Origin of the sequence: uncultured Fibrobacter sp. (genome assembly GCF_947166265.1) — a bacterium.
Classification (GTDB): domain Bacteria; phylum Fibrobacterota; class Fibrobacteria; order Fibrobacterales; family Fibrobacteraceae; genus Fibrobacter.
The window spans coordinates 1-42,590 of the sequence record NZ_CAMVDO010000026.1; the positions used below are offsets into that span (position 1 = coordinate 1).

Annotated in this window: 37 protein-coding genes and 1 tRNA gene; 28 read left to right on the forward strand and 10 right to left on the reverse strand. The window is 50.1% G+C overall.

What is annotated here, in order from left to right:
- The 5 genes from mnmG to Q0W37_RS11665 all read left to right on the forward strand — a co-directional run.
- Window positions 1-1,884, forward strand: a 1,884-nt coding sequence (gene mnmG, locus Q0W37_RS11645; protein WP_297701733.1) for a tRNA uridine-5-carboxymethylaminomethyl(34) synthesis enzyme MnmG, incomplete at its 5' end; no start/stop codon positions are given.
- 97 nt (window positions 1,885-1,981) lie between these two features.
- Window positions 1,982-2,269: a hypothetical protein gene (locus Q0W37_RS11650; RefSeq protein WP_297701734.1), complete on the forward strand. Its 288-nt coding sequence runs from the start codon at window positions 1,982-1,984 to the stop codon at window positions 2,267-2,269.
- Window positions 2,270-2,433: 164 nt separating this feature from the next.
- Entirely contained in the window at window positions 2,434-3,039 is a 606-nt protein-coding gene (locus Q0W37_RS11655; protein ID WP_297701735.1) for a penicillin-binding protein activator LpoB, read from the forward strand.
- Window positions 3,040-3,132: 93 nt separating this feature from the next.
- Entirely contained in the window at window positions 3,133-4,305 is a 1,173-nt protein-coding gene (nirJ1, locus tag Q0W37_RS11660) for a putative heme d1 biosynthesis radical SAM protein NirJ1 (protein ID WP_297701736.1), read from the forward strand.
- A 27-nt stretch (window positions 4,306-4,332) separates the two neighbouring features.
- Window positions 4,333-5,535, forward strand: a complete 1,203-nt coding sequence (locus tag Q0W37_RS11665; protein ID WP_297701737.1) for an Lrp/AsnC family transcriptional regulator — start codon at window positions 4,333-4,335, stop codon at window positions 5,533-5,535.
- Window positions 5,536-5,542: 7 nt separating this feature from the next.
- On the opposite strand, the gene Q0W37_RS11670 is transcribed toward Q0W37_RS11665, so the two are convergent.
- Entirely contained in the window at window positions 5,543-6,328 is a 786-nt protein-coding gene (locus tag Q0W37_RS11670) for a hypothetical protein (protein WP_297701738.1), read from the reverse strand.
- Window positions 6,329-6,503: 175 nt separating this feature from the next.
- Here Q0W37_RS11670 and Q0W37_RS11675 point away from each other — a divergent pair, with 175 nt between their 5' ends.
- The 3 genes from Q0W37_RS11675 to hemC are packed head-to-tail and all read left to right on the forward strand — an operon-like array spanning window position 6,504 to window position 10,058.
- Entirely contained in the window at window positions 6,504-7,748 is a 1,245-nt protein-coding gene (locus tag Q0W37_RS11675; protein WP_297701739.1) for a CotH kinase family protein, read from the forward strand.
- 23 nt (window positions 7,749-7,771) lie between these two features.
- Window positions 7,772-9,028 carry a glutamyl-tRNA reductase gene (gene hemA / locus Q0W37_RS11680; RefSeq protein WP_297701740.1) on the forward strand — a complete coding sequence of 419 codons (1,257 nt, stop codon included), beginning with the start codon at window positions 7,772-7,774 and terminating at the stop codon, window positions 9,026-9,028.
- Complete coding sequence (hemC, locus tag Q0W37_RS11685; protein WP_297701741.1) at window positions 9,021-10,058, forward strand: hydroxymethylbilane synthase; 1,038 nt, start codon at window positions 9,021-9,023, stop codon at window positions 10,056-10,058. Before hemA ends, hemC begins: the two co-directional genes overlap by 8 nt.
- A gap of 165 nt (window positions 10,059-10,223) precedes the next feature.
- On the opposite strand, the gene Q0W37_RS11690 is transcribed toward hemC, so the two are convergent.
- Window positions 10,224-14,261: a hypothetical protein gene (locus Q0W37_RS11690; protein WP_297701742.1), complete on the reverse strand. Its 4,038-nt coding sequence runs from the start codon at window positions 14,259-14,261 to the stop codon at window positions 10,224-10,226.
- Between the two features lie 149 nt (window positions 14,262-14,410).
- Here Q0W37_RS11690 and cobA point away from each other — a divergent pair, with 149 nt between their 5' ends.
- The 7 genes from cobA to Q0W37_RS11725 all read left to right on the forward strand — a co-directional run bounded on the left by cobA (window position 14,411) and on the right by Q0W37_RS11725 (window position 21,524).
- Window positions 14,411-16,042 carry a uroporphyrinogen-III C-methyltransferase gene (gene cobA / locus Q0W37_RS11695; RefSeq protein ID WP_297701743.1) on the forward strand — a complete coding sequence of 544 codons (1,632 nt, stop codon included), beginning with the start codon at window positions 14,411-14,413 and terminating at the stop codon, window positions 16,040-16,042.
- 222 nt (window positions 16,043-16,264) lie between these two features.
- Complete coding sequence (locus tag Q0W37_RS11700) at window positions 16,265-17,203, forward strand: NAD(P)-dependent oxidoreductase (RefSeq protein ID WP_297701744.1); 939 nt, start codon at window positions 16,265-16,267, stop codon at window positions 17,201-17,203.
- Between the two features lie 122 nt (window positions 17,204-17,325).
- Window positions 17,326-18,414, forward strand: coding sequence for a hypothetical protein (locus tag Q0W37_RS11705; protein ID WP_297701745.1), 1,089 nt, complete (start codon window positions 17,326-17,328; stop codon window positions 18,412-18,414).
- Window positions 18,415-18,485: 71 nt separating this feature from the next.
- A complete protein-coding gene (hemB, locus tag Q0W37_RS11710) occupies window positions 18,486-19,454 on the forward strand; it encodes a porphobilinogen synthase (protein ID WP_297701746.1) in 969 nt (322 codons plus the stop codon).
- Between the two features lie 116 nt (window positions 19,455-19,570).
- Entirely contained in the window at window positions 19,571-19,891 is a 321-nt protein-coding gene (locus Q0W37_RS11715) for a hypothetical protein (protein WP_297701747.1), read from the forward strand.
- A gap of 194 nt (window positions 19,892-20,085) precedes the next feature.
- Entirely contained in the window at window positions 20,086-21,372 is a 1,287-nt protein-coding gene (hemL, locus tag Q0W37_RS11720; protein ID WP_297701748.1) for a glutamate-1-semialdehyde 2,1-aminomutase, read from the forward strand.
- A gap of 79 nt (window positions 21,373-21,451) precedes the next feature.
- A tRNA-Lys gene (locus Q0W37_RS11725) sits at window positions 21,452-21,524 on the forward strand.
- Window positions 21,525-21,577: 53 nt separating this feature from the next.
- On the opposite strand, the gene Q0W37_RS11730 is transcribed toward Q0W37_RS11725, so the two are convergent.
- Window positions 21,578-22,096, reverse strand: coding sequence for a redoxin family protein (locus tag Q0W37_RS11730; RefSeq protein WP_297701749.1), 519 nt, complete (start codon window positions 22,094-22,096; stop codon window positions 21,578-21,580).
- 139 nt (window positions 22,097-22,235) lie between these two features.
- Between Q0W37_RS11730 and nirJ2 the strand changes: the two genes are divergently transcribed.
- The 8 genes from nirJ2 to Q0W37_RS11770 all read left to right on the forward strand — a co-directional run bounded on the left by nirJ2 (window position 22,236) and on the right by Q0W37_RS11770 (window position 29,602).
- Window positions 22,236-23,225: a putative heme d1 biosynthesis radical SAM protein NirJ2 gene (nirJ2, locus tag Q0W37_RS11735; protein ID WP_297701750.1), complete on the forward strand. Its 990-nt coding sequence runs from the start codon at window positions 22,236-22,238 to the stop codon at window positions 23,223-23,225.
- 114 nt (window positions 23,226-23,339) lie between these two features.
- A complete protein-coding gene (gene tadA, locus Q0W37_RS11740) occupies window positions 23,340-23,909 on the forward strand; it encodes a tRNA adenosine(34) deaminase TadA (protein ID WP_297701751.1) in 570 nt (189 codons plus the stop codon).
- A 71-nt stretch (window positions 23,910-23,980) separates the two neighbouring features.
- Complete coding sequence (locus Q0W37_RS11745) at window positions 23,981-24,811, forward strand: hypothetical protein (protein WP_297701752.1); 831 nt, start codon at window positions 23,981-23,983, stop codon at window positions 24,809-24,811.
- Window positions 24,808-25,527: a hypothetical protein gene (locus Q0W37_RS11750; RefSeq protein WP_297701753.1), complete on the forward strand. Its 720-nt coding sequence runs from the start codon at window positions 24,808-24,810 to the stop codon at window positions 25,525-25,527. The genes Q0W37_RS11745 and Q0W37_RS11750 overlap by 4 nt, the downstream gene beginning before the upstream one ends.
- Before the next feature lie 9 nt (window positions 25,528-25,536).
- A complete protein-coding gene (locus Q0W37_RS11755) occupies window positions 25,537-26,445 on the forward strand; it encodes a hypothetical protein (protein ID WP_297701754.1) in 909 nt (302 codons plus the stop codon).
- 13 nt (window positions 26,446-26,458) lie between these two features.
- Window positions 26,459-28,252 (forward strand): fimbrial protein, encoded by a 1,794-nt coding sequence (locus Q0W37_RS11760; RefSeq protein ID WP_297701755.1) that lies wholly within the window; start codon window positions 26,459-26,461, stop codon window positions 28,250-28,252.
- Window positions 28,253-28,255: 3 nt separating this feature from the next.
- The gene (locus tag Q0W37_RS11765) at window positions 28,256-28,891 is read left to right on the forward strand and encodes an OmpA family protein (RefSeq protein ID WP_297701756.1); all 636 of its coding nucleotides are present in this window, start codon (window positions 28,256-28,258) and stop codon (window positions 28,889-28,891) included.
- 54 nt (window positions 28,892-28,945) lie between these two features.
- Window positions 28,946-29,602 (forward strand): hypothetical protein, encoded by a 657-nt coding sequence (locus tag Q0W37_RS11770; RefSeq protein ID WP_297701757.1) that lies wholly within the window; start codon window positions 28,946-28,948, stop codon window positions 29,600-29,602.
- A gap of 114 nt (window positions 29,603-29,716) precedes the next feature.
- On the opposite strand, the gene Q0W37_RS11775 is transcribed toward Q0W37_RS11770, so the two are convergent.
- Both Q0W37_RS11775 and Q0W37_RS11780 read right to left on the reverse strand, forming a co-directional pair.
- Window positions 29,717-30,964 carry a hypothetical protein gene (locus Q0W37_RS11775; protein WP_297701758.1) on the reverse strand — a complete coding sequence of 416 codons (1,248 nt, stop codon included), beginning with the start codon at window positions 30,962-30,964 and terminating at the stop codon, window positions 29,717-29,719.
- A complete protein-coding gene (locus Q0W37_RS11780; RefSeq protein ID WP_297701759.1) occupies window positions 30,964-32,352 on the reverse strand; it encodes a tetratricopeptide repeat protein in 1,389 nt (462 codons plus the stop codon). Before Q0W37_RS11780 ends, Q0W37_RS11775 begins: the two co-directional genes overlap by 1 nt.
- A gap of 153 nt (window positions 32,353-32,505) precedes the next feature.
- Between Q0W37_RS11780 and Q0W37_RS11785 the strand changes: the two genes are divergently transcribed.
- The gene (locus tag Q0W37_RS11785) at window positions 32,506-33,288 is read left to right on the forward strand and encodes a YkgJ family cysteine cluster protein (RefSeq protein WP_297701760.1); all 783 of its coding nucleotides are present in this window, start codon (window positions 32,506-32,508) and stop codon (window positions 33,286-33,288) included.
- Between the two features lie 8 nt (window positions 33,289-33,296).
- The gene (locus Q0W37_RS11790; protein ID WP_297701761.1) at window positions 33,297-34,085 is read left to right on the forward strand and encodes a hypothetical protein; all 789 of its coding nucleotides are present in this window, start codon (window positions 33,297-33,299) and stop codon (window positions 34,083-34,085) included.
- A 391-nt stretch (window positions 34,086-34,476) separates the two neighbouring features.
- Here Q0W37_RS11790 and Q0W37_RS11795 read toward each other — a convergent pair whose 3' ends face one another.
- The 3 genes from Q0W37_RS11795 to Q0W37_RS11805 are packed head-to-tail and all read right to left on the reverse strand — an operon-like array spanning window position 34,477 to window position 36,915.
- Entirely contained in the window at window positions 34,477-35,496 is a 1,020-nt protein-coding gene (locus Q0W37_RS11795) for an aspartate-semialdehyde dehydrogenase (protein ID WP_297701762.1), read from the reverse strand.
- Window positions 35,497-35,505: 9 nt separating this feature from the next.
- On the reverse strand, window positions 35,506-36,450 hold the full coding sequence (locus tag Q0W37_RS11800; protein WP_297701763.1) for a hypothetical protein: 945 nt from the start codon (window positions 36,448-36,450) through the stop codon (window positions 35,506-35,508).
- Between the two features lie 3 nt (window positions 36,451-36,453).
- Window positions 36,454-36,915, reverse strand: a complete 462-nt coding sequence (locus Q0W37_RS11805) for a single-stranded DNA-binding protein (protein ID WP_088628943.1) — start codon at window positions 36,913-36,915, stop codon at window positions 36,454-36,456.
- A 347-nt stretch (window positions 36,916-37,262) separates the two neighbouring features.
- On the opposite strand from Q0W37_RS11805, the gene Q0W37_RS11810 reads away from it, so the two are divergent.
- Window positions 37,263-38,360 carry a DUF1343 domain-containing protein gene (locus Q0W37_RS11810; protein WP_297701764.1) on the forward strand — a complete coding sequence of 366 codons (1,098 nt, stop codon included), beginning with the start codon at window positions 37,263-37,265 and terminating at the stop codon, window positions 38,358-38,360.
- Between the two features lie 30 nt (window positions 38,361-38,390).
- The gene (locus tag Q0W37_RS11815) at window positions 38,391-38,990 is read left to right on the forward strand and encodes a superoxide dismutase (RefSeq protein ID WP_297701765.1); all 600 of its coding nucleotides are present in this window, start codon (window positions 38,391-38,393) and stop codon (window positions 38,988-38,990) included.
- A gap of 100 nt (window positions 38,991-39,090) precedes the next feature.
- On the opposite strand, the gene Q0W37_RS11820 is transcribed toward Q0W37_RS11815, so the two are convergent.
- Both Q0W37_RS11820 and Q0W37_RS11825 read right to left on the reverse strand, forming a co-directional pair.
- Window positions 39,091-39,636, reverse strand: a complete 546-nt coding sequence (locus Q0W37_RS11820; protein WP_297701766.1) for a hypothetical protein — start codon at window positions 39,634-39,636, stop codon at window positions 39,091-39,093.
- Window positions 39,637-39,639: 3 nt separating this feature from the next.
- Window positions 39,640-41,919 (reverse strand): EAL domain-containing protein, encoded by a 2,280-nt coding sequence (locus Q0W37_RS11825; protein WP_297701767.1) that lies wholly within the window; start codon window positions 41,917-41,919, stop codon window positions 39,640-39,642.
- Window positions 41,920-42,060: 141 nt separating this feature from the next.
- Between Q0W37_RS11825 and Q0W37_RS11830 the strand changes: the two genes are divergently transcribed.
- Window positions 42,061-42,590: PH domain-containing protein (locus Q0W37_RS11830; RefSeq protein ID WP_297701768.1), on the forward strand; the 530-nt coding region annotated here is incomplete at its 3' end.

Here is a 42,590-nt window from a genome sequence, read left to right on the forward strand (position 1 = left end):
GGGGGCGGTCATGCGGGTATTGAAGCCACGCATGCGGCCTGGAAACTCGGTGTAAAAACGGCCATGCTCACGATGGATATCAATGCCATCGGTCGTATGAGCTGTAACCCGGCCGTAGGCGGGGTGGCCAAAGGTCAGATTGTCCGCGATATTGATGCGCTCGGTGGCCTGATGGGGCTACTCACCGACAAGGCGGGCATCCAGTTCCGCATGCTCAATATGAGCAAGGGGCCGGCCGTGTGGGGCCCGCGTGCCCAGTGCGACATGAAATACTACAGCGAAGTGGCTCGCGAAGTCATTACGAACTTGCCTGGGCTTACGGTTATTCAGGGCGAACTGGCCTCGTTTGAACGTATGGTGGACGGCCGTCTGGAACTGTCGCTCCTGAATGGAGAACGCTACGTGACGCGCTCGCTGGTGATTACCAGTGGAACTTTCCTTGCCTCCAAGATGTTTACCGGGCTTGAAACGAGCATCGGTGGGCGAGTGGGCGAACCTAGTGCGGATAAACTCTCGGAATGCCTTGCCCGTGAAGGTATTGCGCTTCGTCGCCTGAAAACAGGAACACCGAGTCGCCTGGATCCGGATTCCATTGATTTTGATGAATGCGATGTGCAACGCGGTGACGATGCTCCGTGGCCTATGAGCGACCGCCATTTGGCGGAAACCGTTCCTGGTCGCGATGCGAATTATTTCTGGGGAGACCCGGCAAATAAGTTTATCCGTAATGACTGTGTCTGTTGGATCACACGCACGAATCTGAAAACGCACGACATTCTGCGTAGTGGCTTTAAGGATAGCCCGATGTTTAGCGGACGCATTCATGGCAAGGGACCGCGCTACTGCCCGAGTATCGAAGATAAGATTAACCGCTTTGGCGACCGCGACGGCCACCAGTTGTTCCTTGAACCGGAACAGGCGGATATCGGTCGCGTGTACATTAACGGCTTTAGTTCGAGCTTGCCGGCTGACATTCAGCTTGCGGCCATTCACACGATTCCGGGGCTTACCCGTGCCCGCGTTTTGCAGATTGGCTATGCGGTGGAGTACGATTCTGTCGACGCCACGCAGTTGTTTCCGACTTTTGAATGCAAGAAGGTTCCTGGACTCTATTTTGCAGGCCAGGTCTGCGGTACGAGCGGTTACGAAGAAGCCGCCGGTCAGGGCCTTTTGGCAGGAATCAACGCGGCCCTCAAGGTCAAGGGCGAAGAACCTTTGATTCTTGGACGTTCGGATAGCTATCTGGGCGTGATGGCCGATGACTTGGTGAATATTCTGCTCGACGAACCTTACCGCATGTTCACGAGCCGCGCCGAGTATAGGCTGTTCCTCCGTAGCGACAACGCAGAGACTCGCCTCAAGGATCGCGCCCATAAGATTGGTATGATTTCGGACAGCGACTACTCCGATTGGATGCGCCGTCAGGAATTGATGGCGACTGCCCGCACCCGCATGACCGAAGAATCGGCAACGCCCGACCAGGCTAACCCGATTCTCGAAGCCGGTGGCCAGGCTCTTTCGACTGAGCGTACCCGCTGGATCAATGTGCTGCGCCGTCCGGGAATCGACCCTGAGCAATTGTTCCGGACCGCGCTGCCCGACTTGAATCTGACTCGCCGCGACCAGTGGTTCATGTATGCCGAAGAAATCTATGCAGGATTCTTCGACCGTCAGGCCCGCGAAATCGACGACCAGAAGAAGATGGAATCCGTGCGCCTGCCGGAAAACTTCGACTACATGCAGGTGACTGCCGTGAGTATCGAAAGCCGCCAACGTCTAAATGCCCACAAACCGCTGACGCTCGGTCAGGCGAGCCGTATTCCCGGCGTACGCCCCGCCGACATTACCGTGCTTGCTCATTGGCTTGAAAATAGGCGTTTTTAGCTTAAAAAACATAATTTTTAATTGCAAAACCTAGGAATGGCCAGAAATTTTACTATTTTTGCGCCGTCAAATTAACAATATTTCCAAGAGGTCTATTATGTCAGAAGAAACTGAAGTCAAATCCACAGAAGAAGTTAAGCCTCAGGAAACAAAATCCCAAGAAAAGAAGGCCCCGGCCAAGAAGAAGCGCCCCCTGAACGCCAAGCGTAAGGGTCCTGCCGCTCCCAAGAAACCGGCTGTCTTTAGCGATTCCCTGGAAGAACGTTTCCCTGCCCTCGCCGCCAAGCTCAAGAAGAAAATTGAAGACGACATTAAGCAGAAAATCAAGGATGCCCAGAACGACCCCAAGGTCAAGAAGGCCTCTGAAAAGTTCGCTGGCAAGTAATCGCGGATTTCTTCGACAGATTATGGTACCGCAGGTCTCTGAACCCGCGGTATTTTTTTATCCTGTCATGACGGCATTACTTTTTTATTGAAATAAAATACCTTTTATAGACAGATTTGTATTTTGTATTTACATTTGTTAAAAATTTTACAAGGAGAAATCTAATGCGTAAATTGCTCACTATCCTCGCTCTCGGTTGCTCGCTCTGCATGGTTGCTTGCAGTAGCGGTGGTAAGTCTGTAACCCGTATCGACGAAAAGTCTACGACGGACCTTTCGGGTAAGTGGAACGACACGGACTCTCGTCTGGTGGCCGATGAAATGATCACGAGCTGCTTGTCTAGCGCCCGTATCGAAAAGATGATTGGCGAAATGGGCAAGACTCCGACAGTCGTGATCGGCAAGGTGCGCAATAAGAGCCACGAACATATTAGCGTTGAAACCTTTGTCAAGGATATGGAACGCGCCCTGTTGAATTCGGGGGCTGTAGACTTTGTTGCTAACTCTTCTGAACGCGCCGAACTGCGCGAAGAAGTGATGGATCAGCGTGGCAATGCTACCGAAGAAACTGCCAAGGCCCTGGGTATGGAATCGGGCGCCGACTGGATGCTGACCGGTACCATCAACACCATCGTGGACCAGGAAGGCGGCCAGTCCGTTATCTTCTATCAGGTGGACCTCGAACTCACCGACCTGCAGAGCCACAAGAAGCTCTGGATGGGCGACAAGAAGATCAAGAAGTTCATCTCTAAGGATTCCGTGAAGCTCTAATCTTTTCTGTCTTCACGCGTAACCATTAAATAACCTCGGGCAACCGGGGTTATTTTTCTATCTTTGGGATATTCCCACGAAACGATTTAGACTATGATCAGTATTACCAAGCTTTTGATGGACACGCCGAATTACGGCGATCAGCTGCGTTACGAACCTAAGGCCCATGAATGCAAGAACGGTGTTGCGCCGGGTCGTGGCCCTGTGGTGGTGTGGAACTGCACCAAGACTTGTAATCTTAGCTGTGTGCACTGCTACGCCCGTTCCGAGGCAATCAAGTACCAAAACGAACTGACGCATGAAGAAGGTATTGCGCTGATCGACCAGCTTGCCGATTTCAAGGTTCCGGTGATTCTGTTCAGCGGTGGAGAACCGTTGCTTCGTCCGGATTTCTTTGAACTCGCAAACTATGCCGCAAGCAAGGGCATTCGTCCGACCATCAGTACGAACGGAACCTGCATAACGCTCGATGTCGCCCAGAAACTCAAGGACATGGGGGTGGGTTACGTGGGCATTAGCCTGGACGGCTGCGAGGCGACACATGACAAGTTCCGCGGCAAGGAAGGCGCCTATAGGCTTGCACTTCGTGGTATCCGCAATTGTGTGGCTACAGGCCAGAAGGTGGGGCTCCGCTTTACAATTACGCGCTACAACGTGCAGGACCTGAATGCGATATTTGACTTGCTTGAAGCCGAAAACATCGACCGCGTGTGCTTCTACCACCTGGTTTACAGTGGCCGTGGCTCGGCCATGGTTGCAAACGACCTGAATCATGAAGAAAGTCGCAAGGCAATGGACTTGATTATCGACCGTACGCTCGATTTTAAGAAGCGCGGAATCGACAAGGAAATTTTGACGGTGGATAACCACGCCGATGCCGTCTATCTGTACCGCCGTATGCAACGTGAAGACCCGGCCCGTGCGGAAAAGGTGCTGGAACTTATCCAGCGTAATGGCGGTAACCGCAGCGGTATGGCCTTTGGCAACATCGACAGCATCGGTAACGTTCACCCTGACCAGTTCACGCAGTACATTACGCTCGGGAATGTTCGCGAACGTAGCTTCGGTGAAATCTGGAGCGACGAAAGCAATCCGATTATGGCGGGCCTCAAGAATAGGAAACCCATCCTGAAGGGGCGTTGTCCCAAGTGCGCCTACCTGAACCTGTGCAACGGCAATTTCCGTACTCGCGCCGAAGCGGTGACCGGAGATTTCTGGGAACAGGATCCGGCCTGCTACCTGACCGACGAAGAAGTCGGCTTGTAGCACGTCATTGCGCAGAGCGTGGCGAGCTTGCCGATTTTATTAAGGTCCCTGAGCCTGCCCGAAGGGCCGCAAGGTTCGTTGTCGAAGGATTTAAAGAAGAACATGACAGAACTTGAATATCATCTTCTCGCCATTATCCAAGACGCCTTCCCATTAGAAGAACGTCCGTATCAGGTGTTGGCCGAGCAGCTTGGCTCCGACGAACAGATTGTTTTTGCCGCTGTCGAAAATTTGCGGCAGTCTGGCGTTATCCGTCGCATTGGGGGAGTGTACGATTCCAAGGCGCTAGGCTTTATTTCTCGCCTTTGTGCGGGCAAGGTGCCGACGGTTCTGACCGGTGCTGCCGACGATTCTGCCTTAGAGGTGTTCGCTGCCACCGTTAATGAGATTCCTGCGATTACGCACAATTATGTGCGCAGTCATGAGTACAACGTTTGGTTCACGGTTATTGCCCAATCCGAAGATGAAATTCAGAAGCTTGTCGAAGACGTTTGCTCTAAAACGAAATTGAACGACGTTCATATACTCTCTGCAACCAAGAAGTTCAAGATCAACACGGTGATGGGTGCTGGTTTAGGCGAGAGACGTGGTTTGGCTTGCTCACCAACCAAGACTGAAGACGAAAAAGGTGTCATCCTGAGTGGAGCGCAAAGCGCGAAATCGAAGGATCTCGAGAAGAAGTCATTAACTGACTGCGACCGCATCCGGATCCACATTGCCTGCGCCGACATTCCGCATACTTTAACTCCGTTCAAGGATTGGGGCGTCTCGTGTGATGAACTCCGTGAGGACTTATCTCTGAAACGTATGCGCCGCTTCGGAGCGATTCTTCGCCATCAAGAAGCGGGCTTCGCCTACAACGCTATGGTTTGTTTTAAACTAGACGGGATGGATCATCAACCATGTAAGGTCCCTGCCTGCACTGTGGTTCGACAAGCTCACCAACCGTGTAAGGTCCCTGCCTGCACTGAGCCTGGTCGAAGTGATCCTGCCGAAGGGCCACAACAAGGCGGAGCAATTTTGGCGCAAAAGCCCTATATTTCGCATAGCTACAATCGCCCTGCGTTTGAAGGTTTCCCGTACACGCTTTATGCCATGATGCATGCCCAGTCTGCCGAAGAACTGGACCGCAATATTAAAGAGGCCGCCGAATCGATCGGCAACCCTGATTACGTTGTTTTGCATTCGGTGCGTGAACTCAAGAAAACGAGTTTTCGCTTTTTCGCTTAGAAGGCTGTTATTTTACCCGCATTTCGATTCCTACGCGGTGTCCGGTTTCAAAGCCGAATAGCGTACCTTCGTGCATTTCGTAATTCAGTCCGAACCCGATGGGTAGACTAAAAATGTTGAAGTAGCGCATGGCGTCGAATCTGATTTTCATTCCGCGGTACTTGTCCTTCATTCCGCGATAAGGCTTGTCCAGGTTCCTGTTTTCGGACTCTTCGATTCGTGCCTGGTACAGAAACGTTTCGCTCAGCATCCAGCCTGTGTTAAGCGAGTTGTTCCAGCCTGGTTTCCATACAAGCGATGCCTTGAATCCAAACTCATCACCGGGCTTGTAGTTCTTGTTTTCGAGGAATGTGTTGTAGCGAATCGCTGTGCCGACTGTTAAATTCTTAGAAACTCGTAGCAGCGTGAACGGTTCCACATTCAGACGGTGGAAACGGTTCTTTTGCGAACCTTCGCCGGGCGGAAATCTCCAGCCGATATTCAACCCCAGGTAGGGGAGTATCAGGCCTTTGGCGCCAAAATAAGTTTCGTTGAATCCGTTTACGTGCAAATTGCAGTAATTGTGAAGGTACCCCTCGGTCGAATATTCGTAGCTGTAGCTCAAGAAACGGAATGCTCCGTCTAAGTAAAGGCTTAGGCGCGGGTGTACCGCATACTCCGCCGAAAGCTCCAGGTCGCCGCTGTAAACGTCTTCGTCTAATTCGACGGTCCCCTGAATGCCTAATGAGGTTGCCGGAGCTGCAATCGGGTGCAGACGCTCCGTAGCAAGGCATGCCACGCAGACAAGAAGCAAAATACATCCGATTCTATTCACCATATAGATAAATATATGAAATGTACTTTGCTTTTTCGAATTGCTTTTTCTAAAAAATACAGGCTAATTTGAATAAAAACATTCGTTGACCTGTACAAATGAATTTTTGGGTCTTGTTTTGTCAAGAAAACACCTATATTTTATACAGATGAACGTGTCCTGTCGATATCCGTGGCTTGTGCTTGTGGCGGCTTTGCTTTGTTGCCTGTCTGCGTGTTATTGGGCCGAGACCGAAGAAAATCCCGAATATCTGCCTATGGACGATTCCTTGTACCCGTATGCAGGTGTTCCGCGTCTTGTCATTGAAACCGAAAATTTTGCGGGTATCCGTGACCGCGAAACAGAAATCCCGTCGCGAATGCAGATTTACGGTGAAAATTCACCTGAAAGCGAAGTCTTTACACTGACGGTGCGCGGACGTGGTAATTCCAGCTTCATGATGCCTAAATACGGCATGAAACTGGAACTTGAAGATAAAGTAAACTTGCTGGGAATGCCCAAGAGCCGCGATTGGGCTCTCATTGCGAATTTTGGTGATAAGACCCATTTGCGCAACTACATGATGACTCGCCTTTCGGAATGGCTGGGGGCTCGTTGGACTCCCAGGATGCGTTTTGTCGAAGTCTATCTGAACCGAAACTACATGGGACTTTATCTGCTATCGGAATCGGTCAAGGTAGCAAAGGAACGTGTGAATATTGATAAAAACGACACGACATTTCTTGTTGAAAAGGAAGATTCGAAAAAATTCGATCCGCCGTATGTGCTCACGGATAATGACTATTACTATCACATAAAGTCGCCGAAGGATCCTTCGCCGGAAACGGAAAAATTGCTTCTGGATTTCTTGAATGATTTTGAACATTTTATAATGCACCAGTATTTCCGTAATCGCGAAGAAATCCTGAAATGGATTGACTTGAAGGACTACCTGCTTTTTTATTGGGTTCAGGAATATTCTAAAAATGAAGATGGTAACTATGCCCGCAGCGTTTTCTTTACGTGGAAAAAAGGGGAGCCTGTTCATTTTGGGCCTCTCTGGGATTTTGACTTGGCTTTTGGAAATGCATCACGTGAGCAAAATCAGAATCCCGAAGACTGGTTTATTCGTCGGTATCGCCTGAACTACTATATCATGGAAAATTCGCTGGTCGATAGTGCAGCTACTGTTTACTGGAATGAACATCGCGAGGTATTCAAGTCCTTGATCGATAGCATTCCTGTTTATCGCGCGATGATTGAGGATGCCGTTAAAAATGAATATCGCCGCTGGCCCGTTCTGAACAATACCGAGAACTGGGCGCTCAAGGACCCCTACGACAGTTACGACGAAGCAATTGAAGCGATGACGACTTGGATGAAAAAACGCTTTGAATGGATCGACAAAAAGTTGAAGTAAGAAGTTTTTTCTACTTTTGAGCCATGCGCAAAATTTATATGGCCGGCATGAGCCACAAGGTGGCAGAAATTGCAATTCGCGAAAAGTTCTACATTCCGATGGATGTGAAAACGGAAGCTTTGTCGCATTCCCCTTTTGATGAACTTCTCATTTTGGCGACTTGTAACCGCACCGAAGTCTACGTGGCGTCTGACCGCGAAATTTCCGAGGAGGATTTGGTTCGCTACGTTTGCGGACTTGCTCGGCAAAGCTACGACGATTTTGCCAGTTTCTTTTACTTCAAGTCGCACGATGACGTGGCGCATCATGTCATGAATGTTTGTGCGGGGCTTGATTCCGTGGCGATGGGTGAAGATCAAATTTTGCACCAGATTGGCCGCGCCTATGAAACTGCCCACCAGTTGCATGCGACAGGGAATACCCTGAACAAGCTTTTCCAGAGTGCAATTCATACGACCAAACGTATCAAGACAGAAACGAATCTGAGTAAGCTCAGCTGTAATATTCCATTTTTGGCGATGAAACAGGTGCAGCGGACTTTTGATGATCTCGAAAATCGAACGGTCTACATTGTGGGACTCGGAGAAATGGGTTCTCTGATGCTCAAGTACGTGCAAGAAAATACGACAAGGATTTTTGCGAGCAGCAGAACTTTTTCTAACGCCGAAAAGTATGCAGATGTGTTGACTCCGGTTCGCTTTGAAGACCGCTATAGCGTCATTGGAAAATGTGACGTGGTCATTCTTTGCAGCGCCTGTTCAGACCCGATTATCACCAAGGAAGAATTTGCAAACGCAACGCAAACTCTCGCTGCAAATTCGCCAACATTATTAAGGTCTCCGCGTTTGGTGATCGATCTCGGCAGTCCTCGCAACGCCGAAGCGAGCATCGGCGAAATTCCCGGTGTCGAGTATGTTTGTGTCGATGACCTCGAAAAAATCGTATCGGAAAATCGTCGCTTGCGTATGATAGAACTTGAGGCCGCCCAGAAGATTTTGAAGGAGGGCCTTGACGAATTTTTGCAATGGTCGCGCATGGACGAGGTCTCGAAGCAGATCAGTGTGCATGCCGAAAGAATGTTGAAGTCCGCAAATGAAGAATCCGAAAAGCTGTTGCGTTCGATGCCGGAACTTTCGGATGAGGACCGTCACCGTGTGCAGATGATGTATGAACGTTTTGCCAAGAAAATGGCGAACGATTTCTTGTATAAGGTAAAGGCGACTAATAGTTCCGAAGATGTGCAGGTGTTTTTAAAGTGCTTGGGGGCGTGCAATGAGTAACGCTGTGCTTAAGATTGCGACTCGTAAAAGTGCGCTTGCCATTGCGCAGACAACGCTGGTGGCCGACACGATTGTGTCTGCGAATCCGGACCTCGCCTATGAACTGGTTTCGATGACAACCGAGGGCGACCGAAGACTCGACAAGTCCTTGGCGAGCTTCGGTGGCAAGGGCGTTTTCATCAAGGAACTCGAAGTTGCTCTTTTAGAAGGTCGCGCAGATATTGCGGTGCATAGCCTTAAGGATATGCCGGCGGAGGTGCTGCCAGAATTCAAGCTTGCCGCTGTGTTGCGTCGCGAAGATCCCAGAGATGCCTTTATCGCTCGTGGGGGAGTCAACGGAGTCAAATTCATGGATTTGCCCGCGGGAGCCCGCATTGGCACCGGGAGCATTCGTCGGGTGGTGCAACTCAAGGCCCTTCGCCCGGATTTGGAATATGTACCTATCCGAGGCAACATCCAGACGCGCCTTTCAAAGCTTGCGGAGCTTGACGGAGTGGTTCTTGCCGCCGCAGGACTCAAGCGTATGGGCCTTGCCGACCAGGTGACGGAATATTTCAGTACCGATCAGGTTCTCCCCGCTTCGGGTCAGGGCATCCTCGCAATAGAGACCTTGTCGGCGAGTCATCCTGAGCATGGTTCGACAAGCTTATGCTTTGCAAACTCGCAAACCATATTAAGGTCCCTGAGCTTGCCGAAGGGAACGAAGTGCGAAGTCGAAGGATCTAGTCCGAAACAATCTCTAGAAGCTCTCCTAGCCCGTGTGAACGATGCCGAAACTTATTGCATTGCCGTCGCCGAAATGGCTTACCTTAAGGCATTAAACGCTGGTTGCCAATTCCCGGTTGCAAGTTTCGCCGAATTTAGCGATGTAGGCATCCTCGCGCTCCGAGGCATTTATTGGGATGAATCGAGCAAACGCCTGCTCCGTGCCCAAGTTTTTCTGCCCCTAGATACCAACGCCTCCGATGCTGTTTCGCTGGCCCGTGCCGCAGGCTTTGCCCTTGCGGAAAAAATAAAAGAACAACTGTAAAACATTCAGGAAAACGGCCTTTCTGGACCCTATCGGTCATCCTACGGATTCCCTCCAGGGTGACTGTAAATGATAGAATAAGGCGAGCTTCGCGATAGACCGCTTGCGTCTATAAAAAAAGAACCCGGTTTAAAAACCGGGTTCTTTGGTTAACGAGTTTTTATTTTACTTGGTCTTGCAAGGCGTGTAGTCAATGGGCTTTGGCTTGGCCTTACATTTCTTATATGCCGCCACTTCTTCAGGATCTTCGCTTTCCTTATTATAAAGCTCATCACAATCTTCTTCTTCAGAATCTCCAATGTATAGGTATTCGAAGGAGTTGTAGAGCGGACCAACCGGTTTAGACCATTCAGTGGTATCGATTGCTTCGGCATCTTCCCAAATGATTCTTACCTGAGCATAGGATTTACAAAGATCATATGGAATGATGATTTCTGTGGTGGAGTAACCTTGCGATATTCCGCTTACGTCCTTGTCTGTGACTGTTACATTGTGCCACATGTCATCTGTTTCGCCATCCCAGCGGAACTGGTATTCGAGTCGTACGGTGTTCTTATAGACAATGGCGTGGTTGGGGAAGCTGTCATTGACGACTGCCTGGAATTCGAAAATATCTTTTTCTTTGCAATTTTCCGGCTCCGCTTCAATTTCTTCGGCTGAGCACTCTTTAGGCCACTTTGTGAATTGGTTCGCAACTACCTTGTTGTTTGCGTAGTCGTAGTAGTTGAATGCGTAGAAGTTCTGATATATTCTTGCCTTGGCTTCAGGAGCCTTGAACGGAACATCGGCGCTGTATGCTATCAAACGGGTGATTTGTACATCGCTGCTGAATTCTGTACGATGGTCGCCACGCTTTGCGGCAACACGGTAGTACTGGTTCAGGTTCTTGATACCTTCAAGGTTGTAGTATCGGACGTTAACGTCTGTGGAGTCTAAATCAATCCATTCTCTCTTAGAGCCAGTGACATCGAGTTGCTGGATGACGAAGCCTTCCTCAACGCATTTGGTATTTCTGGTGTAATTCCAGATGAGTCTCCATGCACTCGGAGCGACGCGTTCTGCCTTGAAGCCGGTGGGCGTTGCAAATTCACCGACGCATCCCTTCTTCGGCGGATTATCCCATGCTGCAGGAACCTGAATGCTTGCGCTAAATCCAGATTCGCCCTTTTCATCCTTAGCGGCAACGCGGTAAGAAATTGCTTTTTCTCCGGCTTTGACAACAATGAACTGGACACTCTTGCTTGTCGTTAAGTTATGTGTGCGAGTCCATTCAGGAGTAGAGGCGCTTTCGTCCAATTCTTCGAGGATGAATCCGTCTTCCGGACGATCTGTCACTTCGTTGTAATTCCAGGAGATCTTGTAGTTGTTCATGCCCAAATCTTCGATAGCGAGGTTACTCGGAACGTTCAGGTCTGTCTTTACGGCTTCGGCAACGCTCGGGATGGACATTGCGGAAGAATACTTAGACTTCGTTCCATTTGCATCTTTAGCTACCACGCGGACAAGCATTCCGCCTAGTTCGTTTTCGTGACCGTCAATGATTACAAGATGGACGCCCTTCTGAATTTCGTATCTCGATTCGGTACGGTCTTTCCAAATGGGACTCGTGGCGAGCGGATCGAGGGTCTGCAGGATGAATCCGTCTTCGGGATGAGCAGCGATGTCGTCGTAGCTCCAGGAGAGCTGGTACATATCGTCACCGAGTGTGTCGAGCTGGAGGCCGTAGGGAACGGGGAGTTCCGGCAGTGTGTACGTGACATATTTCGGAATCTGAATTTCGGTGGAGTAATCAGAATAGTCTTCGCCGTCAGTTGCTGCAACGCGGACAAACTGTCCGCCGTATGTTTTAACATCGGTCGCGGAGATTTCAAAGAAGTGTACCCCTGCATTAATGGGCTTGGCGTTGGGGAAGGAATCCCACTGTTTAGTGCCTTTGAGATTGAGCAGCTCGATTACGAATCCATCTTCGGGTCTAGTGGTTCTTGTGTAGCTCCAGGAGAGTCTGTACTCATTTTCCCCGATGGAATCGAGCTTGAGGCTGGTCGGCACGGCGAGCGTTCCGCTAGGCTTGGTGTAGTCGATAGCCTTCGGAATCTGAACATCGTTACTGAATTCAGAAGTGTCCGTACCGTCGATGGCTGCAACGCGGAAGAACTTTGTTCCATCATCTTCAGCATTGATGGGGTAAACGTGAACTCCTGTTGCCAGTTTCTTGTAGTATTTCCAATCGGGGCTTGCGGCGTTAATGTCCAGAACCTGGAGTACGAAACCCTTTTCTGCGTGATCCTTATTGTTGGTGTAGTTCCAAGAAAGCGTATACTTATTGCTGTCGAGGGAGTTCAGTGTCAAGTTGGTCGGTGCGGCGAGTGCGGGCTTGGATGCCGGAGCGTCATAATCGATATATTCCGGAACGTAGACTTCGCTAGAGTATTCGGAAGTATCCTTTGAATCCTTTGCCGCTACACGGAGGTATTGGTCGCTGAATTTTTTTGTGGTGTTGTCGATGTCGATGTACTTGACGCCCTTGGCGGTGCTGAGGGTATCTGCCCACTTGGGGCTAGATTTAGAAACGTTGAGTTTCTGGATAACGAAGCCGTTTGCCGGACGATCACTGTTGTTGGTGTATTTCCAGGACAGGCGCCACTTGTTCTTGCCAATGGAATCGAGCTTGAGGTCCGTGGGAACGGCCAGGATGTTACCGTCCTTGTCCGTACCTTCGGTAATCTTGGTGTAAGTGGGGAGGCGGAGTCCGTCGGAGTAGTCCGAGAGAGAGTCGTCGGCATCTATTGCGGCGACGCGAATCATTCTTGTGGTGGAATCTTTTTCGGTGTTTGTCATCACAAAGGAATGAACGCCTGTTTTGAGAGACTTGAATTTTGTCCATTCCAAAGTTTCTGTTTCGGGATAGAGAACTTCTACCTTGAAGCCCTTCTTTTCGGGACGGGCATCGTTATTGGTGTAGCTCCAGGAAACCAGCCACTTGTTGTCGCCAAGAGAATCCACCTTGAGGTCGGTGGGAACGGCCATCTTGGCTACGGCTGCAGCACCCGAGGCGCCTCCGCCGACGTTCGGAATCATGATTTCTTCGGAGTACAGGGAACGCTGTTCTTTCTTGTTTACGGTGTCGATTGCCGCAACACGGATGTACTGGCCTCCGAGATTGTTCTTGCTTGCGTCATAAATAATGTAGCGGACGCCTTCTCCGGTCTTGGACGTGTCTGTCCATGCAGGAGTCTTGGCAGTGAGGTCCAGCCTCTGGATGCGGAATCCCTTAGCGGGGCGCGCCGTGTTGTCGGTGTAGCTCCAGGAGAGTTTCCACTTATTGTTTCCCATGGAATCGAGCTTCAGTTCCGTGGGTACGGCGAGTGCAAGCTTGGAATCCGGGTTGGTTTCGGTGCCGTCCGAAACCCTAGGAATGCTAATCTGTTCGGAATAATCCGAGATTCCGTTGGTGTCCTTGGCGGCGACATGGTACAGAAGTCCGCCCTTCTTGTTGCCGTCGATTACGATGACATGGACGCCCTTGTTTGTTTTGCCGTCGTCTTTCCAGACGGGGCTATCCTTGCTGAGGTCCAGGCTCTGGAGCACAAAGCCGTTTTCGGGGCGTTCCTTGTTATTGGTGTAGCTCCAGGAAAGTTGCCACTTGTTGTCGTCCAGGGTGTCAAGCTTGAGTTCTGTCGGAATGGCGAGCTCGGTATTGGCGTTCGTGGAGCCGGAACCCGAGATTTCGACCAGGGCGGTCGGTTTGGATTCATCGCAGGCGTCCTTGGCGACAACGCGGTAGTGCTTACCGGCCTTGTCGGCTCCGACAAGGTTATACATGGTAACGGAGGTGGTGGTGGAGTCGAGAATATCCCAGCTCGGGACCTCGTCGGACATATTGAGAACCTGGATGATAAATCCGTCTTCGGTTCGTCCGCTGTTTTCTTCGTATTCCCACATCAAAACCCACTTGGCTTCGTCGCCGGACTTGACGACGTTCAGGTCGGTCGGGGCGGCAAGGGTGGTCGAAAGGGTATCGCAGTACTTGCCCGATCCGCGACGGGAAGAAGAGGATATATCCCATGTGGCAGAAGATGAAAGCACCGAGTTGCTGCTTTCGAAAATTTCGTTATCGTCGTCAGACGAGGTGCTGGAACATGCGCTCAGTCCGAATAACAGTGCGCAGGATGTACCCAGTTTCCAAAATGTGGATTTTTTCATAGGAACTCCATTGGAAAATTTATCTTTACGATAAATATAACACTTTGATTTCAAAAAGGTTAAGAAAATATTTTTTTTAGCCGGAAATGCGAAAAAACTCACAAAAAAGGGCGAAAAAAGGTGTTTCTGGTGCTACATGGGGGGCTTTTTTGACTGGAAAACTCATTCTTTCTATTTTTGAGGCGATGTCTGGAAAGGTTTATTTAATAGGTGCGGGTCCCGGAGACCCGGGGCTCTTGACACTTCGCGGCAAGGAAATTCTGGAATGTGCCGCAGTGGTGGTCTACGACCGCCTTGTTTCGCCTGCAATTCTTGGAATGTGTAATCCCCGTGCGAAAATGGTCGATGTGGGCAAGATGCCGACGCACCACAAGGTAAAACAGTCCGAAATCAATAAGCTCTTGGTTCAGTTTGCTATTGAAAATCCGTCGGGAATTGTGGCGCGCCTTAAGGGTGGCGACCCGTTTGTTTTTGGTCGCGGCGGCGAAGAGGCCTTGGAACTCGTTTCAGCTGGAGTGGAATTTGAAGTGGTTCCTGGTATTACCTCTGCGATTTCGGTGCCCGCATACGCAGGAATCCCCGTAAGCCATCGTGGAATTGCCACGAGTTTCCACATCATCACCGGACATGAAAAAGATAATGCGGAAATCTCCCTTGACTTCGAAAATCTTGCAAAGTGCCAAGGGACGCTCATCTTTTTGATGGGTATCGCGAACATGGACTTTATCGCCAAGCGCCTTATAGAGTGCGGAAAAGATCCGAAAACGCCGCTTGCCTTTATCGAAAAGGGGACTACCCCGTACCAGCGGACGGTGATGGCGACGCTAGAAACGGCGGGGGAGACCATTGCCCGTGAAAACGTGACGGCTCCTGCCATTACGATTATGGGTGGCGTGGTTGAACTCGGCAAGACGCTTGCCTGGAAAAAGAATTTGCCCTTGTCGGGAAAGCGACTGGTGGTGACTCGTGCCGCAAAGCAGGCGAGCGGAATTTCGGCGCGCCTTGGTGCCTTGGGTGCCGAAGTCATCGAAACTCCGATGATCGAAACTCATACGCTCGATTGTCCGTATGTCATCCCCGCGAAGGCGGGAATCTCCTTTGAGTCCCTTGCGAATTTTGACATCCTCGCTTTCACGAGTACGAACGGCGTGGAAAGTTTCTTTAAGCAATTGTTCGCCGCAGGTTACGATGTGCGAGTGCTTGCAGGAAAGAAGATTGCAAGTGTTGGGCGTATTACCGAAAAGAAGCTGCTCGAATATGGCATTCGTTGCGATTACGTCCCCGAAGACCACACCGGCGAAGGATTGGGAAAACTTCTTCGCTGCATTTTAGACGAGAGCGACTTAACAAGTTCCCTGAGCTTGCCGAAGGGAACTGCGTCCACGAGTTTAGATGAATCCCGCATTTTGTTGTTGCAAGGCAATCTCGCAGACGATACTTTGCTTAAAATTTTGCCGAAGGCGACTCGCTGGATTGTTTATGAAACGCTTCCTGTTACAGAACTCCCCGAATGGAAACGCGAATCGGTCGCTTCTGCTGACGCCGTCGTATTTGCTAGCACCAGCGCTGTGGAAAATTTCGTACAGGCGGTCAGGTCTCAGGAGACTGGTGTCGGGAGCGTTTCTGGAGCCTGTAACCTGAAACCTGAAACCTCTTTCTGCATAGGCCGTATGACGGAAGCTTCTGCGAAAAAATATGGATTTGAAACGGTGACATCGGATGAAACCACGATGGATTCTCTCGTGAAAAAAATTGTAGAATATTATACAAAGGAACCTTAAACCCTTCAACTAGAGATCCTTCGACTCTGTCATTCTCGACCGAAGGGAGGCCGGACAGCACTTGGTTACTTGTAACCTTAGTGCGCATGGTCTCCAGACGGGGAAAATCCAGTGCTGGATCCCGTCGCTGCGCTCCAGGATGACACTGCTGCCATCGAGTGTCTAATCACCAACCACTGTCTACTTTCTACCGTCTACTTCCTATTTCTAACTTCTACTCCTATGAAAGCCATTTTGATTATTGCGCATCATTGCATTTTGCCGGGAGCCTATAAGGGCTTCGAAGAAATTCTAGACAAATTGCATCACGATTTGCCGGGAACGCGTGTGGCGAGTACGAGTCTTCTGGATTTAGAAAACGACTTGCGTACGCTTTTGCGCGAAGATGTGGAATCGGTAACGCTTCTGCCGTATCTGCTATTGAATGGGCAGCATACAAAGAATGATGTTCCCAAGGTGGTGGCGCATTTACAGGCGGAATTCCCGCAAATTCCGATCACTCTGTTGCCCTGTCTTGGCGACTGGAAAGAATTTGCCGACATGGTGGTTGCCGGGGTACGCGCCGCGCAGATAGACGAGAGAACGCCCGCTGAAGCGGGCTACAGACGAAAGACGAAAGAAAATAAGTCTTGTCAAAATAATCTCTCGTCTCTCGCCTCTCGTCTCTCGTCTAAACCGAACCTCTTTTCCATCGAATTGAATCTTGAAGGCAAGAATGTTCTTGTTGTGGGTGGTGGTCGCATAGCGCTTCGCAAGGTGAAAACGCTTTTGCCCACGGGAGCCCGCATCACCGTAGTTGCTCCGCAATTTGATCCAGATTTTTCTCTCGTCTCTAATCTCTCGTCTCTCGTCTTAATAAATCGCCCCTACGAACCGCTTGACCTTCGTGGAATTTTTATGGTGTTCATCTGCACCGACCAGCCTGCCGTCAATGCGCAAGTATCTAACGATGCCCGCGCCCGCCGCATTCTGGTGAACAATGCCTGTGACTACCTAGACGGCGACTTTATTGTGCCCGCCCGCATGGACTTTGGTGAAAACATCGCCGTGACGGTTTCTACCCAGGGACGTGCCCCTTCGCTTGCCAAAAAACTGAAACAGAAAATCCAGAGCGAATGGGCCGAAGGGCTTGAAGAAATCGAAAGAAATTTCAATAAATAACGCAATTTCCTGTTACGGTTTGTGATAAAAGTCACGTATTCCAAATTGGAATATCGGCTCGTGTGTTTTTTTCTTTTGAAAAGTATAGATTTCGAAAGAATAACGTAACAAAGGAGCATCCTATGCAGAAATCATTCGTTTTCGGTTTTGCCCTGGCTATGGGAATGTTGATTGGTTGTGGCGATAGTTCTTCGAGCTCCTCGCCAGAAACGACAGATGGTGATGATTCTCAAATCGAAAGTAGTAGCACGGACAGCAGTGACAGCTCCGATAAGAGTAGTGCCTCGACTAAAAAGAGTAGCTCGAGTGAAGCGGATAATCCCACTTCGGTTTCCGCGTTTTTCCCGGAGGGTTACGATGCGGACAAGGTAGTGGCCTGGTATGCTTCGGATATGGTCACTACGGAAGAAAAGGGCCAAACGATGTCATTTGTCGAAGCGGTTTATCTTTTTGAAGATGGAACTTTGCTTGCTGCCGATCAAGAAATCATAACAAAGAATAATGTCTCTACATACAAAAATTCGATTGCTGGCGAAGGAACTTGGGACGGTAATGTCAAGGACTTTGCGAACGCTACAGTGAATATTCATGCGCAGGAATGGGACATGCCGATTGAAGTGAAAAAAGGCAAGTTCACAATTACCCTATACGAAGGTGTTTCGTTGACTTTTACCTTGGCCAAAACGGATGTGCCCGAGGCGGATGTTGTCACTGAGGAAGACGACAAGGTGGTCATCGATAATCCTGATGGTACAGCGGAGCAGCTGAAATGGGCCAAATCGATTATAAAGCGTTCAAAGGAGGAGGTTTCGTCCATCGCTACATTTGAAATCTCGGAACCCACCTGGGAAAAGAATAAGGTCAATGACCGTCAGTATTTGGCGACTTTTAAGGTCAAGGTGACCTTGAGCGAAGGTGAATTCTATACCGAAGATTCGGATTACCCGACCCTTGCGATAGGGCAGTATCCGGTGCATGCGCTTGATTCGGAAAAGGACCATCTTCCGGAGCTATGGAATAATAATGACTGGGAAATTACAAATGCCAAGGTGGTTGGAAATACCATGACGGCAACGATGACCGAAAAAATTGATAATTTGAAGGTGGGCCGTGCTTACGTCATTGTTTCAAAAAATAATGGTATGGACGTGTCGGTACAATATAGCGAGGCGTTCTTTATCGTGCCACCTAGCTACCAAGGTGATTTGTAAGTGAAAGGGGACCCGGCAGAGTCCTTTTTTGTTATATTGTGAAAAAAATCTAACCCTAATCACTTCCTACTATGATTATCCGTCCTCGTCGTTTACGCAAGAATGAAACCATCCGTAACATGGTGGCTGAAACAGCCGTGAATCCTAATGCCCTCGTTTACCCGATGTTCGTGGTAGAAGGGGAGAATGTCAAAGAAGAAATTCCTTCGATGCCGAATCAATTCCGCTTTAGCATCGATGAAATTCTGAAAGAACTCGAAGGTTGTGTCGCTCTTGGACTCAAGTCGATTCTGCTTTTCGGCATCCCGAGCTACAAAGACGAAATTGCGTCTTCTGCTTACGATGACGACGGAATTGTGCAGCGCGCGGTGCGTTCTATCAAGGCGAAGTATCCGGATCTCTATGTGATTACCGACGTATGCCTTTGCGAGTACATGAGCCACGGTCATTGCGGCATTGTCAAGGAAGACGGTGATGTGGATAACGACCCGACGCTGGAACTGTTGGCAAAGACCGCTCTGTCCCATGCGGAAGCCGGTGCCGATATGGTGGCTCCTTCCGATATGATGGATGGACGTGTGTCTGCCATTCGCGCAAAGTTGGATGAAAACGGTTATACGAATGTACCTATCATGGCGTACAGTGCAAAATTTGCAAGCGCCTATTACGGCCCGTTCCGCGATGCGGCTGATTCGGCGCCTCATTTTGGAAACCGCAAAAGCTACCAGATGGATGTCCGCAACGGTCGCGAAGCTTTGCATGAGGTCGAACTTGATTTGGAAGAAGGTGCCGATATCGTGATGGTGAAGCCTGGACTTGCGTTCTTGGATGTGCTGCGTGGAGCGGCGGAAATGAGCAATGTTCCCGTGGCCGTGTATAATGTAAGTGGCGAGTATTCGATGGTGAAGGCTGCCGCTAAAATGGGTTGGATTGACGAAAATGCGATAATTCGCGAAAATTTGCTTGCCATGAAGCGTGCCGGGGCCGATATCATTATAACGTATCATGCAAAGGAAGCCTTGGAAAAGAATTTATTGTAAAAATAAATTTTCGTGAATTTGTTGCAATAAATTGAATTTTTTGTGCTTTTTGAAAAAAAAAGAATTATATTTCGGTGTGTCTTAAGAGACACTAACCAATTTATGGAGAATAAAAAATGAAAAAGCTTATGCTTCTCGCCGCTCTTGGCGCTGCTGCTATCCTCACTGCTTGCGGTGATGACTCTTCTTCTGGCGCTGCTGCTGACGGCTGCTCTGTTACCAGCGACGATACTTCTGTGACCATGACTACTAGCGCTCTTGGCTACACCTCCAAGACGATTTGGAAGATTGATGGTGACAATGTTGTTACCACCTATGATCCGGCTCCGGAAGGCACTGAACCGATTACTGTTCCGAAGGGTGATCAGACCATTGAAACCCTGAAGGCTTCTGCTGAAGAATCCTGCAAGGCATGGGAAGCTGCCGAAGTCAAGTAATCGTTTCTAGCGAATTGATTTTTAGAAAATCCAGCTTTCGGGCTGGATTTTCTATTTTTATGTAAAAGCAATTAATTCCTATGCAAGCTCTGCGGCAAAATGAAGTTCATTGAGCTTGCCGAAATGAACATTTGGGTCGATATGCAACACTCGATTAGCGTGGTTCGACAGGCTCACCAACCGGAGTAAGAAAAATGAAACATCTTGTAAGTGAAAGAATGTTTGTTGAGGCTAAAACCTTAATGCCGGGTGGCGTGAACAGCCCGGTGCGTGCGTACGGTAATGTGGGGGCGACGCCTCCGTTTATAGCGCGTGCGAAGGGTAGCCACATTTACGATGTCGACGGTAACGATTACATTGATTACGTGGGCAGCTGGGGCCCGATGCTTTTGGGCCACGCGCATGATTCTGTAATCAAGGCAGTCTCCGAGACGGCGCAGAACGGGCTCAGCTTTGGCGCTCCGTGCGGCTTGGAATCGGAACTTGCGAAGCTTGTTATGAGCCTTGTTCCGAGTGTCGAGATGATTCGCATGGTGAACAGCGGCACCGAGGCGACGATGAGCGCTATCCGTGCGGCCCGCGGCTTTACCGGCCGAGACAAAATTGTGAAGTTTGAAGGTTGCTACCACGGCCATAGCGACAGCCTGCTCATCAAGGCGGGTTCGGGCATGCTTACGACGGGTAAGCCGAGCAGCAAGGGGGTTCCGGCCGACCTCGCCAAGTACACGCTTACGCTGCAGTATAACGATGTGACGGGCGTACGGGAATTGTTTGATAAGATCGGTGATGAAATCGCTGGCGTTATTGTGGAGCCTGTGGCGGGCAATATGGGCGTGGTGCCGGCGAAGCCGGAATTCTTGCAGGCGCTCTCCGAAGAAACCAAAAAGCATGGCGCACTCTTGATTGTAGACGAAGTCATGACCGGTTTCCGCGTAGACATTCACTGCGCACAGAGCTTGTACGGCATCAAGCCTGACCTGACGACCTTCGGAAAGATTATCGGCGGGGGTATGCCTGTGGGAGCATACGGTGGTCGCCTTGATGTGATGCAGCAGATTGCGCCTCTCGGAGGAATCTATCAGGCGGGGACGCTTTCGGGCAATCCCGTTGCGATGGCGGCGGGGTTTGCCACGATGCGCGAACTTTCGACGCACCCGGAACTGTACGTGCATGCTGAAGCCATGACGAAACGCTTGATTGCTGGCCTCCAGGATGCGGCGAAGTCCGCGGGGATTCCGCTTGCGGCAAATCAGGTGGGGTCTATGGGCTGCATCTTCTTTACCGAAGGACCCGTGGAATGTTTTGCCGACGTGCAAAAGTCGGACTTGGAACTGTTCCGCCGTTATTTTCTCGGAATGCTCGACGAAGGTATCTACCTCGCGCCGAGTCAGTTTGAGGCAATTTTCGTGAGCGCCGCCCACACGGAAAGCGACATTGACCGTACAATCGAAGCTGCCCGCAAGGTGTTTAAGGGACTTTAAAAAAATCTCAAATTTTTTATTAAAATCCCTTGACAACAGTTGCAGATAATTCTATAATTGTGCGCGTCCAAGCGACAATGGATGATTAGCTCAGTTGGTAGAGCAGCTGACTCTTAATCAGCGGGTCGCAGGTTCGACCCCTGCATCATCCACTAAAAGCCGTCTCCACCCCGAGGCGGTTTTTTGTTTAAAGAGATAATTCGAGTTACTTTCCGTTGTCGAGCATTTTGAGGGCGATATCCGCTAATTGGTCGGAGTAGAATCCGCCTGCGTTACTGAACACCAAAACACCTTTCTTATCCCTAACGGTCAAATGCGGAACGGCGTTCTTCTTGATTTTAAATTGGGTTCGTAGTTCCTCTTGCCAATAGACGGTTTTCCAGTCCCAGGGAACGTCTCGCTTGTATTTCCAATTGTGAATCTCGTCTCTGTCGCCACCACCGATGCATAGGACGACATTGATGTCCTTCTTTCGAAAAAATTCGGATAGCGTTTTGGCTTGCTTGAGTTCTTCAACGCAGACGGAACACCAGGTGGTCATGTAGAAAATAAAGGTACCGTTTTTCCCGGCGAGATCGTTGAGGGTGGTTGTCTTGCCATCGAGGCTGTAAAGCGTGATGTTCCCGTCAATCTTTGTGGCGAAGGGGTTCAGGCCTTTTACGTAAAAGGCGTAATAGGCGGCGACACCGAGAATGGCTAGAATGAGGAGTGTTTTTAGGTTCATAAGGATAATATACCCTTTTTTTAGAAGAAAAGGGCGATTTAGGATCTCTTTTTGGGGGCTAACTCCGCTAGATTTCTATCTTTGGGCTACGTCATTGCGAAAAACCGAAGGTGACGTGGCTCTCTAAACGAGGTTTTGAATGATTGTATCTTGGATGACCACCAACAAGTGTAACCTGACCTGCAAGCACTGCTACCAGGACGCGGGCGAAAACAAGGCTGCCGAACTCACTACGTCAGAGGCCATGAAGCTGATTGACGAAATCGCGAAGGCGGGGTTCAAGATCATGATTTTCAGCGGTGGCGAGCCGATGACGCGCCCCGACATTGTAGACCTTGTGGCCCATGCTTCGAGCAAGGGGCTTCGCCCGGTATTTGGCACCAACGGTACGCTCATTACGCACGATTTGGCTTTTGAACTCAAGAAGGCCGGTGCAATGGCCATGGGCATCAGCATCGACAGTATCGACCATGACCGCCACAATGATTTCCGCGGTCTCCCGAATGCCTTTGAACTCACGATGATGGGCATCGAGAACTGCAAGGCGGCAGGTCTCCCGTTCCAGATCCACACGACGATTATGGACTGGAACCAGAACGAAATTTTTGACATTATGGACTGGGTCAAGGAAATCGGTGCGGTGAATCACCAGATATTCTTCCTGATTCCGGTGGGTCGCGGCAAGGAAATCGAAGGTCATGCGCTTCGTGTTGCCGAATACGAAGGACTCCTCCGCAAGATTATGGAAAAGAGCCGCACGCTCGGCATACCCGTGAAGCCCACCTGCGCTCCGCAGTTCCTGCGCATCGCCGACCAGCTCGATATCAAGACTCGTTACAGTCGCGGATGCCTCGCCGGCCTCAGCTACTGCATCGTAAGCCCCATCGGTAAGGTGCGCCCCTGCGCCTACATGATGGAAGAGGCGGGCGATGTTCACGACACTCCGTTCGACGAAATTTGGGCGAATGCCGAAGTGTTCAAGAAACTCCGCACCAAGGCCTACGCCGGTGCCTGCGGCAAGTGCAAGTTTAACGACCGCTGCGGCGGTTGTCGTGCCCGTGCCGCTTACTACCACGACGGCGACTACATGCAAGAAGATTCCTACTGCGCCTATGGGAGAGGCCTGTAGTAGACGCTAGGAAGTTAGAAATAGACGAGAGAACGGCCCTACGGGCCTACAGACGAGAGAAAAAAGGGGATTATTTTAACAAAATGACGATGGTGGAAATAAGTAGGTTTTAGCATGAATAACAATACTAATGGTGAAAATCTCTCGTCTCTCGTCTCTCGTCTCTCGTCTAATCCTGATGACGAACGCTACATGCGCATGGCGCTCCGCGAGGCCGAAAAAGCCTTTGACGAGGGGGAAATCCCTATCGGCTGCGTTATCGTAAAAGATGGCGTTGTTATCGGTAAAGGTCATAATCAGATCGAAATGCTCAAGGATGCGACGGCTCATGCCGAAATCTTGTCGATTGGTACGGCGGCGAGCACCCTCGATAACTGGCGTCTAGAAGGCTGTACTTTGTATGTAACTCTCGAACCCTGTCCGATGTGTGCAGGGGCCATTCTCAACAGCCGCGTGTCTCGTGTGGTCTACGGTTCCCCGGATACACGCTTTGGCGGCTGCGGTACGACCATCGACGTGATTACGAACAATGCGCTCAAGCGCGAAGTCGAAGTGGTGGGCGGGCTCCTTGCTGATGAATGCCTTGGAATTCTGAAGGCTTTTTTTCAGAAAATGCGCCTGCAAAAAGGCGACAGCGGCAATAAGGGGAGTGCCGTCGGCACAGTTAATAGTTCCGAGTTCTAAGTTACTAGAAAAATCAACTAAAAAAACTAGTAGCTAGTAACTAGTAACTAGTAACTTACTATATTAAAATCATGAATTTCTTTAAATCTTTATTGAGCTCCGCAGCTCTATTTGCTCTTTGTGCCTGTGACGGGAATGAATTCGTTCTTGCTTTCAATACCCAGAACGTTCAGCCTCAAACCTATTATCTTGAAGCGTCCTTGAATGCGGTTCTTCCGACGCACGATTCCATTACTGGAACGCCTGAATCGATGAATACGCACCTAAATGTACGTGCCACGAATTCGCTCTTGACTGCATACGATGACGGTTCGGCGAAATTCCAGTTGAAAATCGATTCTGTCGACTACAAGTCCGACAAACGTTCTGTCGAGGAATTCCGCAGCATGGAACGTTACATGGCTACGGAACATTTCCAGTTTAAGATGGGGACGGATGGTGCAATCCGCGATCCGTTTATTCAGGATTCTGTGATGCTTGGAACCGAAGCACTTGACCTGATCCGCATATTCCTTAAGGTTCAGCCGCTTCTGCCGGGCAAGGCGGTTCGACTGGGTGAAACTTGGGAACGTCCTGTTGAAATTCCGGGGGCATCCGGAAAGACGGTCGTCTACAAGTCATTCACTCTCGAAGACCAGTATGTGCATGACGGAATCCAGATGGCAAAGATCGGCATGAACCTCAAGTATAAAGAAATTGCCGATACGACCTCTGATCTCCGTATGGAAAGCAAGGGCTTTATTGTGGGAACGGGAACGATTCTTTTCGATATGACTCACGGCATTATCTCCAACGTCAAGATGGAATTGACCGGAGACCTGAGTGTGAACGATATTGTTGCGAATAGTGTCATTCCGGATATGCACGTCATCCAGAAGATCAAGTTGAGGAGTGAAATTTGATTTTGAAGATTAAAAAAGTGGTGGGGGTGTTGGTTGCCTGTGCTTGTGCCTGGGCTATTGCAGGGGAAATGCCTTTTCCGCAAATCGAAAACGGCAAGGTGAAACTGGTGCTGGCGGATAGCCCTTACCTGTTGGAACAGGGTGCTGTTTTTTCGGCGAACGATACTTTGGAAATTGAACCGGGCGTTACGGTTTTGATGGGCGAGTATGCGAAACTGATGTTCCGTGGTGCGGTCAAAATCATTGGCTCCGATTCGGCTCCGATCGTTTTCCGTAGTGCCGATTCGACCAAGAGCTGGAATGGCCTCCATTTTGTTTCGGCGAACCGTCCGTTTGAAATAAAGAATCTCGTTATCGAGAATGCTTTCCGTAATACGGTGTTCCGTTCCAAGGGCATCCTTGAAAACGTGAAACTCGTGAACAACTACTACGGCCTTTGGATAGACGAAGCTCCTGAAGTTTATTTGGCCCGGTGCGAATTCGTGCGCAACCGTTTTGCTCTTTCCATTCGTGCAGGGCAGGTTGTTTCGGCGGATACGAAAATTTCGAACAATGTTTACGGACTCTATCTTGAACCGGGTGGAAAGTTCGAAGGCGACAGAAGCTTGATCAAGAACAACCTTGAAGCGGATGTCAGGAACGAATCCGAAGAACTCGCCGCAAAGGGAAAGCGCGTAAACCGCAATATTTGGCACCGTATCGAAACGGCTTTCTAAGGGGTTTTTGTGCAAGAGTCTTTTCGCAGGTCCATTCGCAAGATGACGGGCAACAGCGTCCGTCTTTCGGTGCGTCCGAACCGCTCGACGATGATGGCGACTCTTTCTCAGTCGATGATGGTGACCTGGTCGATTGTTCTGCATGAACACTTGGATGCAATGTTGAACGACCCTGCGGTAAACGTGGGAACGACAGAATTGATTTCGTTTAGCGAAACCGCCTGGAAACTTTCGGATTCAAGCTTTCCGCAGATTATTGCCGATGCGAATAAACTCTACGACGAATTCCGCACCAAGTGGATGCAGCGCTTTTCGACGGACGAGGTGATGCGCCTTCTCTTAGAAGGTGGCGATTTTCTGCATCATGACGAGGAAAAGGGCTGGGCGTTGACGGTCAAGAATAATAAGCAGGACATCAACGCGTTCTATTCGGCGACGATTCACCTGCTGGTGAGCGATGCCGAACCCTTGTTCGTCCGCATGCACGGCCGTGTGATGCAGCTCCAGGAAAAGCTCTGCAAGTATTGGCATTCCGAAAGTGCCGTGGATGCGGTTTCCAAACTGCTCCCCAGTTTGGAAGCATCGCTCCGTGACAAGGAAAACGCCATGGTGGTGTCGCTTCGCAGCTCGTTGAATAGCCTTGCGAAAAAGCGCTTTGCTGCGGCCTTCAATACGAAGGGCCCTGCCCATTACTATAGCTCGGCAGTTTCCTGCGCAAGAAATGTAGGGCGTTTCTGGAATCCGCATTACGCTTACGAAAATGGATTCCTCGCCTTTACCGATGACTTTTGTGATTATGCCCGTGGACTCACCATTCAGATTATTGAGTGGTACCAGAGCAAGTGGGCCTTGTTCCTGCGTGGATTCTCGCGCGGTCAGTTGAATTTATTTGAAACAGCGGGACTTTCAAAGTCCTAAATGCAGGTGTAATATGAAAAATGCATTTCACGTTATTTTGGCTCTTACGGTGGTGGGAATCCTCGCCTTGTTGGTTGCAGCTCTGTATTTTGGAGCACCGCTTTTCGGCTGGATTATCATGGTGGCCATCTTTGCCGTGTTCATCGGTGAACAGCTGGTGGCCCTCAAGACGGTCAAGCAGGTCGTTGCCGAAAACGAAATCCTTGAAACCTGCAAGAACCGTGGCGGTTATGTTTCGGGAGACGGTGTTGTCGCCAAGCGAGTCGCCCTTGCGCAGAGCCTGCTTGCCAAGAAAATTCGCCTCGATTCTTCGATGGCCTACGAAGTTCTTTCGAACAGTGTTGGAATCTCTGTTCCGCGTAGCGCCGGTGGCTCCGTGATTCTGCTTGGCCTTATGGGTACTTTCTTCGGTTTGATGTATTCCGTGGCGACAGCGGGTGGGGCTATTGACAACTCTACGACGCAGGGAACTCTCGATACGATTCAGCTCTTGTTCCAGAACATGAAGGGAATTTTTGGTACGAGCCTTTGCGGCTTGTTTGCCGCCCTGATTCTGAATGCTAGCCGCAACATGATGATTGCCTCGCGCGAAGCTTTTGTGGCGAAACTCGATGCTTACACTCTTGATTTGCAGGGGAATAGCGAGGCCGAAGAAAGTGAAGAAGCTCGTGCGAAGGATGAACTGGAACGTCTCTTTGATTCTGTCGAGAAAAATCTGTCTACGGTGGCATCTTCTGTAAAGGAAGGCCTTTCGGGCGTTGTCGCAATGGTGGGCGAGGAACTTGCCGCGACGACGGCCAAGCTGAACGACTCCCTGGCTTCCGCTGTTGCGGGCATGAACAAGTCCGTTGAAAACCTGGGCGCCTCTGTGAGCGGTTCTCTTTCGGGTGCGTTTACTCCGATGGAACAGAATATCAAGACGCTTTCTGCTTCCGTGGAATCGATTCCTGCAAAGCTTGACGAAAAACTTAATGGAATTTCCTCGACACTGAACGGCGGCCTCGAAGGAATTTCTTCTGGAATCGAGAAATCGCTTGAAGATGTTGCTGGTAGTGTCGAATCTGCTCTTGCGAAGGTGGCGTCCGATGTGAAGGCTGGCCTTGACGGTGTTGCTGCAGCGACGGCCCAGGCGATGGAAGGTTCTACGAAGGATATCGCTTCTGCTGTTTCGGAACAGGTCAAGCAGTCGAATGAACAGTGGAATTCCTTTATGGAACGTCTTGCTGCCGAAACTTCTGCCAATGTGGATAGCCAGAAGGAAGGTCTCGAAACGCTCAAGAATGTTGCCCTGCAGGTGGCTGAAAAGGCTCAGGCGGGTTCTGCAGAACTTTCTCAGTCCGTTGCCGAAAAGCTCTCGACACTTTCTTCCGATATCCTCGGCGCCTTCCAGAAGCTTTCCGAAACTTCTGCCGTGTTGCTTGAAGCCCAGAAGGCTCTCACCGAAAGCATCGACAACCGCGTGGTCAAGGAAAAGGAAGCGACGGATGCGCTCGGTGGAAACATCGTGGAAACTGCAGAACTGATGCGCGTGAACCAGTCCGAACTCAGCGCGAACCTCGAAATGTTGCGAGCCGGTCTCGAAACGATTCTCGAAAAGCTTTCGGGTGATACCGCGGAACGCGAAGAGGAAGAAAGCTTCGTGGAACACCTCAACCAGTCTCTCGAAGCATTCCACGAGCGCGCAAGCGAAGTGCTTATGGAAAATGCCGTCAAGACGCAGGAAATCTTGCTCGAAGTTTTGGAACAGACGCAGCGTAGCCCGGCGGTGTCCGCGGCTCCTGCTGAACAGCCTAAGGTCGAGGGCTAACGGATGCGCTTGAAACAAGACGATAACAGCAATCCTTGGATGGCGTACACGGACCTGGGTGTTGCCCTGGTTTCGCTGTTCATCCTTGCGTTTGTGGCGATGGCGACCCTTAAGGAGCAGAAGGCTGAAGACCTGACGCGTACCGAAGAGGAAGTCCTCAGCTGCCAAGAAGAAATGCGCAAGATTGCGGCGGAACGCAATGCGCTATTATCCAAGAGTTTGCAAACCTCCATCGAAGCGGGCCTTATCGCTCTTGAAGACGGTAAGATCCAGATTCAGGCTTCTTTCCTGTTCCCGATTAACGGAGCTGACCTCACCAAGGAAGGCGAGGGCGTGATTCGCGGCATTAGCAAGGGGCTTCTGGAAGCGCTGGATTCTACCGACGTGATTATGGTGAGCGGCTTTACTGACGATACTCCGGTGAAGTCCAAGACCTACACCAACTGGAATTTGTCGACTGAACGTGCCGTGAACGTGGTAAAGACCTTGATTGCGCAGGGTTTCCCGCCGGATAGGCTTTTTGCGGCTGGCTTTGGCGAACACATGCCCAAGTATCCTAACGATAGCGAGGAACACCGCCGCCTGAACCGTCGCGTGGAAATCGGTGTCACCCCGCTGCAGAAGATGGAGACGAAGTAGATGTTGTCCTGGAGCGTAGCGACGGAATCCATTTTATAAGTTTGTTGATTAAGTATGCAAGAGCGCCTAGAAAACATTCGTCAGAATATCGATGCTATCCGCAAGAGCGGAAAGCTGCCGCATTGGCGTATGGTCTACGCAGATAACTTGCTGAATCGAGCGGGCGAATATGTTGCCGTAGATCGGCTGCCCGAAGCCCAAATGGTGGCGGACAAGTTGGAACGCTGGCTCAAGACGCATTCTCCGCGTGTAGATTCTTCGGAACGCTTTGCCGAGAATCCGATGGTGTTCTGGAATGCAGATATGCTTTTGGCGATGTCTGCTAAGCTCAAGCAGACTCTTCTTGAAAAGCGTCAGCTGGTGCCGTCTACGGAGCGTGATTCAACGATGCGCAGGTTGACTGTTGTCGAGGAATGGATTCGTGGCGGAAACCTTCTGCAGGCCCACGACGAACTGCTCCTGCTCCGTACGGCGCTTATTGCCCGTTTAAGGCGCAGCTACCGCGCTCGCCTTGTTGCTACGGACTTGTATCGTGGAACCGTGGTGCAACCTGCCGGTAGCCTTGTCGGCCCCTATAACGCTCTGCACACATTGGAAGAAACCTTCCACGTGGTGGGTGAGCGCGATCCGATTTGGATTGAAGACTTCCTTGAAATCTATAACGACCTGTTCCGTATCGTGGAACGCCTGGTCCCTCAAGACAAAAAGTGACCTGATTGTCATCCTGGAGGGGCGACGCCCCGACGGGATCCAGTGCTGGTTCCGAGAATGACTATATAAAAAGAGCTCCATGAGGAGCTCTTTTAAATACTACTGAAAAGCGGTTTAGAAGCCGATACTCAGCTGGCCCATGTAGATACGTTCTTCGTCCTGGCCGGTGTAGTAACCGAGTTCTTCTGCCCAGGTAGCGAATTCAACAGTGAAGAAGCGGAGAACTTCAAGTCCGAAACCCGCCGCAGGGTAGCCACCCTTGAAACCGCCCGAAAGACGGAGGGCGAGGGCGCGAATCGCGTTGTTGTATCCGGGCCATGCAAGCAGGGTCTGTTCCACTTCCATACCGAAGTTGATGTGGGAAAGGAACTTGTAATTGTTTGTGCCGTTGATAGCGTCCGCGTAGTCTACTGCGACGTTGAACTTACGTCCGAAACCAGTATTCTTGTTGAAGAAACGGGGGCTGTAGTTGACACCTGCGGTAATGTTCGGGGTAATTTTGTCTCCGGCTAGATCCTTGAAGTAGATGTCGCGAACGGAAAGACCTAGGCGGACTTCGCGTGCAATCTGGTAAAGAACGCCGAGATCCATACCGAAGGATATTGCATCCATGTCGATGAGTTCGTCGGCGACGTCATGATAGCGGTCTTCCAGGGTGTCTTGGATGGCGCTGTAGTTGATCACCGTGACATACATGTTTTCAACTTTATGACGCTTGGCTATTTTAAGGCCGATACCTGCGGAGAACTCGTCGGTAAAGCCGTATGCCGTACCGACCTGAGCCACACCGTCAACGTAGAAAGTGTCAATCACAATTTGCGGAATGATGAGGCCTGCATCCATATAGGGTGCAACGTTTCCGTCAATCCAGATGGCGCCACCAAAGTTGTGGAAAGCAAGTTCTGCGTCCATCTTGATTTTCATGGTCAGGTACTTGTGGTCGTAGCTGTTCATCTTGTGAATCAGCTCGGGGTGAGCCGCTAGGGAGTCCATCAGCACGTTAGAAGAACTGAGGTGATGTTCCTTTGCGTCGTCATGAGCCTGATTGTAAAGCTTTTGAACATCTTTTGCAACGTTGTATGTAGAAAAGTATGTCTCGAAGGGGCCGGCACCACCGAGGTTCAAGCGCATATCACCGATGTTTCGGGGGTAGTAACCTTGTTCCGGGCGCTCCTCGTAGTTGCCGAGCCTGTTAATCTGGCTCAAGCCTGCGTAGTTGAAGTAGATTGCTTCTTTGTCGTCTACCAATGCCACATGGGCATTACCCATAGCTTCTGCTCTGATCGAACGGTGCGTCGGAGCCTTGGCTGCAAAAGAAATTGCCGTGAGTGTAGCAAGCAAAATAACAAGGGAACGTTTCATTAGTTGTTCCTCCCTTCAAACCACTTCTCGAAGTCCTTTTCGCTGTAGTTCTTCCAGCATCCGCCAATGTTTTTCTTTCGAAATTCCAAATCGTATTTCAAATTGTCCGGATCGGTGTCATGGGCGACGTTGTACTTGAGAATCCTGAATTCCGTATCGCTGAGATTGTTGGGGTTCCATTCGATTTCGTCTGCGACAATGAACTTGAACCGATGGTCGTTTTTCTTAACGCGGTCGGTGTATTTGGAGTAGACGAATTCCCATTCGTTGTCTTCCGCTTTTTCGCCGTTCATGTCGATGTCGATTTTTTCGTACTTCGAGTTCGGGCCCGCTTCCTTAACAACACGGAGGTCCCTGATCGAGGTCTTGTTGTGGGCGATATTGTTCATAATGGTGACGTCGTCGTACTTGATCGGATTTGTCTTGTCGCGGACATCTTCGTCAATTTCTCCGTCGCCATCGTTGTCTTCGCCGTCGTAGACTTCTTCGTCAACGCAACCGTCGCCGTCGTCGTCGACAATGTCGCTGTAGCCGAACTGACCGATGATGATGTTCATGGTCTTTTCTTGCTTGTCGGGATTGTCTTCGTCAATTTCTGTTTCTTGTGCAAGAGCTGCGCACATGGCCTGAATGGCCTTGTTCTTTGCATCGTCGGTTAGATTGTCGAAGCCTTCCAGGTAGGTGTCGAACAGGGTCGCCATACTTTCGGAATTGACGGCACAGGTGTTGAACACGCCGTTGAATGCTGCGACCGCTTCCTTTGAATCGCCTTTCATTCTGTTGAGAACCGTTTCCATGTCGCACTTGTTTTCGCTCTTAGAGTCGAAGGAACATTCATCCATTCCTGAAGTCGTCTTGCGGAGGACGAGCATCGTTTTCATCATCTGGATAACCATATAGCCGTCGGAAATGTACTTGTAGGTGATTTTTCCGTCGGTCAATCCAAGCGTATCGCGTCGAATGAGTTCCTTGGCGAGGGTTTCCACCGTGTCCAGTGTCACCTCAAGGGTGACGGCCAGGGATTCCGGCATATTGGCGAAGGGAACGGTTTTGCCACCTTCACGGCTCGAGTTTACGTACTGGAGTAGCGAAAATACGTTGGTCTTCTCGTTGGAGTTCAGCTTTCGGCTGAGGATGGACTTCATCAGGCCGAGCCAGGCTTCGGAGTAGGTGGAGTCAGCGGCGATAGCCTTGTTGAAGTATTCTTCGGCTTCGCTATATTCGTTGTCGCGGAACTTGATGTAGCCTTCGTAGGAAAGGGCGGCAGCATCATCGCTCTTGATGTTTACGCTTTCGGTAGGGTTAAAAATGTTGCATCCAACGATGCCAAGACTTAACACCAAGGCGGCGGATGCCCATACAATTTTGGATTTAAGTACGTTTTTCATTACATTATTCCCATTTTGCTAAAAGATAACATTATTCTTACAAAAAAGGAATATCAATCTTTTTTCAAGGCCACTTTTGCGCATTTTATCGAAAATTTCTGGCTTTGTTTGAATTGATTTTGTACTTTGAAAAAAAAAGCTATTTTTAGGGCTATGGAATCTTACCGCGAATACTTTCCGACCAAGGCTTTCCGTATCGCTGAAATGAGGCTTTCCTCGTTGCTTGGCGCTGAACGGGACAGGCTCGATGCGGTTGCCGCAGCCCATGGAAGGGAGTCCGCCATTGGACCAGATAATCTGATGGAGGAAATGCCTCAAATTATAAAGTTTACGCGGGAATACCATCGGTTGTTTGCCGAGTATCTGGACGCGGTCTTGCCTCAACAGCCCCGCCCCATTCAGTGTAGGCCAGCCTGTGGCAATTGTTGCCATCATTATCCGATGTCCGTAGAGCCTTTCGAATTGCTTACCTTGTATAGTGACCTTCGGGGGCGGAACGACTTGCTAGATATTATGGAAGCGTGTCAGTCCAGGGCTTCGATGTTCAAAAATTTTTATGAGCAGCGCAGAACGGAGCGTGGCATCATTGATGACTTTGACGATCAGGCCGAAGATCTTGCCCTGCATGATTACTTTGCTGCCTGGAAACCTTGCCCTTTTTCGGACAAGGTGGGGGACTGTACCGTGTACCCGTTGCGTCCGGTCTCTTGCCGGATGTATTTCAGCGAAACGGCTCCCAAGTTCTGTACGCCAAAGTTTTTGCAGACTCCAGAAAACGACAGCTATATCGTGTATCTGCCCGACTGTATCGAAGATGCCGTTTATGGAATTTCGGAGCATTATGCGTTGCTCGAATTGCCGGAAAGTTATTTTGGAGGGCTCCTCTCGGTAAATGCTTTCGAAGGTCTGTTTAACGCAGAGGCCTGTGCCAGGTAGCGAAGAAAATGAATTTGTTCGGAGTCCAGCTAGATTTATTCGGGAACGCTCCCAAGGAACCGGAAAAACCAAAGGTTCCGAGCAGCGTTTCGATGAATGGGCTCGTTCATTTCAAGTACAATTCGCAACTCAAGAAAAGCATACGCTGCAAGGGGGGCGCCCTGTTCGGACATCCCGAAGTGATCTTGCCGCATTATATGAAAGACCCTGAATTTGCGGCGGCGCGAGAACTGGCGGCGGAATGGGCCGAGCATGCGATACGCAGAAAAACGGCAAAGAACAAGGCGACCATCAAGGATTTGGTGAACCGTTTCTGGACTTTGGTAGACCAGGTTCTTGCGGACAGGGGGGAGTCGGCCGTTTCGAGTAAAGGTAGGCTTCCGCCGATTCGTCCGCAGGGAAAATACCATAATTTAAATGACGTGCTTGCGGCGATCAATAGTACCTACTTTGAAGATAAATTAACTTGCCGGATTACCTGGAGTAATAGGGTTGGTGGGTTGAGCTTTCATTCGGTTCGTAAAGACCCTGTGACGGGCGAGGAATTTCATCTGATAAGCATTAGTAAAGGCTACGATGCCGCCAATTGCCCGGAGTATGCGGTTGCAGGTGTTGTTTATCATGAATGTCTGCATATTGCAATTCCCGTTGAAATCCGGAATGGGCGACGCGTAGTCCATGGTCGAAATTTCAGGGTGCGCGAACGGCAGTACATTTATTATGACGAATGGATCCGCTGGCACAATCAGGTGCTTCCCAAGAATATATGGGCCATGCGCCGCGGAAAAGAACTCTAACGCAGATTTATTTTGATTCAAATTAAAAAGGCCGTCCTTGCGGACGGCTTCCTTTATGATGCATGTCATCCCCGCGAAGGCGGGGATCTCCGATCTTACATCTTGAGGAGAATTTGTACTCCTACGGAGTACAATGCTCTGCGGCTCGGCAATGGGAATGCAAGCATTCCCACTGCGCTCGCTTTAGGAGCATTTGGTCGCCTACGGCGCCCGATGCTTTCGGCTCGGTCATAGGCAAGCGAGCTTGCCTGCGACACTCGCCTTAGGAGCATTTCACCGATCTTACATTTTGAGGAGAATTTGTACTCCTTCCGGAGTACAATGCTCTGCGGCTCGGTCATGCCCGTGCAAGCACGGTCGCGACTCTCGCCTTAGGAGCATTTCACCAATCTTACATCTTGAGCAAGATTTCGCCAATCTGAACAGCGTTCAAAGCAGCGCCCTTGCGGATCTGGTCACCGGTGAGCCACAGCGTGTTGCTGTTTTCGTCGGCGAGGTCCTTACGGATACGGCCCACGAAGACGTTGTCCTTGCCTGCGCTTTCGAGCGGCATCGGGTACACGTAGTTCTGCGGATCGTCCTTGAGGGTAACGCCCGGAGCGTTCTTGAGAGCGTTACGGATTTCTTCGACAGAAACCGGACGTTCGGTTTCGAACCACACGGATTCGGAGTGAGAACGCAGCGAGCTCACGCGCACGCAGGTGGCGCTCGTACGAACGTCAGAGTGCATGATCTTGCGCGTTTCGTTGAACATCTTCATTTCTTCCTTCGTGTAGTCGTTTTCCGTCATCTTGTCGATCTGCGGAATCACGTTGTAGGCGAGCTGGAAGGGGAACTTGTTGATGTGGGTGGTGGAACCCGTTTCGAGGATGTCCTTGTACTGCTGCTTGAGTTCTTCCATAGCGACGGCACCTGCACCGCTTGCGCTCTGGTAAGAAGAAATGTGAATCTTCTTGATGTGGGAAATCTTTTCGATCGGGTTGAGCACCACGACCATCATGATGGTCGTGCAGTTCGGGTTGGCGATGATGCCCTTGCCACCGAGTTCAGCCTTGTAGAGCTTGATGTCTTCGGGGTTCACTTCCGGCACGACCAGAGGAACTGCCGGATCCATACGGAAGAAGCTTGTGTTGTCCACGACCACGGCACCGTTTTCGACGGCGATCGGAGCGAATTCCTGAGAAATGGCTGCGCCGGCGGAGCTGAGCACCAGGTCGATACCCTTGAAGGAATCCTTGTTCAGTGCTTCGCACTTGAGCGTTTCGCCCTTGAACTTGAATTCACGCCCTGCACTGCGTTCGGAGGCGAGGAGCTTCAGGCTCTGCAGCGGGAAATTGCGCTCTTCGAGGATGGAGAGGATTTCTTGGCCTACGGCGCCAGTGGCACCCATAATGGCAACGTTGCGAATCATAATTAACCTTTATTGTTCGGTTTGTTGTTGATTGTTTGATTGAATAGCTTCGATGGCGTTCCAGAATCGTTTCAGGTAAATGTTCATTTGCCCGATCTGGTCTCTGGACTGCCTGTACAAGATCAATTGCTGTTCCGGATTTTCCTGGAGCGTGTAGCTATAGAGCGCGTATGCAGAAAGGCGAACGCATTCACTTGCCTGTATCAGTTCCTTGTGCGCGTCGCTAGCTTCGTGCGGGTGGAAAAGCCCGAGGACTTTTTTGTTGAGCGCCACGGCGTTATTGTTGATGGCGAGCGCCTGACTACTACGAGTTTCGCGTTCTGCCTCAGAAATGTTCGCCGGAAGGGGCTCGAAATTGTTGATCGAATTGACGATGTCCGTCATTCGCTTGATTACAGTCTCGGCATCGATGGAGTAGCTGTCGCGTCTGCTCAGGGTTCCGTCGTCGCGGCTAGCCTTGCCCGAGGTAATGCCCTGGCCTTTTTTGCCGCTAGAACTTGGGATGATCTTTCCACCTTCGCCGTTTTCGAACGAGGCGATGTAGTCCTGGTACTTGGCGTTCATCGCGGCGATTTCGGCGGGGGAGTAGTCCGATGTCGGAATGAAAGTCGGACGGTCCCAGTAGGCGATACCCATAAAGCCCGACAGCATAAAGAAGGCGAGGAATATGTTTCCCGCCTTGGCCGCGCGGTCGTCGCTACGGATAAAGCCAATGATGGCAAAGAAGAACAGGCTCGAAAACGAGAGCAAAAGTCCGCCGTCGCAGTTGTAGGCAATGAACGAGTTCTTCGCAAAGAAGAAAATGCAGTCCATGACTACAATCAAAAACGACAAAAAGGCACCCAACATTTTCTGGGTGCGAGTTTCCGCAGATGCGGACATGAGTATTGCCGTAAAGGTGATGCCCAGCGGCAGCACCATCATCAATGCGATATCTGCAATTTGTTGATTCATTTTTTAGAAGGGCAGGTCGTCATCGACGCCTTCCGGTGCCGGAGCATCGTAAGCGGGGGCGCTTGCCTGGCTAAAGTTGTTGGACTGGCTGTAGGAGTTGCCTCCCTGGAAGTTGCCGCCGTTCTGGCCGCGCGGCGTCAAAAGCTGGAAGGTGTCCAGGTTGACTTCGGTGCTGTAACGCTTCTGGCCGGTCGTCTGGTCGGTCCAGCTGCGGTTGGTGAGAGAGCCTTCGACATAAAGGGTCATGCCCTTGTGGACGCCGAGTGTTTCCATTGTGTCGGCGATTTTGCCCCAACCTACGATGTTGTGCCAATCAGTCTGTTCTTTCTGTTCACCATTGTTGTCGCGATAACGGCGGCTGGTGGCAAGGGAGAACGATACGCGCTTGCGACCAGTTGCGCTTGCGCTAATGACGGGGTCCTTGCCGATATTGCCAATAAGCATCACTTTGTTCAGATATGCCATAATTAATCCTATTTGTTTTTTGTTTCTATGGCTAAAAATAAAAAAATCCGACTGTCATTTTGTGCCAATTTCGGAAATTTTTGCCTTTTGCAACTGTAGTTGTCTTTTTTTTTGAGGAAAAATAGACTTTTCTTTGCTTTTGCCCCGTAATTCATTTATATTTTAATTATGTCATTCTCGACCGAAGGGAGGCCGGACAGCACTTGGTTACTTGTAACCTTAGTGCGCATGGTCCCCAGACGGGGAAAATCCAATGTTGGATCCCGTCGCTGCGTTCCAGGAGGACTACTCGAAAAAAAACTTTAACTCCTAACTCCGAATTCCGAAATCTAAATTCCGAATTAATTATGGTCTCACTCGCGCTCTCTCGTTTTGAAAAGGTTTTCCCCGCAAATTTAAGGGGCAAGCGCCTTGGTGCTGTTCTGCACCCGGCATCGGTTCTTCCCGATTTACACTATACCCTCGATTTACTCAAGGAATACGACGGTAAGCTCTTTAAGCTTTCTGCTCTTTTTGGCCCCCAGCACGGCATCAAGGGGCACACCCAGGACAACATGATTGAATGGGAAGGTTACACGGATCCCGAACTGGGAATTCCCGTTTATAGCCTTTACGGTGAACACCGTGAACCCACTGCCGAAATGCTTTCCCATGTGGATATGATGCTTGTGGACTTGCAGGATGTGGGGGCGCGCTATTACACGTTTATCTGGACGTTGTTTCTTTGTATGAAAGCCTGTGAAAAGGCCGGAATCCCCGTGATTGTGGTGGACCGCCCGAATCCCATTAACTGTGTGGACGAAGAAGGTCCGGTGCTGGATTTGAACTACACGAGTTTTGTGGGGCTCCACAGTATCCGTACGCGTCATGCAAAAACGATTGGCGAACTCGCTGTCCAATTTAAGGAAGAACGTTTCCCCAAGTGCGAGCTTTACGTGCTTGGCATGGAAGGCTACGATAAAAAAATGTGGTACGACCAGACGGAACTTCCGTGGATTTTGCCGAGCCCGAATATGCCGACGCTCGATACCGCTGTCGTTTACCCGGGCATGTGCCTGTTCGAGGCGACCAATGTGAGCGAAGGCCGCGGCACCACGCGTCCCTTCGAAATTTTCGGCGCTCCGTTCATCGATGCGGTAAAGCTCTGTAAGTACATGAACGGTCTTAAGCTTCCGGGCGTATATTTTCGCGAGAACTATTTCCAGCCTACGTTCCACAAGGGGGCGGATCAGATTTGTGGCGGTGCGCAGATTCATGTGCTCGACCGCGACAAGTTCCGTAGTTTTGATATGGCGGTAAAGCTGTTGCAATATATCTTCAACGAATACCCGAAGGATTTTGCCTGGAAACAGCCGCCTTACGAATACGAATTCAAGAAATTGCCTATCGACATTCTGCTCGGTAACGGCACATTCCGCAAGGAGTTTATAGAAAGTTCAATCTAGCGGCGTAGCCGCGCAATCAAGGAGAAAAAAATGATTCAACCTATCAACGGAAAATTCGAAATGCCCGCGCTCCCGTACGCGGCGGGGGATCTCGCTCCGGCGCTCAGCCAGGAAACGATCGAGTTCCACTATGGTAAGCATCTGCAGACTTACCTCAACAACCTGAATGCCGCTCTTCCGGGTAGCGCATTCGAGGGTAAGTCTATCGACGAAATCGTTAAAAGAGCCGAGGGCGGCGTGTTCAATAACGCAGGCCAGTTCCTGAACCATTACATGTACTTTATGCAGTTCAAGGCTCCATCTGCGGGGAACGCTCCGACGGGCAAGATTGCCGAAGCGATTGCACGTGACTTTGGTTCTTTCGAAAAGTTCCAGGAAGAATTCCAGGCGAAGGGTGCGGGCCTCTTCGGTTCCGGCTGGGTATGGCTCTCTGCCGATGCCCAGGGCAAGCTTGTGATTACGCAAGAAGGCAACGCCCAGAATCCGCTCACCAAGGGCCTCAAGCCGCTCCTCACGTTTGATGTGTGGGAACATGCCTACTACATCGACTACCGCAACCGTCGTCCGGATTACCTTAAGGGTCTCTGGCAGATTGTGGACTGGAACGTTGTCAACAACCGCCTTGCATAAGGCTTCCTTCTAACGTATAAGAAAAAGTCCGCTGGGAATCCCGGCGGACTTTTTAATTGTTGCTTTGAGGCCCTTCGGCAGGCTCAGGAACCTTATTCGGTTAGCGAACTTGTGAGCTTGTCGAACCAGGGCGCGGCGGCATCTTCGGCATCGCAATCTTGATGATAAGCGGCTCAAAGAGGAAAATGAGAATCTGTGCCACGACAAAGCAGATGACCTGCGAGCTGATGAACATCGGCAGGTATGGCGGCTTGTGTCCTGGGGGAATCAGGAAGAAATATACGAAGGTCACCATGACAGTTGTCATGAGCGGAGTGTAGATCAGGTTCGACACGATCGATTCCACGATGTGAGTCTTGAGCGTTCTCGGTTGCAGGTGGAATTTGCGAGCCAATGCCGCATTTACCTTGGGCATCGGAACAACGAGGCCGATACCGAAACTGACGAAGAAGCTTAAGACGAATCCCTCCAGGAATCCGATAATGATTGCTATCATCGGCATTCCAGGCGGATGTTCAGCGGTCAAGTTTCCGGTAAGCGAAAGTGCGAAACTCATCATGAGCGCCATCATGAAGGAAATCTTGAGCCCGACCTTTTTCATCTGTTTCTGGATTTCGGGGGGCATCGGTGGATTCTGATTCGTCATAATTTATCCTTTATTTTTATCACAAAGTTTTTCGAAGTCCGCAACGGACATGGGTTTTGCAAAGTAGTATCCCTGGAACAGGTTACAGCCCATTTCATTGAGCATTTTGTACTGATCTTCGGTTTCGACGCCTTCGGTAAGCGAGAACAGGCCGAGGTCGCTCGAGAGCCTGAGTACGTTGCGCAAGATAGTTTCGGCACGGTGGTTATCTTCGGCCTTGCTCAGGAACTTCATGTCGATCTTCAGAACGTCAAGCGGCATGTCCTTGAGCTGGTTGAGTGAAGAATATCCGCTGCCGAAGTCGTCCATTTCGACGATAAATCCCGATTTGCGGAATTTGCTCAAAATAGCCATGCGGCTTTCCGCTTCGGTCATCATCACGGTTTCGGTAATTTCGATACGGAGTCGCGACGGATCAATCTTGAATTCTTCGACAAGGGCCTTGATTTCGGCGTAGACATCCATAAAGTAGAAGTCCTTCGGCGAAATATTCACGGAGATGAACAGGTTGGCCTTGTCGCCGTTCCACGAAGAAATAATCTCACAGGCGGAACGCCAGATGTACTTGTCCACCTGGGCAATCATGCCATTCTTTTCGAATACCGGGATGAATTTGAATGGGGGGAGGAATCCTTCTTCGGGATGGAGCCAACGGACAAGGGCTTCGGCACCGATGATGGTTCCCTTGTTGTCTACGATGGGTTGCAGGTAGGGGACGATCTGTCGATTTTCGATAGCCCCTTCGAGTTCCGTTGAAATCTTCTGGTCCCAGAGCAACTGGTTGCGCATATTGTCGTCATAGATGGCGATATGCATGTTGTATTCGTTCTTGATGGTCGTGAGGGCTAGGTGGGCGCGGTCAAACATGATGGACACGTCAATACTGGGATCAATAATGCGGTAGATGCCCACATGCATCAGGATGTGCTGGTCAATAGATCCGTTCGAAATCACGAACTTTGAAAGCCGGCGTTGAACAAGGTCGAGTTTTTCGGTACTTGTCGGATAGCAGATACCGAAGGCATCTCCGGAGAGTCTTCCGTATGCCCATCCTTCGGTTGCATTTTCCCTAATCCAGTTGGCAACTCTTTTCAGAACAAGGTCTCCTGTATCGTTACCAAAGATGTCGTTGACCATCTTGAAATCTTTGATGTCGAGGTAGGCGATGGAATAGGATGTTTCCGTCTCGGAAGAAACTTTGTTCTTGATCTGGTTGAACAGGTGTTCCTTGGTGAACAGTCCCGTGAGCTTGTCGTGGGTGGCTTCGTAAATTTCCTGTTGGTGCTTGAGGATTTCTTCTGTATTGTCTTGAATGCTTAAAAAGTAACCGATTTTCTTGTTTTTTGCATCGGTAACAATGTGTTTGTCAAGGCTGAAGTATTGAGTGCCTTTTTCGAAATTGACAGATTGCTTAGAAGACCAGTTGTCTTGGCCTACGCCAAGGTCATCGAACATGGCAAAAAGTCTTTGATTTACGTGCTCCAGGTTATCGGAACGGACTTCCAGAAGTTTGCATCCGTTGCTGTTTGCCCAAATGCAGCGCTTGCTGGCATCGAAGAAGAAAATCGCTTCGGACATTTTGGAAGCGATGTTGGCTAGCATTCGGTCCAGAAGCCTGAACGGTCTGTAGAACAGCGAAAAATAGAAGATAAGCATGCCGCAGACGGCAAGTCCCATCATCGAACGGTCAATGGGGGTTCTGGAGAAGATGTAGTAGCTCTGCCAGATGCCTGCCAATACCATGGTGAAGAGGATGATGTAGTATTTTTCGGCATAAATACGGGGGACGCGGATCGTCTTGTAGATGAATATGCCGAGCGATGTAATGAATGCGATGTAGACTGCGATGCGGTGGAATGTTTGACCGAGGTAAGGGACGAGCCTATAGTAAAGGGTGCCGTCCACCGTGATGGCTTCCATGCCGAAGGCGTGTCCGAAGAAAGGGTTGAAAAAGTATTGGAGAACGTCAATGGTGAGGAGCGTGTAAATGAAATAAATTTTCTTGTTATGCCGCCATGGAATATTGCAGTAGGACAGGGTGAAGTCGAACAGGCTGAACGCCATGAGGTCCATGCCGATAAAATAGGTGTAGCTACCGATGGTGGAAAGAAGCTCGTTTTCGGAGAGGACGAGTATCAGGTTGCCCGCAATCGGAACGATGAACGTGAATAGCAAATAGGAGACTGCTTTGCCAATTGCCTTTGAGGACTTCTTGGATATAACACCAAAAAGCCCAAGCAGGACTATGAGCACTATATAGATAATGGCAAAAACTTCTCTCATGGGTAAAATATCCCTCTACCACATAATACATTAAAAAAATGTTTTTTAATCATTTTTTTTACAAAAAAAATACTCCAAATTGGAATATTCGACAAAATAGGCTAAGAAATTCTTTGCTAATTTCTTGTCAGGAGTACTTTTATGGACAACGAACTGACGCTTTTGGTCGGAAAAGGGGAAAAAATCCTTTATGCCGGTAAACCGGACAAGAAATGCTTTATTTTTGAAAGCATCTTCAATCCGTTGCTCCCGTTTGCGGTATTGTGGGGGCTTTTCGACATGTTCTTTATCGGGGCGGCTTTCTCTTCGGATAAGGCGGACGAAGCAGCCTTCTTTATCATCCCGTTCATGGCTCTGCACATGATGCCGGTTTGGCTTTACATGGGCGGGGCGCTCCTTTCGTTCAGGCGGTACCGCAACACGGCCTACATCGTCACCGACAAGGGAATCTATGCCTCTGGCGGTATCTTTGGGAGAACTTACAAGTCAAAGCCGTTCGCGGAACTTTCGCATGTGGATTTGCATCGCGGCATTTTCGATCAGTGGTTTGGTGTGGGCGACATCATTACGACCTCCGCGCAGGCCAATCCCGCAACACTGAACGGGCGTAGGACTTCTACCAACGCGGGCATTTCCATCGATAGCATCGCCAATTATGCAGAAGTGTACAA

What these genes read in the sequence shown, in the direction of transcription:
- Q0W37_RS11705 (WP_297701745.1), top strand. Translation starts at nt 17,326, where the DNA reads ATGCAGAAATCATTCGTTTTCGGTTTTGCCCTGGCTATGGGAATGTTG.
- Q0W37_RS11820 (WP_297701766.1), bottom strand. Translation starts at nt 39,636, where the DNA reads ATGACGAATCAGAATCCACCGATGCCCCCCGAAATCCAGAAACAGATG.
- Q0W37_RS11715 (WP_297701747.1), top strand. Translation starts at nt 19,571, where the DNA reads ATGAAAAAGCTTATGCTTCTCGCCGCTCTTGGCGCTGCTGCTATCCTC.
- hemA (WP_297701740.1), top strand. Translation starts at nt 7,772, where the DNA reads ATGCGCAAAATTTATATGGCCGGCATGAGCCACAAGGTGGCAGAAATT.
- hemL (WP_297701748.1), top strand. Translation starts at nt 20,086, where the DNA reads ATGAAACATCTTGTAAGTGAAAGAATGTTTGTTGAGGCTAAAACCTTA.
- Q0W37_RS11795 (WP_297701762.1), bottom strand. Translation starts at nt 35,496, where the DNA reads ATGATTCGCAACGTTGCCATTATGGGTGCCACTGGCGCCGTAGGCCAA.
- nirJ1 (WP_297701736.1), top strand. Translation starts at nt 3,133, where the DNA reads ATGATCAGTATTACCAAGCTTTTGATGGACACGCCGAATTACGGCGAT.
- nirJ2 (WP_297701750.1), top strand. Translation starts at nt 22,236, where the DNA reads ATGATTGTATCTTGGATGACCACCAACAAGTGTAACCTGACCTGCAAG.
- Q0W37_RS11765 (WP_297701756.1), top strand. Translation starts at nt 28,256, where the DNA reads ATGCGCTTGAAACAAGACGATAACAGCAATCCTTGGATGGCGTACACG.
- hemB (WP_297701746.1), top strand. Translation starts at nt 18,486, where the DNA reads ATGATTATCCGTCCTCGTCGTTTACGCAAGAATGAAACCATCCGTAAC.
- Q0W37_RS11780 (WP_297701759.1), bottom strand. Translation starts at nt 32,352, where the DNA reads ATGAAAAACGTACTTAAATCCAAAATTGTATGGGCATCCGCCGCCTTG.
- Q0W37_RS11745 (WP_297701752.1), top strand. Translation starts at nt 23,981, where the DNA reads ATGAATTTCTTTAAATCTTTATTGAGCTCCGCAGCTCTATTTGCTCTT.
- Q0W37_RS11800 (WP_297701763.1), bottom strand. Translation starts at nt 36,450, where the DNA reads ATGAATCAACAAATTGCAGATATCGCATTGATGATGGTGCTGCCGCTG.
- Q0W37_RS11825 (WP_297701767.1), bottom strand. Translation starts at nt 41,919, where the DNA reads ATGAGAGAAGTTTTTGCCATTATCTATATAGTGCTCATAGTCCTGCTT.
- Q0W37_RS11775 (WP_297701758.1), bottom strand. Translation starts at nt 30,964, where the DNA reads ATGAAACGTTCCCTTGTTATTTTGCTTGCTACACTCACGGCAATTTCT.
- Q0W37_RS11805 (WP_088628943.1), bottom strand. Translation starts at nt 36,915, where the DNA reads ATGGCATATCTGAACAAAGTGATGCTTATTGGCAATATCGGCAAGGAC.
- Q0W37_RS11785 (WP_297701760.1), top strand. Translation starts at nt 32,506, where the DNA reads ATGGAATCTTACCGCGAATACTTTCCGACCAAGGCTTTCCGTATCGCT.
- tadA (WP_297701751.1), top strand. Translation starts at nt 23,340, where the DNA reads ATGAATAACAATACTAATGGTGAAAATCTCTCGTCTCTCGTCTCTCGT.
- Q0W37_RS11815 (WP_297701765.1), top strand. Translation starts at nt 38,391, where the DNA reads ATGATTCAACCTATCAACGGAAAATTCGAAATGCCCGCGCTCCCGTAC.
- Q0W37_RS11700 (WP_297701744.1), top strand. Translation starts at nt 16,265, where the DNA reads ATGAAAGCCATTTTGATTATTGCGCATCATTGCATTTTGCCGGGAGCC.
- Q0W37_RS11790 (WP_297701761.1), top strand. Translation starts at nt 33,297, where the DNA reads ATGAATTTGTTCGGAGTCCAGCTAGATTTATTCGGGAACGCTCCCAAG.
- Q0W37_RS11650 (WP_297701734.1), top strand. Translation starts at nt 1,982, where the DNA reads ATGTCAGAAGAAACTGAAGTCAAATCCACAGAAGAAGTTAAGCCTCAG.
- Q0W37_RS11690 (WP_297701742.1), bottom strand. Translation starts at nt 14,261, where the DNA reads ATGAAAAAATCCACATTTTGGAAACTGGGTACATCCTGCGCACTGTTA.
- hemC (WP_297701741.1), top strand. Translation starts at nt 9,021, where the DNA reads ATGAGTAACGCTGTGCTTAAGATTGCGACTCGTAAAAGTGCGCTTGCC.
- Q0W37_RS11770 (WP_297701757.1), top strand. Translation starts at nt 28,946, where the DNA reads ATGCAAGAGCGCCTAGAAAACATTCGTCAGAATATCGATGCTATCCGC.
- Q0W37_RS11810 (WP_297701764.1), top strand. Translation starts at nt 37,263, where the DNA reads ATGGTCTCACTCGCGCTCTCTCGTTTTGAAAAGGTTTTCCCCGCAAAT.
- Q0W37_RS11730 (WP_297701749.1), bottom strand. Translation starts at nt 22,096, where the DNA reads ATGAACCTAAAAACACTCCTCATTCTAGCCATTCTCGGTGTCGCCGCC.
- Q0W37_RS11760 (WP_297701755.1), top strand. Translation starts at nt 26,459, where the DNA reads ATGAAAAATGCATTTCACGTTATTTTGGCTCTTACGGTGGTGGGAATC.
- Q0W37_RS11655 (WP_297701735.1), top strand. Translation starts at nt 2,434, where the DNA reads ATGCGTAAATTGCTCACTATCCTCGCTCTCGGTTGCTCGCTCTGCATG.